The sequence below is a fragment of the Planotetraspora sp. A-T 1434 genome, from assembly GCF_025420585.1.
GTDB lineage: Bacteria > Actinomycetota > Actinomycetes > Streptosporangiales > Streptosporangiaceae > JAOEGB01.
Window position 1 is genome coordinate 1 of record NZ_JAOEGB010000024.1, and the last position, 57,671, is coordinate 57,671.

Genomic DNA, 57,671 nt, shown 5'->3' on the forward strand with positions numbered 1-57,671 from the left:
TTTACCCGATATCTGATATCCCGTCGAATCGCACTGGGACATCCCGAAATCGGGTCGAATTAGAGGGAGTGACGAGAAGCCTAGCAGCCGATTTCCCTGAGAGGGGTTGAGGCGCGCCGCGCTCCCCGCGTGCAAGAAGACTAGCACCCCTCAGAGGGTGCCGCGCACAACTTGGGCAACTTCCCAAACCTTCCCTCGCGGCACGCCTCCCAAACCTCCCTCGTCCCTCAATGACAAGTCACGGGACGAGTCGCGGAAGGACGAGTCACAGCAGGACGCGCTGCTACGCCGGCAGCGCCGCCAGGTGGGCTTCGAGGCGGGCGATGTCCTCCTCCGCCTGCGCGGCACGGCCACGGACCTTGGCGACGACATCCTCGGGCGCCTTGGCCATGAACTGCTCGTTGCCCAGCTTGCCGGTGACCTGAGCGTGCTCCTTGCGGGCCGCGGCCAGGTCCTTCTCCAGCCTCTTGCGCTCGGCCGCGACGTCGATCGCACCCGCGGTGTCGATCTCGACTCCGACGGCGCCCACAGTAAGCCGCGCCGTGGCGTTGAACGCCTCGGACGGCCCGTCGAGCCGGAGCAGCGACCTGATCGCTCCCTCATGGGCCGTGAGAGCCGTACCGGACAGGGACAGGCGTGCGGCGACCCGCTGGCCGGGCTTCAGCCCCTGGTCTGACCGGAACCGGCGCACCTCCGTGACCAGCTCCTGGAGGTCGGCGATCTCCTGTTCCGCCGCCGGGTCGGCCAACTCGAGCGAGACGACCGGCCACGGCGCGACCACGAGAGAGTCGCCACCCGTCAGGGCGCGCCACAGCTCCTCGGTCACGAACGGCACCAGCGGGTGGAGCAGCCGCAGCAGCGCGTCGAAGACGTGGCCGAGGACGCGCTTGGTGTTTTCGGCGACCTCACCGCCCTGGGCGATCTGGACCTTGGCCAGCTCGACGTACCAGTCGCAGACCTCGTCCCACGCGAAGTGGTAGAGCGCGTCCGAGATCTTGGCGAACTCGAAGTCCTCGAAGGCCGCGTCCACCGACCCCACGACCGTCTGCAGCCGCGACAGGATCCACCGGTCGGCGGGCGTCAGCTCCGCCGGCAGGCCGTCCGAGACCGCGCCGTTCATCAGCGCGAACCGCGTCGCGTTCCAGATCTTGTTGCAGAAGTTGCGCGAGCCGGCCGCCCAGTCCTCGCTGATGGCCACGTCCGAGCCGGGGTTGGCCCCCCGGAGCAGCGTGAAGCGCGTGGCGTCGGCTCCATAGCGCGCGATCCAGTCGAGCGGGTCCACGACGTTGCCGAACGACTTGGACATCTTCTTGCCGAACTGGTCGCGGACCATGCCGTGCAGCGCGACCGTGCGGAAGGGCGGCTCCCCGTCCATGGCGTACAGGCCGAACATCATCATCCGGGCGACCCAGAAGAACAGGATGTCGTAGCCCGTGACCAGCACGGTCGTGGGATAGAACCGCGCCAGGTCGGGCGTGGCCTCCGGCCAGCCCAGCGTGGAGAACGGCCACAGGCCCGAGGAGAACCAGGTGTCGAGCACGTCCGGGTCCTGCTCGTAGCCGGCCGGCGGCTCCTCGTCCGGTCCGACGCACACGACCTCGCCGCCCGGGCCGTACCAGACGGGGATCCGGTGACCCCACCAGAGCTGGCGGGAGATGCACCAGTCGTGCATGTCGTCGACCCAGTCGAAGTAGCGCTTGGCCAGCTCCGGCGGGTGGATTCGGGTCCGGCCGTCGCGGACGGCGTCGCCCGCGGCCTTCGCGAGCGGCGAGACGTTGACGAACCACTGCAGCGACAGCCGCGGCTCGACCACGGTCTTGCACCGAGAGCAGTGGCCCACGGAGTGGGCGTAGGGCCGCTTCTCGGCGACGATACGGCCCTGCTGGCGCAGCGCGCCCACCACGGCGGGCCGCGCCTCGAACCGGTCGAGGCCCAGGAAGGGCCCGTGGGCCGTGATGACGCCCCGCTCATCCATGATCACGAGGGATTCCAGGGAGTGACGGCGCCCGATCTCAAAGTCGTTCGGGTCGTGGGCGGGGGTCACCTTGACCGCGCCGGTGCCGAAGGAGGGATCCACGTGCTCGTCGGCGACGACCGGGATCTTCCGCCCGGTGAGGGGCACCTCCACGAACTTGCCGACGAGGTGCGCGTAGCGCTCGTCGGAGGGGTGGACCGCCACAGCGGTGTCGCCGAGCATCGTCTCCGCGCGGGTCGTGGCGACCACGATCTCCGCGTCGCCCGAGCCGTACCGGATCGAGACGAGCTCGCCGTCGTCCTCGCTGTGCTCCACCTCGATGTCGGACAGCGCGGTGAGGCAGCGGGGACACCAGTTGATGATCCGCTCCGCGCGGTAGATGAGCCCGTCGTCGAAGAGCCGCTTGAAGATCGTCTGGACGGCCCGGGAGAGCCCCTGGTCCATCGTGAAGCGCTCGCGCGACCAGTCGACGCCGTCGCCGAGCTTCTTCATCTGGCCGAGGATCCGCCCGCCGGACTCCTCCTTCCACTGCCAGACCCGCTCGACGAACGCCTCGCGCCCGAAGTCGTGGCGGGACAGGCCCTCCTTGGCGATCTCACGCTCGACGACGTTCTGCGTCGCGATGCCGGCGTGGTCCATGCCCGGCAGCCACAGCGTCTCGAAGCCCCGCATGCGGGCCCGTCTGGTCAGCGCGTCCTGCACGGAGTGGTCGAGCGCGTGCCCGACGTGGAGAGAGCCCGTCACGTTCGGCGGGGGGAGCACGATGCTGTACGGCTCACGCCCGCTGCCCGGGTCCGCGGTGAAGTAGCCCTCCGATACCCAGCGCTCGTAGCTCCGGGTCTCGACATCTGCGGGCGCGTACTGGGTAGGCAGCTCAGGCGTTGTCATGATGCCCAATTCTAGGGACGTCGGCGTGCTGACCGTGCCGTCGTCAAATCGTGTTTCGTCTCCCCCGGGGCCGCTTCATGGCCGCACAGGGCCCTGCGACACGGGGGAGACGGCTCAGGCGGACTTCTCGCGCGGCGTGCGCTGCTGCTTGGCCTGAAGCTGGTCGCGTGGCACGAGCGTCGGGTTGACGTGCTCCAGCACGGCCTCTCTGGTGATCACGACACGGGCCACGTCCTGCCGGGAGGGCACCTCGTACATCACCGAGAGGAGGACCTCCTCCAGGATGGCCCGCAGACCCCGGGCGCCGGTGCCGCGGAGGATGGCCTGGTCCGCGATCGCCTCCAGGGCGTCGTCGGAGAACTCCAGCTCGACGTTGTCCAGCTCGAACAGGCGGCGGTACTGCTTCACGAGCGCGTTGCGCGGCTCGGTCAGGATCTGGATCAGCGCTTCCCTGTCGAGGTTGTGCACCGACGTGATCACTGGCAGCCGGCCGACGAACTCGGGGATCATGCCGAACTTCAGCAGATCCTCCGGCATGACGTCGGAGAAGATGTCCGAGGAGTCGGCCTCCTCCTTGGAGTGGATGATGGCGTTGAAGCCGATCCCCTTCTTGCCGACCCGTGACTCTATGATCTTCTCCAGCCCGGCGAAGGCCCCACCGCAGATGAACAGCACGTTCGTGGTGTCGATCTGGATGAACTCCTGGTGAGGATGCTTGCGGCCGCCCTGCGGGGGCACGCTCGCAGTCGTCCCTTCCAGGATCTTCAGGAGCGCCTGCTGGACCCCCTCGCCCGACACGTCGCGGGTAATCGACGGGTTCTCGCTCTTTCGGGCGATCTTGTCGACCTCGTCGATGTAGATGATGCCGGTCTCGGCCTTCTTGACGTCGTAGTCCGCGGCCTGAATCAGCTTGAGGAGGATGTTCTCGACGTCCTCGCCGACGTATCCGGCCTCGGTCAGCGCCGTCGCGTCGGCGATGGCGAACGGCACGTTGAGCATCTTCGCGAGGGTCTGCGCCAGGAGGGTCTTGCCGGAGCCCGTCGGGCCGAGCAGAAGGATGTTGGACTTCGCCAGCTCCAGGCCGTCGTCGCGGCCGCGCTCACCGGACTGCACGCGCTTGTAGTGGTTGTACACCGCCACCGACAGCGCCTTCTTCGCCTTGTCCTGACCGATGACGTAGGCGTCGAGGAACTCGTAGATCTCGCGCGGCTTGGGAAGGTTGTCCCATTTGAGCTCGGAGGATTCGGACAGCTCCTCCTCGATGATCTCGTTGCAGAGATCGATGCACTCATCGCAGATGTAGACGCCTGGTCCGGCGATGAGCTTCTTGACCTGCTTCTGGCTCTTGCCACAGAACGAGCACTTCAGCAGGTCTCCCCCGTCGCCGATGCGTGCCACCCCAGATACTCCTTTGCGTGGGACCGCCCTGCCGCCGCGGTCACTTCCGTCCGCGACCCGATCTTGCTCCGGCGCGAAACCGTCATCCCGCTCAAGTTTCGACGTTACCGTCTTCTGGGCCCTCAGTGAGCCCCCTAGCGGTGAGTCGCACCGGAACGTGCCCAATTGGGCACCGTTCCGGTGCGGCAACTCCCTCAGGAAGCGGCGATCGCGGCCGCGCGCTTCTTGCGTGACGGGATGATGTCGTCCACCAGCCCGTACGCCTTCGCCTCCTCAGCGCTGAGGATCTTGTCTCGCTCGATGTCCCTGCGCACCTCGTCGGGCGTCTTGCCCGAGTGCTTCGCCACGATCTCCTCGAGAAGGGACCGCATTCGCAGGATCTCACGAGCTTGGATCTCGATGTCGCTTCCCTGGCCGCCGCCCTCGGTGGAGGGCTGGTGGATCAGGACGCGAGCGTTGGGCAGCGCGAACCGCTTGCCCGGGGTCCCTCCGGCCAGCAGGACCGCCGCGGCCGAGGCCGCCTGGCCCAGACAGACCGTCTGGATCTCGGGACGGACGAACTGCATCGTGTCGTAGATCGCCGTCATGGCCGTGAACGACCCGCCCGGCGAGTTGATGTACATGCTGATGTCGCGGTCCGGGTCGAGCGACTCCAGCGTCAGCAGCTGAGCCATCACGTCGTTCGCCGAAGCGTCGTCGATCTGGACGCCGAGGAAGATGATGCGGTCCTCGAACAGCTTGTTGTACGGGTTCATCTCCTTCACGCCGTAGGACGTGCGTTCGACGAACGAAGGAAGGACATAGCGGCCGTTGATGTCTCCCGGCCGGATCAGCTCACTCACTTCGAAAGCTCCAGTCATGAGACGGCGCCCTCGGAGGGCACCTGCCGCGCGCTGCGCACGACGTGGTCGATGAAGCCGTAGTCCTTGGCCTCCTCGGCCGTGAACCAGCGGTCGCGGTCGGAGTCGCGCTCGATCTGGTCGAGCGGCTGGCCCGTGTGGAACGCGATGCGCTCCGCGAGGGTCTTCTTGACGTAAAGCATCTGCTCGGCCTGGATCGCGATGTCGGCCGCGGTTCCGCCGATGCCGCCGGACGGCTGGTGCATCATGATGCGCGCGTTGGGCAGGGCGTAGCGCTTGCCCGAGGCGCCGGCGCAGAGCAGGAACTGGCCCATGGAGGCGGCCAGGCCCATCGCCACCGTGCACACGTTGTTCGGCACATACTCCATCATGTCGTAAATCGCCATGCCGGCCGTCACCGAGCCGCCCGGGGAGTTGATGTAGAGCCAGATGTCGCGATCCGGGTCGTCCGCGGCGAGGAGGAGCAGCTCGGCGCAGAGCCGGTTGGCCACCTCGTCGTTGACCTGGGTGCCGAGCACCACGATGCGCTCGCGCAGCAGCCGCTGGTAGAGCTGGTCTTCGAGGCGGAACGAGCCGTCCTCACGGCCACGTGCCTCGAAACCGGAGCCGGTGGGCGGGAAGAAGGTCGGCGGGCTGGTCACAGCGTCACCTTCCGATGCGTCGTAATCGATTGGCTTTGCTTGTGACCTTAACGCGCGGCACAGACAGGTCATGCCTCCTCGACCGGCTGTTCGCTGACGGCGCATGTTCCACGGCGGATCGTCGCGCGACCGGCTCGTTCCCCGGCCCGGGCCCGGAATCCCCGCGCCCGCCGCGCGGTGAAAGCCCAGGCCCCCGCCGTACGGCCGGCACAGGCGGGAGCCGTACGACGAGGAATTTGCGGAGATTTGCCCGCTATGAAACGAAAATCCCCGGCACGCCGAAGCGCACCGGGGATTCTCTACACGTAAATTTCGGGACGAGACCCGGTAATCAGCTTTCCGCGGGCTCCGCCGGCGCGTCCTCGTCCTGCTCCTCCGGCTGCTGCTCGGTGTTGAGCTCGGCGTAGATGGCCTTGAGGTCGATATCGTTGCCCGACTCGTCGGTCACCTTGGCGGCGTCCCCGACCACGGTCTTGGCCTTCTCGCGGACGATCTCCATCATGGCCAGCGTGAGCTGGTCGTTGTCGGCCAGGTGCTGGGCCAGCGTGTTCGGCGCGACGCCGAGCTGCATGGCGCGGCGCACCACGAAGTCGGTGAGCTCCTGCTCGCTGACGCCGATCTCCTCGGACTTCACGATCTTGTCGAGGACGAAACCGGTCTTCAGCGCCTTGGCGGAGTTGGCCTCGAACTCGGCGAAGCGCTCGTCCTCGGTCGTCTGGTAGAGGCGGAAGTACGCCTCACGGCTCAGGCCGCTCTCGGCGATCTGGTGCTCGAGGTTGTGCTTGCGGGCGTCGATCTCGGCCTTGAGCGCGCTCTCGGGCAGCGGGATGTCGATCCTGTCCAGCAGCGCCTCAAGGGCCTTCTCGCGGCTCTGCATGACCTGGTCGATGAGCTTGTTGCGGCGGGCCTGCTCGCGGATGCTGTCCTTCAGCTCGTCGAGCGTGTCGAACTCGCTGGCCAGCTGGGCGAACTCGTCGTCCAGCTCGGGCAGGACCTTCTCCTTGACCGACTTGACGGTGATGATCACGTCGGCCTCCTCGCCGGCGTTCTCGCCGCCGACCAGGGTGGTCCGGAAGGTCTTCTCGTCGCCTGCGGCCATGCCGTCGAGCGCGTCGTCGAGCCCCTGGAGGACGGAGCCCGCGCCCACCTCGTAGGAAACGTCGGCGGCCTGCTGCTCGTCGATGTTGTTCCCGTCGATCTCGGCGCGCAGGTCCATGACGACGTAGTCGCCCTTGTGGGCCGGGCGCTCCACGCCGGTCAGCGTGGCGAACCGCTGGCGCAGGGCGTCGAGCTGGGCGTCGATGTCCGCGTCGGTCACCTCGGCGGCGTCGACGACGATCTCGGTGCCCTCGTAGTCCGGCACGTCGAAGGCGGGGCGCACGTCGACCTCGGCGGTGAACTCGACCTGCTCACCGTCCTCGATCTTCGTGACCTCGATCTCCGGCTGGCTCACCGGAAACACGTCGGTCTCGTCCACGGCCTGGCCGTACAGCTTGGGCAGGGCGTCGTTCAGGGTCTCCTCGAGAACCACCGCGCGGCCGAAGCGCTGCTCGATGATCCGGGCCGGCACCTTGCCAGGACGGAAGCCGGGCACGCGCACCTGCTGCGCGACCTTCTTGTAGGCGGCCTGCAGGCTCGGCTCGAGCTCTTTGAACGGCACCTCGACGGTGAGCTTGACCCGAGTAGGGCTGAGCTCCTCGACAGCGGTCTTCACGGGGTGGTCTCCTTGATCAAGCATCTGGTGATCGCGGGCGCGTCGTGCACGGCAACCGCGGCACATTAACGCGCGCCGCGCCCACGTGATCGGCACACGGTTCTCCGCCGCCATCGCACATACCCCTTGGGCATGCTCCACTGTGGCGGGTGTCCAGCGCCAAGGGCAGTCTAGAACAGACAGGCGCCTAGGAGCGACTGATCAGAGCTCTGCCATGATCTGCCGCAGCAGGTCGACCGTCTCCGCGGGGGTCGTGCTGACCGCGCAGAGCCGTTCCATGACCTCGCTGTATCGGTCCACCTCTTCGCGTTTGTCGAGGTAGAGGGCGCTCGCGAGCTGCTCGACGTAGACGATGTCGGGAAGCTCCACGTCGTTGAACCGCAGGATGCTGAAGGCACCGCCCTCTGCGGCGTGTCCTCCATAGTCGAACGGCATGACCTGGATGGTGATGTTCGGCTGGTTCATCAGGTCGATCAGATGCTGGAGCTGGCCCCGCATGACCTCGACGCCGCCGATCGGACGGCGCAGAGCCGCCTCGTCGATCACCGCCCAGAACAGCGGGCTCCTGTCGCCGTCCAGTACGCGCTGACGCTCCAGACGCAGGTCCACCCGTCTGGCGATCTCCTCCGGCGCCGCGCCCACCGCGCCCGCCATGATGACCGCCCGCGCGTACTCCTTGGTCTGCAGCAGGCCGGGGACGAACTGCACCTCGTAGGTGCGTATTCGCTCGGCCGCCTCCTCCAGCCCGACGTAGGCCTGAAACCAGGACGGCAGCAGGTCGTTGAAGCGGTGCCACCAGCCGGGCTCGTTGGCCTTCTCGACGAGGTCCATCACGACCGCCCGCGTCCGCTCGTCCTCCACGCCGTAGAGGCTGAGAAGGTCGGCCACGTCGCGTTCCTTGAAGCCGACCCTGCCGAGCTCCATCCGGCTGATCTTGGATTCGGAGCCGCGGATCGTGGTTCCGGCCTGATCCCGAGTGATGCCCTTGGTCTCACGGAGCCGGCGAAGCTGGGAGCCCAGAAGGATGCGGAGCGCCGTCGGGCCCGATCCAGGCTGGATCTGCATCACGGCGCCTCCCTCTCAGCTCGGCCCTTGTGTGCCGCCAAGCGGAGACCCGCACGACACCTCCAGCCCACACAGTGTCACCACTTCTGGCCACGATGACAAGGTCTGATCTCCGTGTCCCTCCCCCATCTCATCGTCCAGTTCTCGATCGGCTCGTGCTTCTGCACGCGTCAGCTGCACGTGCATTTGGGTCTTGCAGCGCAGTCAAGGGTGATCCATGATGGCTTGGTGCATAGTGGGCCAAAGGTGCACCAATTCTTTTAGACAGGCCAGCGGGAGGTACGGGCAGCATGTCGGAGAAGCCCATATCCGCCGGCCAGTTGACCCGTGAGGTGCGAGTCAGGTGGTTTCTCCGGTCCGCCGGGGCGTCCGACACCACGACATGCCCGCTTCGTCCCCAGGCCGACTCCGTCAAGATGGCGCGGGACATCACAAGATCAACCCTTCGGCGATGGGGTCTGACCGCCCTCACTGAGGACGCGGCGCTCGTCGTTTCTGAACTCGTGACAAATGCCGTCCGTTACTCGCTGTATTCGACGCGGAGGCCGGACGATCACCCGATCACGCTGATGCTCGCCCGCGTCGTGCCCCACGTCCTCCTGGCAGTATCCGATCCCAGCGACGAGGTTCCTTCTCCGAAGGAGCCGGATTTCATCTCTGAGAACGGCCGCGGTCTCTACATCGTGGAGACCTACAGCCAGGCCTGGGGCTGGGATCCCCTCGACTGCGGCGGCAAGGCCGTCTGGGCCCTCTTCCGCGCCACCGACTGAGCCCATCAACTGGGCCCCGGCTGGTCGCTGCCGCCTGGCGGCTCACCCTGGATGGAGCTCGCCCAAGGATTTCGGGTGAGTTTCCACGGGAAGGTGCCGACCTGAGCGGGGCCTGAGAGAACCTGGACGCCTTCGGCTGGCAGTGTCTCGACGTCGCGAAGGCCCACGGCGAGGTGGTCGCAGGAAGGGGACGAAGTTGTCGGAGCGATCAGGAACGCTCGCTGACGATCCGTTCAGTGGCCGGCACCCAACCAGTCACGAGCGGATGACGGGACTGCCCTGGGATGCGTCGTACCACGACGGTCCCGCGCCTTGGGACATTGACCGGCCGCAGCCAGCGATAGTGCGTTTGGCATTGGAAGGCGGATTCGCCGGAGCGGTGCTCGATGCGGGCTGCGGGACCGGCGAGAACGCTCTTCACGTCGCCTCGCTCGGATTGCCGGTTCTGGGCGTTGACGTGGCTGAGACGGCACTGGCGATCGCCCGGGAGAAGGCCGACATCCGTGGGATCGAGGTGGAGTTCGCTGCGGCTGACGCGTTCCGGCTGGAGCGTTTGGGGCGCAGGTTCGAGACGGTGCTGGACTGCGGACTGTTCCACACCCTCGACGGCGAGGAGCGACCACGGTACGTGGCGAGTCTGGCGTCGGCGACCGAGCACGATGGAACCCTGTATGTGCTGTGCTTCAGTGACGACGGTCCCGATACTGGCCCGCATCCCGTCAGTCAGGAAGAGCTGAGAGCGGCGTTCAACGCCAGCAATGGATGGAATGTCGCCGCCATCGAACCGGACCGGGTTCAGACGAGATACCACGACGACGGCGCACCGGCCTGGTTCGCGACGATCAAACGAAGCTGGACCGCTTGACCGGCACCGCACCCGCCGCGGTGGTGACCTTCCGAGGCGTCGTAGCCATTGCGCACCACCAGCCTCCCAGAGCTGATGGCACGGATGGGCCACGCGTCGGCTCGGGCGGCGTTGATCCATCCGCACGCGACGCGAGATCCCGACGAAGCGATCGCGAGAGCGCTCGGGCAGGCTTTTACGCGAACGATCGAACCGGAGATCAATGAAAGTTGATGTGGCGCCGTGTGGCACGGAAGATCCACAATGCCACGGCCAGATCACGAAGGCCAGGCTCCCCGCATGGGATGACCTGGCCTTTTGACATGAGAGCGGACGACGGGAATCGAACCCGCGTAGCCAGTTTGGAAGACTGGGGCTCTACCATTGAGCTACGTCCGCGCGCGGCCGGTGTCCATCTGGTCTAGACTTCATCCGGTCGTCAGGGCGTAAGCGTACCGGAGTCTCCGAGCGCTCGCGTACCGGACGGGACGGGGCGTGGCGCAGCTTGGTAGCGCGCTTGCTTTGGGAGCAAGAAGCCGCAGGTTCAAATCCTGTCGCCCCGACCAGCTTCACCCGAGGTCAGAGGCCACTTCCGAAGGACGGGAGTGGCCTTCTCCATGTCGTGCGCGACCAGCCGCGTGGGGGCGGTTGCCGAACACCTCATCGGGACCGCTCCGCCTTGGCCCTGGCGCGTGCCGGCCGTCATTCCTCTGTGACGTACGGGTGCGTGAGGAACTCGAGGGCATGGCCGTCGGGGTCGTCCACGTAGACGCCGCGGCCGTGGTGGCGACGGTTGATCTGCTGTGGCAGCCGATGGGCCGGGTCGGCCCAGTGAGGCAGGCCGCGCCCGGTGATCCGGGCGTAGATCTCGTCGAACTCCTCCTCGGCGACCAGGAACGCCAGGTGCTGCATGACGATCCGGTTCCGGGCGACGATGGAGTCGGCGTAGTCGACGGTCACGCCGTTGGCGAGCGGGACGGCGGCGAACGGGCCGAACGCCTTGGGCTCCGGCGCCCCGAGCAGATCGGTCAGGAACCGCGCCGAGGCGAAGCGGTCGGTGCTGTGGACGATCGTGTGGTCGAGTTTCGCGGGCACGGGACCTCCCCAGTGGCCGGATTCGAAGTGGCCTTCATTACCGACACTACAAATGAGACGAGCTCTCGGACATCGGGCATTCGGCCTACGTCCAGCGCCCCACGTGGTCTCTGATCGCCGGGACAGCCTCTTCCGTGGCGGCGCGTCAGCGCGGAGACTGGAGGCGGCGAGGCCAGAAGTGGAGGGCGTGTGAGCGAGCCGACGAGGGTCCTTCTCGACGAGTCCCGGATCCCCCGGAACTGGTACAACATCATCCCCGACCTGCCGTCGCCTCCCCCGCCGCCGCTGCACCCGGCGACGCTTCAGCCTGTCGGGCCGGACGACCTGGCGCCGCTGTTCCCCATGGAGCTGATCGGGCAGGAGGTCAGCGAGGAGCGCTTCGTGCCGATCCCGGAGAGCGTCCTCGACGTGTACCGTCTGTGGCGGCCGACGCCGCTCATCCGCGCCCGGCGCCTGGAGAAGAGCCTGGGCACGCCCGCCAGGATCTACTACAAGTACGAGGGCGGCAGCCCGTCCGGGTCGCACAAGCCGAACACCGCGGTCCCCCAGGCGTACTACAACGCCGCCCAGGGCGTCCGCAGGCTGACGACCGAGACCGGCGCCGGGCAGTGGGGCTCCGCGCTCGCCTTCGCGTGCGCGCAGTACGGCCTGGCCTGCGAGGTCTGGATGGTCCGGGCGTCCTATGACCAGAAGCCCTACCGCAGGTCGCTGATGAAGGTCTACGGCGCCACCGTCCACGCCAGCCCGTCGGCGGTCACCCGGTCGGGGAGCAGGATCCTGGCGGACGACCCGGCCTGCACGGGCTCCCTCGGCATCGCGATCAGCGAGGCCGTCGAGGTCGCGGGCCAGCATGGCGACACGCGATACGCCCTGGGTTCGGTGCTCAACCACGTCCTGATGCACCAGACCGTCATCGGGGAGGAGGCGCTGGAACAGCTCGCCGCGTTCGGCGAGACCCCAGACCTGATCATCGGCTGCACCGGCGGCGGCTCCAACTTCGCGGGGCTGGTCTTCCCGTTCCTCCGGGAGAAGCTGGCCGGGCGGATGGAGCCGGTGCTGCGTGCCGTCGAGCCCACCGCCTGCCCGTCGTTCACCAGGGGCACGTACGCGTACGACTTCGGGGACACGGCGGGGTTCACGCCACTGCTGAAGATGCACACCCTGGGACACGAGTTCGTGCCCGACCCGATCCACGCCGGCGGACTCCGCTACCACGGCATGTCGCCGCTGCTGTCCCACATCTACGAGCTGGGCATGATCGAGGCGGTGGCGAGGAACCAGACGGAGTGCTTCGAGGCCGGGCTCCGTTTCGCCAGGACCGAGGGTGTCCTGCCGGCTCCCGAGCCCACCCACGCGCTGGCCGAGACGATCGCCGAGGCGCTCCGGTGTGCGGACACGGGCGAGGAGAAGGTCATCCTGACCGCCGTCTGCGGGCACGGCCACTTCGACCTGCCGGCCTACGAGCGGCACCTGTCGGGACAGCTCGACGACTTCGCGCTCCCCCAGCAGCGGATCGACGAGGCCCTGGCCCGGCTGCCCGCCGTCTAACCCGCCGTGTGACCTGTCCGTACGGCAGGCGGTGCCGTACGACTCGCGTGCCGACCATGGCTCATCGCCAAATTACAGAAATGCGAGGTATCCCCTCCCATACGATGCTGGAACAGCACCGTTATCCGCCGGAGTAGTCGATTGAACCGGAATTGCGTCATCAAGGATCCCGCCCCCGGGAACCGCGTCGAATGGCGTCGAAGCAGCGCCCAGTCCGCGCATGAGCGGCTGGCGTTCCTCAACGAGGCCAGCCGCCGGATCGGGAGCACGCTCGACCTGGCGGAGACCAGCCGCGAGCTCGTGGACGTGACCGTTCCTCGCTTCGCCGACGTGGCGGCGGTCATGGTGCAGGACCGGCTGATGATCGACGGCGAGCTGCCCTCCCGGCCGGTCGACGGCACCACGCTCGTGCGCCGGGTGGCACTGGCGGTGTCGAGCGACGACCCGGACGCCTGGGTGAGCGTCTTCCCGGTCGGCGAGGTGACGGTCTACCCGGCGATGCTGCCGCACGCGCAGTGCATGGCCACCGGCAAGCCGCTGATGTACCCCGTGCTCGACAAGGAGAGCGCCCGGCTGATCGGCTCCGGCATCGACCGCGAGGACGCGGTCGCCGATCTCCTCACCGACTCGTCCTTCCTCGCCGTGCCGCTCCAGGCGCGGGGCCGGGTCCTCGGCTGCGTGGTGTTCAGCCGGCGGCCGGGCAGCCAGCCGTTCGAGGTGCAGGACGTCGCGGTCGCCGAGGAGATGGCCGCGCGGACGGCCGTGTGCGTGGACAACGCCCGTCTCTACACCCGTGAGCGGCGCACGGCGCTGACCCTGCAGAGCAGCCTGCTCCCCGTCGACCTGCCGCAGCCGCTGGGCATGGAGATCGCCTCCCGCTACCTGCCGGCCAGCGACCTGATGGGCGTGGGCGGCGACTGGTACGACGTGATCCCCCTGCCCGGCTGCCGCTCGGCGCTCGTCGTGGGCGACGTCATGGGCCACGGCACGCGGGCCGCCGCCACCATGGGCCAGCTCCGTACGGCGGCGCGCACGCTGGCGAGCCTCGACCTGCCGCCCGACGAGGTGCTCTTCCGGCTCAACCTGATGAGCCAGGACCTCGACCCGACCCAGATCGCGACCTGCGTCTACGCCGTCTACGATCCGGTGACCCGCAACTGCGCCTTCGCCCGCGCCGGCCACGTTCCCCCCGTGCTGATCCACCCCGACCGCTCCACCGAGATCATCGAGCTGCCGTCGGGGCTGCCGCTGGGCATCGGCAGCGACCCGCTGGAGATGCGCGAGCTGATCCTTCCGGCGGGCAGCGTCCTCGCCCTCTACACCGACGGCCTGGTGGAGAGCCGGGAGCGGGACATCGACGCCGGGATCATGGCGCTGCGCCGCCTGCTCGCCGGGCCGGTCGAGGACCTGGAGGACATGTGCGACGTCACGATCAGCAGCCAGCGGCCCGGCCACGAGCGTGACGACATCGCGCTGCTGCTCGCCCGCGTCCGGGACCTGGACCCCGACGAGGTGGCCTCCTGCCCGTTGCCGGCCGACCCACGGTTCGTCGCGCACGCCCGCCGCTTCGTCCGGGCCACGCTGGCCTCCTGGAGGCTCGGCGCCCTGTCCGACAGCACCGAGCTGATCGTGAGCGAGCTCGTCACCAACGCCCTTAAGCACGGCTGGCCGCCGATCGAGCTGCGGCTGCTGCGCGGCCGGACGCTGGTGTGTGAGGTCGCCGACGGCTCACCGGTGAATCCCGCCCCGCGCTCGGCCGCCTCCGACGAGGACACCGGCCGCGGGCTCCAGCTCGTCAAGCGGTTCGCGTACCGGTGGGGGACCCGTCCCACCACGTTCGGAAAGATCGTCTGGGTGGAGCAGCACCTCCATTGACCCCGTCGTTCCGAAGCCGGCGACCGACTATGACCTGATCATTGGGAAGAGTTACGGTCGAAGGGAGGCTCCTGGGCGAGGAGGGGACATGATGATCGATATCCGTGAGGCGTACCGCCGGGCGTTGGACGGCTTCGGGAACCGGCTCCACCTCGTGGCGGACGACCAGTGGGAGCTGCCGACCCCTTGCGTGGACTGGGACGTGCGGGCGCTGGTCAACCACATGGTGAACGAGAATTTGTGGGCGCCGGAGCTGCTGTCCGGGCGGACGGTCGGCGAGGTGGGCGACGCCTACGACGGCGACGTGCTGGGCGACGACCCCCTCAAGGCGTTCGAGGCGTCGGCGCAGGGCGCGGTCCAGGCGGTGTACGCCGAGGGCGCGCTGACGAGTGTGACGCATCTCTCGTTCGGCGACGTGCCGGGAGATGACTACATCACTGAGCTGTTCGCGGACGCCTTGATCCACACGTGGGACCTGGCCCGGGCGATCGGCGGGCCGGAGCGGCTCGACCCCGAGCTGGTCGAGGCGTGCGCCGAGTGGTTCGCCGAGGCGCAGGAGGGCTACCGCCAGGCGGGAGTGATCGGGGATCACCGGGACGTGCCGGCCGACGCCGACGCGCAGACCCGGCTGCTCGCCGCCTGGGGCAGAAGAAGCTGGTAGGCAGGCCTGCGGGGCCATGACGCAGGCCCGCCGTAGGGCTATCGCCCGGCCTCGCGTATGGGCTGACTAGCGCCCAGTGGGCCGCTTGCCGTGGTTGGCCTTCTTCTTCTTGCGTGCCTTGGACTTGCGCGCCCGCTTCCCCATCGCCGACCGCCTTTCCTCCGCCGTACGGCTCCGCTTACCACTGTCCTCCAGGGCTAACGGGATGCCTAGGCCTATCGTGCATCTCCTGTCACCAAGATTCAACATTGCTCCTTTGGCAACGTGGCATAATTTGTTTGAACTTGTTGATAGGAGCGGTGATGCTGGCCCAGCAAAGGCAGCAGGCGATCTTGGAGAGGATCCGCAGGACGGGCGGCGTGCGCGTCGCCGAGCTCGTGCGCGACCTCGGGGTCTCCGACATGACGATACGCCGGGACCTCGAGGTCCTGGCCGATCGAGGGCTGGTGGAGAAGGTCCACGGCGGGGCGACCGCCGCCGGCACGGGGTCCACGGAGGAGCCCGGCTTCGCCGCCAAGTCGATGCGGCAGCAGCCCGAGAAGGAGGCCATCGCCCGGAGGGCCGCCGAGCTCGTACGGCCCGGCACCGCGGTGGCGCTGTCCGCCGGGACCACGACCTGGACTCTCGCCCACCACCTCGTGGACGTGCCCGAGCTGACCGTCATCACCAACTCGGTGCAGGTGGCCGACGTCTTCCACCGGGCGGCCAGGTCCGACCAGACCGTGGTGCTGATCGGAGGCGTCCGCACGCCGTCGGACGCGCTGGTCGGCCCGGTCGCCGTCGCCGCCGTCCGCTCTCTGAACGTCGACACGCTGATGCTGGGCGTCCACGGGATGAGCTCCAGGGCGGGCTTCACCACGCCGAACCTGCTCGAAGCGGAGACCAACCGCGAGCTGGTCGCCGCCGCGCAGCAACTCGTCGTGCTGGCCGACCACACCAAGTGGGGCACGGTCGGCATCAGCACCATCGCCGGCCTGGAGCAGGCCCACGTGGTGGTCAGCGACACCGGCCTCTCCGAGGAGGCCCGGGCGGAGCTTTCCGAGCACGTGGGGACGCTCCTCCTCGCGGAACCGTCCACGCACGCCGAGCTGGAGGCAGCGGCACTGTGAAGCGCACGATCACTCATCTCGCCGATGGCCGTGAGCTGCTCTACTTCGATCGGAGGGACGACGCCGACCACAGCGCGATCGACACGCGTGACCTGCCTCCCCGGCCGCTGGCGTCCGAGCTGCGCTACGACCCGCTGATGGACGAGTGGGTGGCCGTCGCGAGGCACCGGCAGACCCGGACCCACCTCCCGTCGGCCGACGAGTGCCCGCTGTGCCCGGCCCACCCCGGCTCGGAGATCCCCTCGTTCTACGACGTCGCGGTGTTCGAGAACCGCTTCCCGTCGTTCAGCTTCAACATCGGGGAGTACGAGCAGGTCGGCGGCCTCAGCCAGGTGCGGCCGGGGATCGGGCGCTGCGAGGTCGTCTGCTTCACCCCGGTCCACGACGCCTCCTTCAGCTCGCTGAGCGACGACCAGGTCGAGCTCGTCATGGAGGCCTGGGCCGACCGCACATCGGAGCTGTCGGCCCTGCCGGGTGTGGAGCAGGTCTTCTGCTTCGAGAACCGCGGAGCCGAGATCGGCATCACGCTCCCCCACCCCCACGGCCAGATCTACGCCTACCCCTACGTCACGCCCCGGACGCGCCAGATGCTCGACGCCGCCGCCCGGCACCAGGGGGGCAACCTGTTCGCCGACGTCCTGGCCGCCGAGCGGAAGGGGCCGCGCGTGGTGGCCTCCAACGAGCACTGGACCGCGTTCGTCCCGGCCGCCGCCCGCTACCCGTTCGAGGTCCACCTCTACCCGCACCGGCGGGTGCCGGACATCCCCGCGCTGTCGGCCGAGGAGCGCTCCGCCTTCGGGCCGCTCTACACGGACGTGCTGCGCCGCCTGGACGGGCTGTTCGGGGTCGCCATGCCGTACGTCGCGGCCTGGCACCAGGCGCCGGTCACCTACGGACGCGACCTCGCCTATCTCCACCTTCAGCTCTTCAGCATCCGGCGGGCCGCGAACAAGCTGAAGTATCTGGCGGGTTCGGAGTCGGCGATGGGCGCCTTCGTCAACGACGTGCTCCCGGAGGAGGCCGCCCGGATGCTGCGGGAATCGGTAACGAGTTGATCTCTGATTGATTGCGACTTGGGCTGGCTAGAGCCCATTCTTTACCACTACTATCCCTTGCACCGGCTGACACAGCCGGTGCGCCTAATCCCGGGCGCCTCGCCCGGGAGCCGGGGACCCATTAGATCCTGGGGTGAAGGCACACGTGTGCCCGGGCTCCTCCAGCCCGAACCCGTCAGCTAACCCGGCCGGCAGATGGAGAGGAGTGGGCTCTGCCCCGCGCATTCCCCCTGGTCGTGGCTGTCGTGGCGGCCGTCATGCTCGTTCTCGGTACGGCTTCCGCCGGCAACGCCGCCCCCAAGCCGAGTGAGGGCCGGCTCAAAAAGCAGCTCTCAGCACTGGAAAAGCAGGTCAACGGTCTGATCGCCGACTACAACGCCACCCGGGTCGAGCTGGCGAAGGCCCGGCAGACCGAGAAGGCCGCCCGTGAGCGGCTCGCCACGGCCCAGGCCGACTACGCCACCGCCCAGCGGCAGGTGGCGCAGATCGCCGGGCTCCGCTACCAGACGAGCACCGCACTCATGGCGCCGCCCGACCCGGCGGCGTCGGCGGTGGTGGACCAGTTGCAGGCGGAGCAGGCCGCGGTGGTGAGCCGGTTCGCCCAGGTCCGCACCGAGCGCCAGCAGGCGGCCGACGCCGCCGCGGCGCTGACCACGCAGCTCACGTCGCAGTCGGACAAGGTCGCCGGGCAGCGCGAGGACGCCGAGAAGCTGGTCGGGCAGATCAAGGACAAGCTCGCACAGCTCATCCCGATCGCGCCGGGCCGGCTGGCCAACGGCTCCTGGGCTCCCGAGTTGCCCAGCGGCGCCGACAACATCACGCCCCGCATGCGGCTCATGCGGGCGGAGGTCGACAAGCACTTCGCGCTGAAGTACACCGTCGGCTGCTACCGCGGCGAGAGCAGCGGCGAGCATCCGCTGGGCCGCGCCTGCGACTTCATGATGAGCTCGGGCGGCACGATGCCGTCCGAGGACATGAAGGCACTGGGCGACACCATCGCCGCCTGGGCCATCAAGAACGGCCCCAAGCTCGGCGTGATGTACGTGATCTGGCAGCAGCGGATCTACAACCTCGGCAGCCCTGGCTGGCGGCCCATGTCCGACCGGGGCGGGATCACCGCCAACCACTACGACCACGTGCACATCTCCATGTACTGATCCGATCCCCCAGAGCCGACAGTCTCCGAAGCCATCTGCCCCACCCCACGATCACGCGGGTGTGCGCGCTCCGCCCCCGCGGCCCGCACACCCGCGTGATCACATGAGAAACGATGTGACATCGATCAGGTGTTCGGGCAGGATGCCGTGAATGACTGACACACGGATCGACCCGCCCCCGGTCGCGGACGAGCGGGAGATGCTCACCTCGTGGCTCGACTGGCACCGCGAGACGCTCGCCGTCAAGTGCGCCGGCCTGACCGAGGAGCAGCTCCGCCTGCGCTCCGCGCCGCCGTCCACCATTTCGCTGCTCGGCCTCGTCCGCCACATGGCCGACGTGGAGCGAAGCTGGTTCCGCAGGCGGCTGAACGGCGAGGACCTCAGCGGCATCTACTTCAGCGACGACGACCCGGACGGCGAGTTCGACAACGTCGACACGGCCTCCGCCGAGGAGGCGTTCGCGACGTGGCGGGCCGAGGTGGCGCTCGCCCGTGAGGCGGCGGCCGCGGCCCCCGGCCTCGACACGCTCGCCAAGCGGGAGCGCGAGGGCGTGCGCCACTCCCTCCGCTGGATCCTCGTCCACATGATCGAGGAGTACGCCCGCCACAACGGCCACGCCGACATCCTGCGCGAGCGCATCGACGGCGTCACCGGCGAATAGCCGTACGGCTCCCGCCGTCAACCCGTGTCAGCCGGAGATGCGGACCGGGTTGACGAGGTCGGCGTAGATGAGCAGACCGCCCATGACCAGCAGGAGCGCGGCCATCGCGTACGTCAGCGGCAGCGCCTTGGCGACGTCCACGTAGCCCGGCATGGGCCGCCGCCGCAGGCGGGCGAAGACGCGCTTGAGGCCCTCCCAGAGGCCGCCCGCGATGTGGCCGCCGTCGAGCGGCAGCAGCGGGATGAGGTTGAACATGCCGACCGCGAGGTTCAGCCCCGCCAGCAGGTTGATGAAGAAGACGATCTTGTTTTCCGGGGAGAGCTCCGACGCGGCGATCTCACCACCGATCCGGCCCGCGCCGACGATGCCGATCGGGCCGTTGGGGTCACGCTTCTCCCCCGAGAACGCGGCCTGCCAGACGCCCACCATCTTCTTCGGAATGTTCACCATCGACGCCGCGGTGCGCTTGGTGAGGTCCCACATCTGGCCCACGACGTAGCCCGGGCCCTGCTTCTCGATGACCGCGGTGGGCGCCACGCCCAGGAAGCCGACGTTCTTGTCGATCTTCGCGGGGTCGTCGAGCGCGGGCCGGTCCTGCGCGATCAGGTCGACGTTGACGGTCAGGTGCTCGCCCGCGCGGTCGACGCCCAGGGCGGTCGTCCCCGCGCCGTGCGCCCGGATGCGCCGGGTCGCCTCGTCCCACGAGCTCACCGGAGTGCCCGCGACCGACGTGATGCGGTCGCCGGGACGCAGGCCGGCCTTGGCGGCGGGGGTGAGCGGGTCGCTGGGCCGGCACTCGCGCTTGTCCGCCTCGGCGGCGGGGATCACGCACTTCGACACCGAGGACACGGTCGGCTTGAGCACCTGGATGCCGAAGCCCATGATCACGATGGCGAACAGCACGAAGGCGAGGACGAAGTTCATCGCCGGGCCGCCGAACATGATGATGACCTTCTGCCACCACGGCTTGCGGTAGAAGACCCGGCCCCGGTCACCGGGCTTGATCTCCTCGGAGGCGACGGCCCTGGCGTTCTCGATGAGCCCCTGCCACGGGCCGGTGGAGACGCTGCGCAGCCTGGTGGGATCGTCGTTCGGGCGGGGCGGCAGCATGCCGATCATCCGGATGTAGCCGCCGAGGGGGATCCACTTCAGGCCGTACTCGGTCTCCCCGCGCCTGCGGGACCACATCGTGGGACCGAAGCCGACCATGTACTGCGTGACCCGGACCCCGAAGAGCTTGGCCGGGACCAGGTGGCCGATCTCGTGCAGCGCGATGGAGACCAGCAACCCGACGAACAGAACCACGAACCCGGCCGCGAAGAGCCAGCTCATCAGCGCGTACCCCCGAGTCGGAGAAAGTGCCCTGCCAGACGTCGCACCCTTCGAGGGTAGCCCACCGCGCCTCCGGGCGGCCCGGTTCCGCGGGCGGTTCGCCTTGCGGGGGGTTGACCGAATAGGGACACTTCGTTGACACTGTGCATCCGGTCGATCACCCTGAGAGAGACCGTCCTGAGGGGAGCGCCTTGATCCGGATCCTGGTTGCCGAGCACCTTCCGTTGGTGCGGAGAGGCCTTGTGGCCTCGCTCGACAGCGAGAGCGATCTCGAGGTGGTGGCAGACGTCGGCTCGGGGGAGGACATCGTCCCGACCGCGCTCGACGTCTGTCCCGACGCCGCGGTGATCGACGTCGATCTGCCCGGGGTGGACGGGCTGAACGCCGCCGCGCGGCTGGGCGAGAAGGTGCCCCGCTGCCGGGTGATGATCCTCGCGGGCCAGCCCAACCCGGGGCACGTGAGGCGGGCCTTCGCGGCCGGCGTGCTCGGCTACATGAGCATCCAGGTGGCGCCGGAGCAGCTCGCCGACGGCATCCGCCGGATCAACGCGGGCCGCCGGGTGGTCGACTCGGACCTGGCGGTCGCTGCGCTGGAGGCCGCGGACAATCCGCTGACCCCCCGCGAGCTCGACGTCCTGCGGATCGCGGCGGGCGGAGCGCGGTCCAAGGAGATCGCCGACCAGCTCTTCCTCTCGGTCGGCACGGTCCGCAACCACCTGTCCCGGATCCTGTGCAAGACGGGCGCCCGCAGCCGCGTCGACGCCGTCCGGATCGCCACCGACGCGGGCTGGCTCTAGGGTCCCTACACCTCCACGCGAGACCGGCCCGGCTCGCCGAGATTGAGCGCGGGCATGGCCCCGCCGAGGAACGGCAGCCGCACCGGCTCCCCGTGCAGGGCCGCGCCCACCGCCAGCAGCACCCCGGCGGTGCCGGTGGCCAGGTCCATGGACAGGCGCAGAAGCCGCTCGCCGGGGAAGGCCAGATGGCCCTGGTAACCGACCGCGTGCCACGACAGGGCCGAGAGCTGTCGAACCGCCTCCGGGTCCTCCCGTCCCCAGCCGCCGGCCCGGTCCCTGCACAGGTACGCGAGGATCCCGGCCCTGCCGGAGAACAGGCCGGACTGGAGGTAGAAGTGCGACCGGGCGGCCCTGTCCAGCCGCTCCCGGGCGGCGGCCAGCTCGGGATCGGCCCGGTAGTGCAGGAGCTCGCCGAGCACCCAGCAGATCCCCACGCTGCCCCGGTCGAGGTAGGGCGTGGTCCGCCAGCCCTCGTTGACCTGGAGTGAGCCGTCGGTCTGCACGACGCAGCGGTGCAGGTCCTGCCGGAGCGCCGTCTCCGCGTGGTCGAGCCACTGGACGTCGCCCGTCTTCTCGTAGAGCCGGAGGAACAGCAGGGCCGGCCCCGACGAGCCGTACATCAGCCCGGCGTACGGCACGGCGCCGCCGCTGATGCCGGCCACGAGGCGGGGCAGCCGGTCGACCACCAGGGCGGCCGTGTTGAGGGCCTCGCCCAGATCGCCGAAGTAGACCTGGTTGAGCCCGATCCCGGAGAGCCCGCCGTACAGGTCGGTGCCGAGACTGAGGTGGCGCTGCCTCCCGGCGATGTCGAGGACCTCCAGGGCGGCCTGGTGGTGGCCGAGGTGCGCCAGGGTGTGGGCGACGCCGTGCAGGCCGTCGTAGAAGCCGATCCGGGGGCCCTCGGACGCGGGGCCGCCGAGCGCCCGCGCCCGGTCCACCAGCCACTGCTCGTGGTCGGGGAAGCGGCCCGCGCCGGTGACGTGCAACGCGTAGAGCACGCCCGCCGCTCCGTGGGCCAGCCCGAGGCCGCCGCTGTCGAACTGGGCGATGTCGCCGGGAAACAGGCGGTCGTCGCGCTCGGGGGTGGCGGAGGCCAGGATCGCCTCCGTCATGGAGGCCCTCATCTGCCGCCAGGTGACCATCGCGGGACTCCTGCGGCTCTCGCCCCCGCCGGCGATCCGCACCGCCGGCCGGAGGAAGCCCTCGCCGACCGGAAAACACTGGCGGATCACCTCGGCGAGCTCGGCGGCCTTGCCCCGGTCGAGTGCGAACAGCTCGGTGATCGGCAGGAAGAGCGCGAACCGCAGGCATGCCAGCGCGTACCGGTCGATGTCGAAGCCGGTGACGCCCGGCGGCGGCGCGAACCCCGGGCCGGCTAGGCCCGCGCCGCCCGCCTCCATGACCGGCCGGGCGGTCTCGAAGTCGATCAGCGTGACGCCGCCGTCCGGGCGGAGCATGATCGTCGACATGTCCAGGCCGCCGAAGACGAGGCCGTTCATGTGAATCTTGGTGACGGCGTCCTCCGTCTTGGCGCAGATCTCGGCCACCCAGTCGGCATGGCGTCCGAGGCGGGCCTCCCAGTCGGCCTCCAGAGCGCCGCCCAGGGGATAGCGCGCGCCGAAGGCGCTGCTGAGCGGCTCTCCGGGGACGAGCTCCATCGCGAGGTAGTGGTGCTCGCCCACGGTGAAGTGCGCCTTGATCTCCGGGGCCACGCCGAGGCCGGCCAGCCGTTCGAGCGCGTCCCGCTCCCGCGCCAGACGGGTGACCGCGTCCGCTCCGCACGCGTCCAGACCGGCATGGGGCCGCGCCTCCTTGAGCACGACCCGCTCCCCCGTGCGGGGATCGGTCGCCAGGTAGACCGCGCCGCCGTTCGTCCGGTGCAGGACGCTCTCGACGCGATAGGGCAGGTCGAGCGGCCTCTCCTGCGCGGCCAGATGCGGGCGGAGGAAGGCGGGGATCGTCACCCACGGCGGCGGCGTGAAGGAGGAGTCGCGGCGGTCGGGGACGAGGGTGCCGTCCGGAGCGGCGATGGCGGGCTCGATCCGCCCGTCCTCGGTGGCACGGTGGCGCTCGGCGATGCCCCCGTAGCGGACGTGCAGCGGGCCCCTGCCGTACCTCAGGTCGCTGAGGACGGCGGGGCCGGGCTCCCCCTCGAGCATCTCGCCCAGCTCGCGCAGCGTCGTCTCCAGCTCCGCCTCGTCCGCCGGGTAGACGGCGATGAACTTCCCGCTCGATCCGCGGTCGGCGTACTTGGCGTTGTGCAGGTGGAGGACCGGCAGGGCCCGGAGGAACTTGAAGGCCAGCCCGCGCTCCAGGCAGTAGGCCCCGGTCTTCTCGAGGACGGCCGCCGCGTTGTCCATGGTGGCGGACACGTGGATCTTCCACCCCTGGTCGGGCGGCGACCCGGTGACCGGGCGGTAGACCACCCAGTCGGCCCGACGCATCCGCGCCCATCCGGCCGGTACGGCCCGGCGGCCGAGCTCGAAGCCCGGCCCGTCGGGGCCCTCCAGGGGTGAGTCGTAGAAGGCCGGGTCGGTGCGACAGTAAAGCTCGTACCGCTTCTCCACGTGTTCCGCCTCTCTCCGGCCGCCCGGCGACGGCCGTACCGACGATGTCAGGCTCGCGTGGGCGCGGCCAGTGACCTCGACCACGATACGCGCATGAGACATCACATGGAGTAACCACAGCGGTAGTCACGAGTGCCCGGAACCGGCGGTCCACGGCCGCCAGATGCCTACGGCCGCCAGATGAGGACGAGGGCGCAGTCGTCGTTGTGGCCCGACGACATGGCGTGCACGAGCTGGCGGGCGCGGTCGCGGTAGTGCTCGGGGAAGAGCCGCTCCGCCTCACCCAGCAGCCGGTCGAGGCCGGCGTCGATGTCGCGGCCCGGCTGCTCGATGAGCCCGTCGGTGAACAGCATGAGCGCGTCGCCCTTGCGGAGCACGCCGCTGTCGGCCTCGCAGTGGAGGTCCGGGACCACCCCGAGCACGACGCCCTTCGCCGTGGAGACCCGCCAGGTGCCCGACCCCGCGTCGAACTTGACGACCGGCGGATGGCCGGCGGATGTGATCTTGTACTCGCCGGTGGACAGGTCGAGGACCAGGTGGACGGCGGTGACGAACCCCTCGTCCCCGAGCTGCCGGTGGAGGTAGGAGTTGCAGGCGGCGAGGAAGTCCCCGACCGATCCGAGCAGGCCGCCGAAGGTGCCCGACAGCATGAGCGCCCGGGTCCCGGCGTCCACGCCCTTGCCCGAGACGTCGACCAGCGCCACCTCGACCTGGTCGCCCTCGCGCATGGACACCACGAAGTCGCCGCCGAAGGATGAGCCGCCCGCCTGCTTGAGCACCACTTTCGCGCCCCAGTCCTTCGGCAGGGGCGGCAGCTCGCTCTGCCGCTTGAGCCGGTCGCGCAACTCCAGCAGCATCGCGTCGCCCCGCAGGCCCTGCACGCCCAGCTTGCCGCGGGTGCGGGCCATGAGCCATGCCAGCACGGCGGTGAAGCCCATCGTGATCAGCAGCCCCGGGCCGACGCTGTGGACCTCCCTGATCGGTCCCATGTACGCCAGGGAGACCGCGACCGCGCAGAGGAGGACGGCCAGGCTGCGCAGCCGGAGCTGGAGCCCTCCGATGAGCGTCACGAGGATGAGAAGCGACGGCGAGAACCAGTAGGCCGACACCTCGGCGTCGAGCACACCGATGATCAAGGTGGCGACGACCAGTCCCGTCAGCAGGTTGCGGTCGTTCGACGAGCCCTTCCTGACGAGGCGGACGAACGGCACCAGCAGTGGTACGCGCACCAGCAGAGCGCGCAGCCGTGGAGGGATCAGCGGCGCCGGACGGGAACTCATGATGAGCTCGACTGTATCCGCCCATCCCAGGTGAAGGCACCCTCTTGACCAATAGCTTGATCATCGAGCACGGATATTGGGTGGCCGCCCGTTGTGACCGGCTCCTACTGTAAGCGGGTGACTGTGCAGGTTCGTCCCATCACCGAATCAGAGTGGCCGGCCTTCGTGGCGGTCGACTACGAGGCCTTCAGCTCCTCCTACCCCCCGGCCGCGGCGGACCGCTGGAGGGAGCTCGCGGAGATCGACCGCTCACTCGCCGCCTTCGACGGCGACCTCATGGTCGGCTGCGCCGCGGCCCTCACTTTCACGATGACCGTGCCGGGAGGGCCGATCCCGGTCGCGGGCGTCACCGCCGTCGGAGTGCTGCCCTCGCACCGCCGCCGTGGCGTGCTCTCGTCGCTCATGACCCGGCAGCTCCACGACCTCCACGAGGGCGGAGAGGCCGTCGCCGCGCTCTACGCCACCCAGGCCGGGATCTACGGCCGGTTCGGGTACGGCAGGGCCGCCGACGCGTTGTTCTTCCGGATCCCGACGCACGGCTCGGCGTTCGTCCGCGACGCCCCCGTGGATCCCGCGCTGCGCCTGCGGGTGGCCAGGCCCGCCGACTCCCTGCCCGAGCTGCGCCAGGTCTTCGAGTCCGTACGGCGGAGCCGTCCCGGCGTCTATGACCGTTCGGACCTCCGCTGGCGCATAGAGGTCCTCGGCGACGAGGAGCACGACCGCGGCGGAGCCGGCCCGCTGCGCTGCATGATCGCCGAGGACGACGAGGGCCCGCGCGGCTACGCCCTCTTCCGGGTCAAGCGCGGCGCGACCGACCACGACGTGCCGGACGGCGAGGTGCGGCTCATCGAGCTGTTCGCCTCCGACCCCGCGGCGTACGCGCTCGTCTGGCGCAGTGTCCTCGACCGGGACCTGTGCTCGCGGGTCCACGCCTGGAGCCGTCCGGCGGACGACCCGATCATCCACCTGCTCGCCGAGCCCCGCCACCTCAACGCGGGCTGGCTCGACGAGCTGTGGGTCCGCGTGGTCGACGTCGACCGGGCCATGACCTCCCGCGCGTACGCCGCGCCGGCTGACCTGGTGATCGAGGTCGAGGACGAGGTGTGCCCGTGGAACGCGGGCCGCTGGCGGCTGTCCACGGCCAAGGGCTCGTGTGAGCTGACCGGCGACGACGCCGACCTCACGCTGCCGGTCGGCGTGCTGGGCGCGGCCTATCTCGGGGGCCGGCCGCTCACCGCGTTCGCCGGGGCCGGGCTCGTCAGGGAGCACCGGGAGGGCGCGCTTCGCGAGCTGTCCGCCGCCATGTCCTGGGACCCCAAGCCATGGGGCGGGCTCGTGTTCTAGGGTCGGGGCATGGCGCTGCAGAGTTTGCAGATCACGGCGATCACGGCGATGCGGGCGAGGGACGTGTCCCGGCCGACCCGTGAGGAGCAGGAGGCCGCCGACGAGCGGCCACTCCGCGACGAGACACCCCGGCGGGAGACCCGCCGGGGCAGGGATTCGAACAGGGACCGGACCTGACCCGTTAGGGCAGCGGCGGCAGCTCGCCGGTCGCCTCGAACCGCGAGAGCTGCTCGATCCGGCGGGAGTGCCGCTCCGCGCCCGAGAACGGCGTCGTCAGGAACAGCTCCACGAAGCGGACGGCGTCCTCCTCCGGGTGCATGCGCGCGCCCACGCTGATCACGTTGGCGTCGTTGTGCTCGCGGCCGAGCTTCGCGGTGTCGTCGCTCCAGGCGAGGATCGCCCGGATGCCGGGCACCTTGTTGGCGGCGATCTGCTCGCCGTTCCCGGAGCCGCCGATCACGATGCCGAGGCTCCCCGGGTCGTCCGCGACTCCGCGCGCGGCGCGCAGCACGAAAGGCGGGTAGTCGTCCTCCGCGTCGTAGACGGACGGTCCGCAGTCCACCACCTCGTGGCCGTGCTCCTTCAGCCAGGAGACCAGGTGGTTCTTCAGCTCGTAGCCGGCATGATCGGCACCGATGTAGACACGCACAGCCCCAGTTTCGCAGGTCTGCCCGCGCGACACGACCGTGGGCCTGCATTAGAGTAAGAGCCTGTTCCCTCTGCGGGTCCTTACATGCGAGGAGCGTCATGCGCGAGATCCGTTACGTCGGCGACCCGGTCCTGCGGACGCCGGCGGAGCCGGTGACGGACTTCGACAGGGAGCTGCGGCGTCTCGTCGACGAGATGTTCTCCGTCATGTACATGGCCGACGGCGTCGGTCTGGCCGGGCCGCAGATCGGCGTCGGCAAGCGATTGTTCGTCTACGACATCAGCAACCGCAAGGGCCACGTGATCAACCCCGAGCTCACGATCGACGACCCCGAGGTGGTCGTCGAGGAGGAGGGGTGCCTGTCGGTGCCCGGCAAGGAGACCGGCAAGCCTCTCTACGCCCCGACGGCCCGGGCGGCCGGTGTGACGATCCGGGGCCTCGACCGGCTCGGGCGTCCCGTCGCGGTCAAGGCCAGGGGCATGCTCGCCCGCTGCTTCCAGCACGAGTACGACCACCTGGGCGGCACGCTCTACGTCGACAGGCTGGCCAAGGACGAGCGCCGCAAGATCCTCCTGCAGGCTCCTTAGCCGTCACAGCCGTCACAGCTGGATGGCCTTGACCTCCAGGAACTCCTCCAGACCCGCCTCGCCCAGCTCGCGGCCGATCCCCGAGCGCTTGTAGCCGCCGAAGGGCGCGAGCGGGTTGAACCGGCCGCCGTTGACGGCCACCTGCCCGGTGCGCAGCCTCCGTGCCACCGAGAGCGCCCTTTCCTCGGTCCCCGCCCACACCGCGCCCGCCAGGCCGTACGGCGTGCCGTTCGCGATCTCGACGGCCTCGTCCACCGTGCCGAACGGCACGATCGACAGGACCGGGCCGAAGATTTCCTCCTGCTCGATGGACATGCCGGGCGCGACGCCCGCGAAGACGGTCGGCTCGACGTAGTAGCCGCGGTCGAACGGGCGGTCGGTCCCCCCGGCCACGAGGCGGGCGCCCTCCTCCTGACCCAGGTTGATGTAGCGGATCACCCGGTCGCGCTGGGCGGCCGACACCAGCGGCCCGAGGCGGGCGCCTTCGGCGAAGGGATCGGAGGGGACGTAATCGCGGGCGAAGCCGACGGCGAGCCGTACGGCCTCGTCGTACTGGTCCCAGTGGACGAGCATGCGGCTCCAGGCGGAGCAGGTCTGGCCCGAGTTGACGAAGGCGTTGGCGACGCCCGCCCTGACCGCGGTCTCCAGGTCGGCGTCGGGCAGGATCACGTTGGCGGACTTCCCGCCGAGCTCCAGCGCGACCCGTTTGACCGTCTCGGCGGCCAGGGCGGCCACCCGCCTCCCCGCCCTGGTGGAGCCGGTGAAGGACACCATGTCGACGCGCGGGTGGGCCGCGATCGCCTCGCCGATGACGGGCCCATGGCCGCTCACCATGTTGAACACCCCGGGCGGCAGGCCCACCTCGTGCAGGATGTCCGCGAGCGCGTACGCCGCGAGAGGGGCGACCTCGCTGGGCTTGAGCACCACCGTGCAGCCCGCCGCGAGCGCCGGGGCCACCTTGCAGACGACCTGGTGGAGCGGGTAGTTCCAGGGGGTGACCGCGCCGACCACACCGACCGGCTCGCGGACGATCAGGGAGTTGCCCACTCGGCCGCGGTCGAAGTCGTACCGCTCGGCGAGCTCCGCGTAGGAGGCCAGCACCCCGGCGGGCATCAGCGTCTGCACCTTCAGCGCGAAGCCGAGGGGGGCGCCCATGTCCGTGGCGATCGTCTCCGCCATCCGCTCCGCGCGCTCCTTCAGCAGGCCGGCCGCGGCGGCGAGCAGCTTGGCCCGCTCGGCGGGAGCCGTACCGGACCAGGAGGGAAAGGCGGCGCGCGCGGCGGAGACCGCGGTCTCGACGTCGCCGGGCCACCCGGCGGGAACCCGGTCGACGACCTCCTCGGTGGCCGGGTTGACCACGTCGACGCCCTCCCCGGACGCGGAGGGGACCCAGGCTCCATTGAGGTATAGGGGGCGCATGGCCCTCATCCTCGCGCGGGCGGCCGTCCGATGGCGAGGAAATCCCCGCGCTTTCCCCTCGGGACTGTGCCACTCTCTGATCGGTTACGTCGGCCGTCATTTGGGGGCGGGGTTCTTCCTTTTCCAGGTAGGAGACATCTTGAATGCCGTCTTGTCGGCGCGACATGGCAGGATTCAGGAAATCCCCTTCGCGACGGGGCGTTAGGGATCGGGGCCGATGTGTGTATGAGGAGCAGGTGTGGCAGGGAATCTGACGCGTGACGAAGCCCGGGAGCGGGCCCGGCTTCTGGACGTCCAGTCCTACGAGGTCGAGCTCGACCTCACCGAGGGCGACGAGCGGTTCGAGAGCATCACGACGGTCCACTTCACGTCCAGCCAGCCGGGGGCGGACACCTTCATCGACCTGCACGGCGCCCACGTGCGCAAGGTCGTCCTGAACGGCGTGGACCTCGACGTCCACGCCTACGACGCCGACAAGGGCCGCTTCCCTCTCTCCGGCCTCGCCGAGCACAACGAGCTCCGCATCGACGCCGACGCGTCCTACATGCGCACGGGCGAGGGCCTGCACCGCTTCGTCGACCCGGTGGACCGGCAGGTCTATCTGCACAGCCAGTTCGAGACGGCCGACGCGCACCGGATGTACGCGTGCTTCGACCAGCCCGACCTCAAGGCGACGTTCGAGCTGACCGTCCTCGCGCCCGCGTCGTGGGAGGTGGTCTCCAACGCCGCCCCCGACTCGGTGGAGGAGCTGGAGGAGCACCACGGCCGGCACGGCACCCTCCAGGCCGCCCGGCGCTGGCACTTCCCGCCCACGCCGGTCATGTCGACGTACATCACCGCCCTGATCGCCGGGCCGTACGCCGTGGTCCGGGACGAGCACGACGGCATCCCGCTCGGCATCTACGTGCGGCGGTCCCTGGCCGAGCACCTCGACGCTGACAACATCTTCGAGGTCACCAAGCAGGGCTTCGACTTCTTCCACCGGGTCTTCGGCCTGCGCTACCCGTTCGGGAAGTACGACCAGCTCTTCGTGCCCGAGTTCAACGCGGGCGCGATGGAGAACGCGGGCGCCGTGACCTTCCTGGAGGACTACGTCTTCCGCTCCCGCGTCACCGACGCCATGGTCGAGCGGCGCGCCGAGACGATCCTGCACGAGATGGCCCACATGTGGTTCGGCGACCTCGTCACCATGCGCTGGTGGGACGACCTGTGGCTGAACGAGTCGTTCGCCACGTACATGTCCGTGCTGTGCCAGGCCGAGGCGACCCGCTGGGGCCAGGGCGCGTGGACGACGTTCGCCAACGTCGAGAAGGCCTGGGCCTACCGGCAGGACCAGCTCCCCTCGACTCACCCGATCGCCGCGGACATCCCGGACATGCAGGCCGTGGAGGTCAACTTCGACGGCATCACGTACGCCAAGGGCGCCTCGGTCCTCAAGCAGCTCGTCGCCTATGTCGGCCTGGAGAACTTCCTCGCCGGCGTCCGCGACTACTTCAACGAGCACGCCTGGGGCAACACGACCCTGCAGGACCTGCTGTCGGCCCTGGAGCGCACCTCCGGCCGCGACCTGTCGTCCTGGTCGAAGGAGTGGCTGGAGACCTCCTGGGTCAACACCCTGCGCCCGTCGTTCACCACCGACGCGGAGGGCCGCTTCCTCACGTTCGACGTGCTTCAGGAGGCCCCGCAGGAGCACCCGACCCTCCGCTCCCACCGTGTCGCGATCGGCCTCTACTCGCTCGTGGACGGCGTCCTGACCAGGACCAGGCGGGTCGAGCTCGACATCGTCGGCGCCCGCACGCCCGTCGCCGAGCTGATCGGCGAGACCCAGCCCGACCTGGTGCTGGTCAACGACGACGACCTCACCTACGCCAAGGTCCGGCTCGACGCCCGGTCGCTGGAGACGCTGGTGGGCGGCGGCATCGCCGCGTTCCGGGAGTCCCTCCCCCGCGCACTGTGCTGGTCTGCCGCCTGGGACATGACCCGCGACGCCGAGATGGCCACCCGCGACTACGTCAGGCTCGTGACCTCCGGCATCGGCTCGGTGCGGGACATCACGGTCGTGCAGACCGTGCTGCGGCAGGCCCGCCTCGCGATCCAGCAGTACGCCGGCCCGGCCTGGCGGGCCACCGGGCTGGCCGAGCTCGCCGCCGCGCTGCGCGGCCTGATCGAGACGGCTGAGCCGGGCTCCGACCACCAGCTGGCCTACGTCAACGCCTTCACCGCCGTGGCCACCGCGCCGGAGGACCTCGCGTTCGTGCGGGGCATCCTCGACGGCAGCGGCGTTCCCGAGGGCCTGGCCGTCGACACCGACCTGCGCTGGACCCTCACCCACGCCCTGGTCTCGGGCGGCGTCCTCGGCGCCGGGGACATCGACGCCGAGCTGACACGGGACGCCACGGCCACGGGCGAGCGCTCGGCCGCGCTGAGCCGGGCCGCCATCCCGACCCCGGAGGCCAAGGCCGAGACCTGGGCCGCCATCGTGGGCGGCCAGCTCAGCGGGGCCCTGCTCCGCTCGACGATCCTCGGCTTCATGGACCCCCACCACGTCGAGCTGCTCGAGCCGTACGGCGACAGGTACTTCGACGAGGCCGGCCGGATCTGGAGCGAGTGGACGTCGGACATGGCGCAGAACTTCGTCATCGGCTGCTTCCCGGCCCTGCTGATCCGCCCGGAGACCGTGGCGAAGACGCAGGACCACATCAGCGCCTCGCAGCCGCCGCACGCGCTGCGCCGGCTGCTGCTGGAGGGCGCCGACGGCATCAGCCGGGCGCTTCGCGCGCAGGCCAAGGACGCCTCCGCCGGCTGAGCCGGTCATGTGATCGACGAGGGCCCCGGTTCCGTGCCGGGGCCCTCGGCATGTCGAGGCGCTGACAGGGTGAAAGCGGCGCGCAAGCCCGGTGCAAGCGCCAGGGGGTGCCATTGCCGCACCGAGCCGTTCACAGCGTCGCCGTTTACAGCGTCGGCGGCGCCGGTCTACGGTCCACGCAGGAGGCCCCCCGTGATCCCATCGATACTCGCCGTCGTCATCCCCGTCGTCCTCGCCATCGTGGTCGTCTCGCTCTACAACCGGCTCGTCCGCGGCCGCAACACCGTGGACAACGCCTGGGCGCAGATCGACGTGCAGCTCAAGCGCCGCTACGACCTGATCCCCAACCTGGTCGAGACCGTGAAGGGATACGCCTCGCACGAGCGGCAGACCCTGGAGGCCGTGGTCGCGGCCCGCTCCCAGGCCATCAACGCGCAGGGACCGGCCGACCGGGCGGCGGCCGAGAACATGCTGTCGGGGGCGCTCAAGAGCCTGTTCGCGGTGGCCGAGTCCTACCCGGATCTCAAGGCAAGCCAGAACTTCGCGGAGCTCCAGGAGGAGCTGGCCGCCACGGAGAACCGGATCGCCTACTCGCGGCAGTACTACAACGACGCCGTCCTGACCTACAACAACGCGATCCAGACGGTCCCGGCGAACATCGTCGCGGGCATGACGGGCTTCTCGCCGCGTGAGTACTTCCAGGCGCCGGGCGAGGAACGTGGCCCGGTCCAGGTCCGGTTCTAGCGGGACGGGGCTCTCACCATGATCGCCTGGTTCGCCGCGGCGGGGGCCGTCGGCCTCTGGCTCCTGCTCCTGCTCGCGCTGGCCGTCGCGACCGGGAACCCCCCGGTGCCTAAAAACGAGGTATGGCCCGGCCCGGCGACGGGCGCGCTGGCCGAGCAGTCACCCGCCGTCGTCGACCTGATCACGGGCGACTGGCGGCTGTGCGACGAGGCCCCATCGGCCACCTTGCTCGACCTGGCGGCCAAGGGCGCCGTCGGGATCGAGGAGATCGGCCCGGAGCTCTCGCTCGTACGGCTCCGCCGTGACCCGGGCGACCTCACCGCCTACGAGAAGCTCGTCTACGACCACGTCCGCTCGCTCGCCGTCGACGGCGTGGTGGCCACGGGCGCCCTCGCGGAGGGCTCGCGCAACCTGAGCCGCTGGTGGAAGAGCTTCCGCAAGAAGGTGATCAGCGAGGCGAGGGCCCAGGGCCTGTCCCGGCCGCGGTGGAGCAGGGCGCACACCGTGCTCCTCACGGCGGCGGCGGCCGTACCGGCCGTGGCGGTCGGCATCGCCGTGACGATCACGGACAGGAAGCACGACGGGGGCATCGGGGCGGCCATCGCGACCTTCGCCCTGCTCATCGCCCTGATGGGCAAGCTCAACGGTGAGCGGGGCACCGAGCTGGGCGCCCGGACGGCCGCCCACTGGCTCGGGGTCCGCGAGCACCTGGCGGCCACCGGGCGGTTCTCCGAGGCGCCCGCGGCGTCCGTCACGATCTGGGGCCGCCACCTCGCCTACGCCGCGGCCCTCGGCCTCGCTCCGCGCGCGGTGACGAGCCTTCCGGTCAGCACGCCCGCCGACGACCGGCGCGCCTGGTCCGACTACGGCGGCATGTGGCATGTCGTGAACGTGCGCTATCCCTCCCGGCTGCTCTGGGGCCGCGCGCCGCTGCCGACGATCGGGCGCGGCCTGGCCGCCGGCTTCTTCGCCGGCTTCTGGACGTGGATCGGCCTGCTCGTCGCGTCGGCGTTCGACGTCTGGCCGGATGCCCTCGTCCAGCCGGGGGCCTACGCCGTGGGCCTCGCCGTGGCCGGCCTCCCCCTCGGGTACGCGATCGCCGACCTCGGCGGCAGGGCCGCCGTCCGGGGCCAGATCGTCCGGCTCCGCCAGGTCCAGGTCGGCTCCAAGGGAAACAACCGGCCGAAGTACGTCTACTGGTGCGCCATCGACGAGGGCCGGTCGCGGGAGGCCAAGGCGTTCGGCATCAGCGAGGAGCTGTGGGGCCGGCTCTCCGAGGGCGACCGCGTCACCGCGCAGGCGGGCCGCAGGCTCGGCTGGATCAGCGAGATCGAGATCGCCGAACGCTCCCGGCTACGCGGCACGGACACCTACGACGACACCGGCGAGCACCGCCTGAACGCCCCCCAGAACCTCGGGGACCCCCCATCCGCGTGATCATGCGGGGTTTCCCGAAGGCCCGGTGACCTGCGGCCGCCCGTCCGATGGGCGCAGCCGCGTCGTGCATGACCACGCCGGGGGAGGGAGGCTGATTGGCCGGTGCCGTAGCGATGCGAAGATCGTCGCCCGGCCGTGAGAAGGTCGTCGGGTGGACTCAGCCAGAGACCTGTTGGTGGCCCTCGCCCGGCGGTACTCGTTCGGCGACGTGGGCGCCCTCGCCCCCGCCGTGCTGAAGGACGGCGGCCGGGCGGCGCACGTCACGTCGATCTGCGAATTCGGCCAGCGGCTGCTCACGCTCGACGCCGAGGACTTCGCGGCCGAGGTGGACCGGGAGGCCGTGCCGTCCGGCCTGCGCAGACGCGCCCGCGACTGCCACATGCCGCAGACGGCCAGGGAGCAGCCCCGTGGCGCGCTGGACTCGATGCGCCCCGCGTACGCGCTGTTCCTCGAAGTAATCCAGGTCCGCTGGCGGAGGCGGGAGCTCAGCTCGATGATCGCGGCGGTGCACATCGCCAGCGAGTATCTCCCGCTGCTCGCGTTCGAGCCGGTGCTGGGCCACGCGGGCGACCCGGCCCGGTGGTCCGAGCTTCCGGACGGGGGGCTCCGCACACCGGGAAGCCGGTTCGGCGTGATCGGCGACCGCGAGTGCGACCACACCAGGGCGGAGCAGTCGGCGGCCGAGCGGACCCTGCGGGTCGCGCTGGAGCCGAGCGCGGGCTGGCGCGCGTACCTCGACCGGCAGCACAGCCAGGTCGCCGGCGCCCTCGCGACCTGCGCCGCCCGGTGCCGGCACCGGTGCACGGCCATGGACTGGGTGCCGGACCTGGAGGACCTGGCCGTCCGCTGCCGGGTGGCGCTGGCCTTCGCCGACACCCCGCTCGTACGGCTCCGCCACGCCGCCCCGGTCGGCCACGGCTTCGGCGTCCCCTCCCCAGAGGAGGTGCTGGACGCCTGGGACCGCAGCCGGGCCGCCCTGGACAAGAACGGCGTGGGGCACCAGGTCACGATGGACGACGGCTTCCCGCTGCCGGGCCTGCCGAGCCTCTTCTCGGCGGTCGCCTCCGCCCACGTCGAGCCGGCGACACTGCTGGCCGATGTCTCGGCCCATCTGGTGGAGCTGCTGGGGTGACGCCCTGCTACCAGATCGGCGGACGGCGGTCGCCCCAGAAGCCGCCGACGGACTCCTCCACCTGCGCCGACAGCGAGATGAGCGTGCCCTCGTCTCCGAACCGGCCCGCCAGCATGACGCCGATCGGCAGGCCGCCGGGCGTCCAGTAGAGCGGCAGGTTGACCGCCGGCTGGCCGCTGACGTTGTACATCGCGGCGAACGGCGCGAAGTGCTTCATCCGCTCGAACGTCTCCTCCGGGGAGTCGACGTCCTCGAACCAGCCGACCGGCACCGGCGGCTGGGTGACGGTCGGCGTGAGCACCGCGTCGTACTCGTCCGTGACCAGCAGCGCGAACCGGGTGGCGAGTTGGAGCGCGGACTGCGCCTGGAGGAAGTCGGGTGCGGGAACGGCGAAGCCGCGCTCGCGCAGCCACGCCGTGAGCGGCCGCAGCTTGGGCTCCATCTCCTCGTCCACCGGGTGCATGCACGCGAAGCTGAACCACAGCTTCACGAACTGGGGCACCATGTCCTCGCCGAACGGCGGGGCGATGTCCACGACCTCGTGGCCCAGCGACTCCAGCACGGCCGACGCGCTCTCGTAGGCGGCCAGCACGTCGGGGTGGATCTCCGTGCCCGACACGACCGGGGTGGCGTAGCGGGCGATCCGCAGCCGGCCCGGCTCCCTGCCGACATAGGCGGAGAACGACCCCAGCGCGGGCGGCGGAGCCCAGTAGAGGTCACCGGGGTTGTTGTGCGCCATCACGTCCAGCAGCGCCGCGGCATCGGCGACATTTCGAGAAATTGGGCCATTCGTCGATAGTCCTGCGAGGTCGGGCACTATGGGCGCGGACGAGATCCGGCCCCTCGTCGGCTTGATGCCGTACAGCCCGCAGACGGAGGCCGGGATGCGGATCGAGCCCGCGCCGTCGCTGCCCTGGGCGGCGGGCGCGAGCCCGGCCGCCACCGCCGCCGCGGCTCCCCCGCTCGACCCGCCCGCGGACCGCGCCAAATCCCACGGCGTGCGGGCGGGCTCCCCGACGTAGGTCTCGGTGTAACACGGCAGGCCGAACTCGGGCGTGCTGGTCTTGCCCAGCATGATCGTGCCCGCGTCCCTCAGACGCTCGACCACGCTGTCGTCCACCGGCGCGACGAAGCCCTCGTACGTCGCCGACCCGAAGTAGATGGGCACGTCCTTGACCAGGTTGAGGTCCTTGATGGGGATCGGGACGCCCAGCAGCGGCGGCAGGTCGCCGGGGTTGCCGGCGGAGTCGCCGGCGGCCAGCCGCGCCTCCTGCTCGCGCGCCTGGTCGAGGGCCCGCTCCGCGGTCAGGGTGACGAAGGCGCCGACGAGGCCGTCCAGCCTCTCGGCACGATGGAGGTAGTGCTCGGTGACTTCGACCGGGGAGAGTTCACGTGAACGGACGGCCGCCGCCTGCTCAAGGGCGGTAAGATCATGAATGTGCGCCACGCTACTGAACGGTAGGCCCCTGGAGCCAAGATATCTAGAGAGGGTACCCCGCCAGGCGGCCGCCGAATCGGCTCAAGCAGGCCACAAAAGTATGAACTATCCAACACTAGGCACCCGCCGATAGCCCAACTACCGTGAGTGATGTGGATACCGGTCTAGCGCCAGAAGACGGTCACGATACGTCACCTATCTGGGTGAGTGACCACACGTCGGAGCGGCCCCCGACGCCCCCTGACGCACCAGCGTCTACTTACGCGCCCGTCGAGCGCGCCTCCGTCCAGAGCCTCCTTCAGGACCCCAAGTATCGCCACCTGCGGCTTCGTGCGCTGATCGCGGTGATCGCGGGCGTGGTGGCGGGCATCCTGCTGGCGAGCTGGCGGCTGGGCCTGACGTTCGCGATCATCGCGGTCATCGCCGACACCGTCTACCGCGCGAGGACCGTGTCCTCGATCCCGGCCTGGCGGCGCGCGTCCGCGGCGGAGCGCCGCACGGAGGCCCAGCTCAAGAAGCTGGAACGGGGCGGTTACAAGACGCTGCACGCCCGCGCGATCCCGGGCAGCGACGCCCAGATCGACCACCTCGTCGTCGGCCCCACCGGCGTGTACGCGGTGGACTCCGAGAAGTGGGACAAACGGCTCCCTGTGCGGGTGCAGTCGCACCGCAAGCTCTTCCACGGGCCGTTCAACCAGAAACCCCGGCTCGACGAGGCCCGCTGGGAGGCCGCGCAGGCCACTGATCTGATCAGCAAGGCGCTCGGCCGCGAGATCACGGTCGTCCCGTCGCTGGCGATCTACGGACCACCCATCCCGTGGCGGATCCTCAACATCCGCGAGGTGGACGTCTTCTCCGGCAGCCTGGTCCGCAGGTGGATCACGAAGCGGGAGAGGTCGCTCACGACCGCGGAGATCGAGGCGATCTACCGGGCCGCTGAGCGGGTCCTTCCCCCGCGCTATTCCGAGTGATGGACCTCCGGTCTCAGCAGCCGGGCGGGAGCCGTACCATTTGAAGACTTGCAGTCTTCTGATGGGAGCCTGGTTATGCCCGCCCTCAGGTCTCGTACGGTCACTCACGGCAGGAACATGGCCGGTGCCCGGGCGCTGCTCCGGGCAACGGGCGTAGCGGGCAGCGACTTCGGCAAGCCCATCGTCGCGGTGGCCAACAGCTTCACCCAGTTCGTCCCCGGCCACGTGCACCTGCGCGAGGTGGCCGGCGTGGTCGCGGACGCGGTCCGGGAGGCCGGGGCGATCCCGCGCGAGTTCAACACGATCGCGGTCGACGACGGCATCGCCATGGGCCACGGCGGGATGCTCTACTCGCTGCCGTCCCGCGAGCTGATCGCGGACGCGGTGGAATACATGGTGAACGCCCACTGCGCCGACGCGCTGGTCTGCATCTCCAACTGCGACAAGATCACGCCGGGCATGCTGCTCGCCGCCTTCCGGCTCAACATCCCCACGGTCTTCGTCTCCGGCGGCCCGATGGAGGCCGGCAAGACCCCCGGCCGCAAGCTCGACCTGATCGACCCCATGATCGCCGCCGCGGACGACAGCGTGTCCGACGCCGAGCTGCTGGAGATGGAGGAGAACGCCTGCCCGACCTGCGGGTCCTGCAGCGGGATGTTCACCGCCAACTCGATGAACTGCCTCACCGAGGCGATCGGGCTGGCCCTCCCCGGCAACGGCACCATCCTTGCCACTCACAAGGCCCGCAAGGCGCTGTTCGAGGACGCCGGCCGCACGGTCGTCGAGATCGCCAAGCGCTACTACGAGCAGGATGACGAGTCGGTCCTGCCGAAGAGCATCGCGACGCACGACGCCTTCGAGAACGCGATGGCGCTCGACGTCGCCATGGGCGGCTCGACCAACACGATCCTCCACCTGCTCGCGGCCGCCCGCGAGGCCGGCGTGGACTTTGGCCTCAAGGAGATCAACGAGGTCTCGCTGCGGGTGCCGTGCCTGTGCAAGGTCGCCCCGGCCACCGCGAAGTACCACGTCGAGGACGTGCACCGCGCCGGCGGCATCCCGGGCATCCTGGGCGAGCTCGACCGGGGCGGCCTGCTCCAGCGCGGCGTGCACAGCATCCACGCGCCCTCGCTGGGCGACTACCTGTCGAAGTGGGACCCGAAGTCGCCCGAGGTGACCGAGGAGGCGATCGAGCTCTGGCACGCCGCGCCCGGCAACGTCCGGACGGTCAAGGCGTATTCGCAGGACGCCCGGTGGGACTCGCTCGACCTCGACCGGTCCGAGGGCTGCATCCGCGACTTCGAGCACGCCTACACCCGTGACGGCGGCCTGGCCGTGCTGTACGGCAACATCGCCCCCGACGGCTGCATCGTCAAGACGGCCGGTGTGGACGAGTCGATCTGGCGGTTCTCCGGCCCCGCCGTCGTGTTCGAGTCCCAGGAGGACGCGGTCGACGGCATCCTCGCCAACAAGGTAAAGGCGGGCGACGTGGTCGTGATCCGCTACGAGGGCCCCAAGGGCGGCCCGGGCATGCAGGAGATGCTCTACCCGACGAGCTTCCTCAAGGGCAAGGGCCTCGGCAAGGCGTGCGCGCTGGTCACCGACGGCCGGTTCTCCGGCGGGACGTCGGGCCTGTCCATCGGCCACGCCTCTCCCGAGGCCGCCGAGGGCGGCGTCATCGCCCTGGTCGAGGATGGCGACCTGGTGGAGATCGACATCCCGGGCCGGTCGATCGAGCTGAAGGTGCCGGATGAAGAGCTGGCCGCGCGCCGCGCGAGGGTTCTGGCCGACCTCGGCGGCTACCGCCCGCGTGACCGGCACCGCCCGGTGTCCGCCGCTCTGCAGGCCTACGCCGCGATGACGACGTCCGCCTCCACCGGCGCCTCGCGCGACCTCACCCAGCTGTCCCGATAGCCACATCCGATAGCGCGTTCGGGAAAATGTCAGTGGTAGCGGTTAGTGTCAAGGTATGGCAAACGTCACAAGGCACCCGCTACCGCTGACGACCGCTGAGCTCGCCGCCCTGGCCCTGTCCCTCGCCCATCTCGGGGCCGGTCCCCAGTCCGTCACCGCCCGCCGCGGCCTGCGGCACGCGTTCGAGCACCTCGACCTCGACGACGACGTCATCGCCACGACCCTGTCCACGCTGACCACACCGCTCCCGGCCGAGGTGGCCCGGCGGGCCAGGGCGGTGGCGAACGCGATCACCGCCCGCCTGGTGGTCCGGATCCAGTACCACGACGCCGCCGGGCGGCTCACCGTCCGCGACGTCGAGCCGGTGACCTGCCTCGTCCATCGCGATTTCTGGTACCTGGTTGGCTGGTGCCGGATGCGGCGCGGGATCAGGGCCTTCCGGTTCGACCGGATCGTCTCGGTCGAGCCGACCGACCTCCCCGCCCGGCCGCACCTGCCCGAGCGCTACCTGCCCTTCCAGCGCCGCTCAGCGGCGGCGTAGGGAGTCTCAGCCGCAGCAGCCGCCGCCACAGCAACCGCCCCCGGACGACGGCCGAGGGGCGGGAGCCGTGCCGGCCTTGCCCGTGACCGCGACCGTGGACAGCAGCTTCACGGTGTCGTCGTGGCCCGTGGGGCACACGGCCGGCGCGTTGGCCTCCGCCATGGGCCGGTTCAGCTCGAAGGTCGATCCGCAGGCGCGGCAGCGATAGTCATAGCGAGGCATGCCCCTAGGGTACGGCCCGGCCGCCTCTATCCGAAGTGGATCGTGGCGTAGTCGTCGACGGGACGGTAGCCGAGGCTCTGGTAGATGGAGTTGGACGTCGGGTTGCCGAGGTCGGTGAACAGCAGCACCCCGGCGGCCCCCTCGTCCATGGCCTTGCGGCTGGCCGCGTGGGTCACGGCCGTGCCGTACCCGTGGCGGCGGAACTCCGGAGGCGTGAAAACCGGCCCGATGCGGGACATCCCCGCGATGGGGGCGGTGACCCCGGCGATGGACACGGACCGGCCGCCGTCCTCCCACCAGACCAGCTCGTCGCGGTTGATCCGGGCAGACACGACGGGGGTGGGATCGGCCGTCCTGTCGACGTGGGCCTCGGCCTGGAAGTCGCCGAACCACAGGGCGGCCTCCGCGATGTCGGCCGCGGTGGCCGTACGGGCCTTGCCGGGGGCGGCGGACGGGGCGAGGGCGCCGAGCCGGTACAGACGCTCGGCCCGGCGGCCCTTCTCTGGCCGCCACCACGCCGCCGCGAACGCCTCGGCGGCGGCGAGGGGACCGCTGACTCCCGGCAGGCTCCGGTCCAGCTCGATCAACCCGGTGGCCAGCGACGGCAGCACGGCGTGCGGGACATCGCCGAGGCCCAGCGGATAGGGCGGGGTGTGGCTGACCGCGCCCGTGACGGACCCGTCCTCGTCGAACCAGCCCATCAGCGGGTCCTCGGCGAACTGGCCGCTCCGCAACCCGCGCAGCACGGTGAGGAGCACCGTGTTGCGGACCGGGTCACGGAGCAGCCACGCCTCGGCGGCCGCCGCGTACTCTTCCACGTCGGCCGTGAAGGCCCAGGTCATGCGTCCATCATCAGGCAGCCGACTCCGTGAGGTAAGGCGCCCACTGGGGGTCGCCATCGAGCTGGGCGCCGATGAGCCGCCAGTGGGCGCCTCGTGGCACCACCGGAGCGACGCGTAACGTCCACCCCAGCTCCTCCAGCAGTCTGTCCGCCTTGCGGTGGTTGCACGGCATGCATGAGGCGACGCAGTTCTCCCAGGTGTGGGGACCTCCCTTTGAACGCGGGATGACATGGTCGATGGTCTCGGCCCGCTGCCCGCAGTAGGCGCAGCGGAAGTCGTCCCGGCGCATCAGCGCGGCCCGCGTGAGCGGGATCCGGGACCGGTAAGGGATGCGGACATACCGGCGCAGCCGAATAACCGAGGGGACGTCCAGCGTGCGGGTGGCCGAGCGCAGGACCGCGCCCCGCCCGTCGCGGTGCACGACGTCCGCCTTCTCTCTCAGGACGAGGATGACCGCCCGGTGCAGAGAAAGCGTGGTGAGTGGTTCGTAGGTGGCGTTGAGCAGTAGGACTTGGCGCATCAGCCGGCCTCCACGGCTATCTGTGAAGCCGTCGGCACAGCCGTGCGCCCTGGTTGTGGTCCCGTCTGTTGGGACCCGGGTGCTTCCGTCACAAGGACCTCCGCCGGACGGTCCAGCGGATGGTCACCACGGCACCGCCCTTCACCAAAGTGTGGCCTTTGCGGCGGCCACTCCGCCACCCCATAACGGACCTACGGAGTTGACGACTGGGACGCCTGGTGCTTTTTATGCCCAGCCCATCGTCCCTTTACTCCCCGCTTGGCCAGGTGAGGACGTCCGTACGCCACCGGCCGCCACCTGCTTTAAAGTGCGAACATGACGCGACAGCCGTACCCACCCGCCCGCCGTGACGACATCGTCGACACGCTGCACGGGACCCCGGTCCCCGACCCGTACCGGTGGCTGGAGGACCCCGACAACCCGGAGACCAAGGAATGGCTGGACGCGCAGGACGCGCTGTTCCGGAGCGCGGAGCTCTCCGGCCGTGAGCGCTTCCGCGAGCGCGTCGCCGAACTGCTGAAGTCGGGCTCGGTCGGGACGCCCGTGTGGCGGGGCGAGCGGCGGTTCTTCACCCGCCGGACTCCCGAGCAGGAGCACCCGGTCCTCTACGTCGGGGACGGGCAGGGCGAGCGGGCGCTGGTCGACCCGATGGCGCTCGACTCCTCCGGGCTGACCACGCTGGACTCCTACCAGCCGGACAAGGAGGGCAACCGGCTGGCCTACCAGATCTCGATCGGCGGAGACGAGGAGTCGAGGCTCTATGTGATCGACGTCGCGAGCGGCGAGATCGTCGACGGGCCGATCGACCGGTGCCGCTACTCCCCCGTCGCCTGGCTTCCGGGCGGGGAGGCGTTCTACTACGTCCGCAGGCTCGCGCCCTCCGCCGTCCCGGCCGGTGAGGAGCAGTTCCACCGGCGGGTCTACCTGCACCGCGTCGGGCAGAACCCTGACGACGACGCGCTGATCTTCGGCGAGGGCCTGGAGAAGACCAACTACTACAGCGTCTCGGTGTCCCGGGACGGCCGCTGGCTGTCGGTCTCCGCCTCGCGCGGCACGGCGCCGCGCAACGACCTGTGGGTGGCCGACCTCTCGGCGTCACCGGCCGAGAGCCCGGCGCTGGTCACTGTCCAGGAGAACGTGGACGCCCAGACCGGCCTCCACTTCGGCCGCGACGGGCGGCTCTACGTCTTCACCGACCTCGACGCCCCGCGCGGCCGGGTCTGCGTGACCTCACCGCAGACCCCGGCGCGGGAGAGCTGGCGCGACCTTGTCCCGGAGGACCCCGAGGCCGTTCTCTCGGATTTCGCGATCCTCGACGACATGGCCGACCCCGTCCTGCTCGTCGGCTGGACCCGGCACGCGATCTCGGAGATCTCGACCCACGCCCTGGAGAGCGGCGACCGGATCGGCGCGGTCCCGGTGCCCGGCCTCGGGTCCATCGGCGGGATCGTCGAGCGCCCGGAGGGCGGCCACGAGGCCTGGTTCGGCTACACCGACAACGTCACGCCCGCGGCCGTCTACCGGTACGACGCGCTGACCGGCGAGACCACCCTGTGGGAGGCTCCCCCTGGCGCGGTCGAGGTGCCCCGGGTGACCACGGAGCAGGCGGTCTATCGGTCGAAGGACGGCACCGAGGTCCACATGCTGGTGATCTCCCGCGAGGGCTCCGGCCCCCGGCCGGCCATCCTTTACGGCTACGGCGGCTTCGGCATCTCGATGACGCCGGGCTTCTCCGCCTCCATCCTCGCCTGGGTCGAGGCGGGCGGCGTCTACGCCATCGCGCAGCTCCGGGGCGGCGGCGAGGAGGGCGAGCAGTGGCACCGCGCCGGCATGCTCGGCCACAAGCAGAACGTGTTCGACGACCTCCACGCGGCGGCGGAGCACCTCATCGCGACCGGCGTGACGACCTCCGAGCAACTCGCCATCTCCGGCGGCTCCAACGGCGGCCTGCTCGTCGGGGCGGCGCTGACGCAGCGTCCCGACCTGTACGCGGCGGTGGTCTGCGCGGCACCGCTGCTCGACATGATCCGCTACGAGAAGTTCGGCCTCGGCGCCACGTGGAACGTCGAGTACGGCTCGGCCGACGTCCCCGAGGAGTTCGCCTGGCTGTGGGGTTACTCGCCCTACCACCGGGTCCGTGAGGGGGTCTCCTACCCGGCGACGCTGTTCGCGGTGTTCGCCTCCGACACCCGCGTGCATCCGCTGCACGCCTGGAAGATGGCGGCGGCCCTGCAGCACGCGCAGGCCGGCGACCGCCCGATCCTGCTGCGCAACGAGACCGAGGTCGGCCACGGCGCCCGCGCCGTCAGCAAGTCGGTCGAGCTCGCGGCCGACCAGCTCGCGTTCCTCGCCCGCCACACGGGCCTTGAGATCGGCTGAACGGGCTCAGCGGGGGAAGATGATGGTCTTGTGGCCGTCCAGCAGCACGCGGTGCTCCGCGTGCCAGCGGACGGCCCGGGCCAGCGCCTGACACTCCAGGTCACGGCCGATCGCGGCGAGGTCCTCGGGAGAGTGCGTGTGGTTCACCCGCGCCACCTCCTGCTCGATGATCGGCCCCTCGTCCAGGTCGGCGGTCACGTAGTGCGCGGTCGCGCCGATCAGCTTGACGCCCCGCGAATAGGCCTGGTGGTACGGCTTGGCGCCCTTGAACGACGGCAGGAACGAGTGGTGAATGTTGATCATCCGGCCGGTCAGCTTCGCGCACAGGTCCTCCGACAGCACCTGCATGTAACGCGCGAGCACCACGAGGTCGGCCTGGTAGTGGTCGACCAGGGTGAGGATCTCGGCCTCCTGCCGGGCCTTGGTCTCCGCCGTGACCGGCAGGTGGTGGTAGTCGATGCCGTACGACTGGGTCAGCGGCCGCAGGTCGGGATGGTTGGACGCCACGCCGGCGATCTCGATCCCCAGCAGCCCCGAGCGCACCCGGTAGAGCAGGTCGTTGAGGCAGTGGTCGAACTTGCTGACCAGCACCAGCGCCCGCGTCTTCACGGCCTGGTCGAAGAGCTGAAGCTCCATGCCGAAGTCGGGGGCCAGCGCCGCGAAAGCCGTACGGAGCTCGTCGAGACCGGCGCCGCCGGCGAACTGGACGCGCATGAAGAACCGCTCGGCGACCGGGTCCCCGAACTGCTGGCTCTCCGTGATGTTGCAGCCGTGCCGCGCCAGGAGCCCGGAGACGGCGGCCACCACTCCGGGCCGGTCCGGGCAGGACAAGGTCAGCACATAATCAGCGCTCATGTGCTGATCCTAGGGGCCCACCCGCTCGTGATCATGCACGAGTTCCGGCGAACCCGCTTTGAGCTGGTCGCGGCAAAATGGTGATCATGCACTCGCGCTGCTGCTGCATCATCATCAACACTGTTTCGCCAGTTCAGCACGGTGATCCGGGAAGCCGTGCATGATCACGGCCTGGGTTGGCCCTTCTCGTGACGTTCGAGGGCCCGGCGGACGTCCGGGTCCTCGGGGGCGAGCTCATGAGCCCGGCGCAGGTCCCGCCGGGCCTCGTCCGCGCGGCCCAGCGCGTCGAACGCGGTCGCCCGGTTGAAGTGGAAGGCCGCGTCGTCGTCCAGCGCGATGGCCCGGGTGAGGTCGTCCGCCGCGCCCTCCGCGTCCCCCGTCTCGTAGCGGAGGATCGCCCGGTTCGCCCATGCCGACGCCAGCCCGGGGGCGGCCGCCAGCGCCACGTCGAACGCCGACCGGGCCTCGGCGAACCGCCCCGCCGCCGTCTCCAGCTGCCCCAGCACGCCGTGCAGGTGCGCGTTGCCCCCGTCGAGGGCCAGCCCCGCCTCCACGTCACGCCGCGCCGCGTCATGCTCGCCGAGCATCTCCAGGATCCCGGCCCGGTTGACGTACGCGTTGAGGTAGTCGGGGTCGAGCTCCAGCACGTGATCGAGGTCGGCCCTGGCGCGTTCCAGATCCCCGGCGGCCAGGCGTAGCTCGGCCCGGTTGTAGTACGCCTCGGGCAGCGGCGGGCTCACCCTGATCGCGGTCTCGTAGTCGGCGAGCGCGTCGTCCGGCCGCCCCAGCTCCAGCAGCAGGTTGCCTCGATCGAGGTAGTAGTCGGGGAACACCGGGTCGACGGCGATGGCCCGGTCGAGGTCGCGCAGGGCCTCCGTGGCGCGCCCGGTTCGCGCGAGGAGCTGCGCCCGGTTGGCGAGCAGCACCATCCGGTGCACCGGGTGGGCGTCCGGCGGAAGACCACGCTGGGCGAGGTCGAGAGCCGACTGGACCAGTTGGAGGGCCGACGTTACCCTCCCCTGCCGCAGCTCGATCAGCGCCCGGCCGTTCTGGTCGAACCCGAGCTTGAAGGCCCGCTCGCAGGGGTCGGGCAGCAGCGTGGAGATGGCGATCGCCTCGTTGATCCATCCGGCGGCCCGGCCGAGGTCACGCCGGCGGGGATCCGGGTCGCGGGCGTCCAGCATGGCCGTGCCGTACGCGCAGGCCGCGTGGACGGCGGGGTCCACGCTCGTCCGCCGGGCCTGCTCGTAGAGGTCGAGGGCGCGGTCGCGGCGACCGAGCCCGCCCAGCGCGGTGGCCGTCCGCTGCGTGAAACGCCACCAGAGGTCCGATCCGGGCTCGGCGAGCCCGAGGCCGCGTGCGCCGAGTTCGGCCACGGCGTCCAGGAAGCCCTCGGTGACGCAGTGATCCACAGCCGCCCACAGTGCCCGCAGGGCCGCCTCGGAGTCGCTCCCGTGCTCCAGGTGATACGGCACGGCGCCCAGCGCGAAGGCGCCGGTCAGTTCGGCGGCGCGGAGCTCGTGCAGGCGGGCGCGCTCATCCGGCGGCAGGGCGAGATAGGCCCCGTAAGCCGCCGGATCGTCGGACGTGCCGTCGGACACGATGTAGTCACCGGCGCGGCGGCTGCCGGCGGGTCCGCCGGCCGGCGCGGCCTCCACGAGAGACCAGCGGCCAGGCGGAGGCGGCTCAGGCGACCCCGCGGCCAGCGTCAGATCCGGCACCCGGCGGGCCAGGACGCGCAGCAGTTCGCGGTCGGTCGGATCGGCCTCGTGCACGTTGTCCACGGCGATGGCACTCGGACCCGGCAGGCAGTCGCGGATGAACTCGGCGAGCCCGTTGGCGATGCGCAGGGTGCGCCGCGGCGCCGGCACGAGGATCCGCTCGTCCTCGGGGAGGCGCGCCTCGATGGTCTGCCGCCGGGCGGGCACCAGAGGGCGCAGGTCGGGGGCGGCGGCGCGGATCTCGATGTCATGCTCCGCCACCAGGGCGGGGGAACGCTCCATCGCTACCGGCAGAAGCGCGCGAATGATTGCGCCGCCGATCGTGTAGGGACCGCGTAGCCGGCGATGCCCGTTTATCGGGGGCGTCAGGAGGGAATGAGTCTCCAGAGCGCGGAGCGCCGCCATGCGATCGCGAGAGAGGTTCCCCCGAACCCAGATGCGGTGAGGGTTTCCCCTCACCCCTTGTGGATGACGCTGGAGGTGCCGGTGAGCTTCATCGTGCCGGGTTTGCGAACAATGATCTTCTTCATCACGCCTCTTTCCCCGTTCTGCGGATAAGGCACCAGTATTAGTACAGAAGAGTCATCCGCCAAGGCCTAGAAGCATTATTTATGGGGCTAAAACTGCGAAACTACGGCATTTAGCTGCTTTTCACCATAAAGCACCACAGTATCCCCGCGTACCTCTCGCTTCAGCTCGCGCCATCCCGACTTCCGGTAGAGCTGGAGGGCCGCGACCTGGCGCAGCGTGGTGTCCCCGCGGAGCACGCTGTAGCCGAGCCCGCGTGCCCGATCCTCCAGCGCCTGCATGATCTGGGCGCCGTAGCCCCGGCGCTGGTGCTCGGGATGGACCCGGAGCCGGCACATCTCGGCCGTGTGGTCGTCGATGCGGCGCAGGCCGCCCATGGCCACGATCCCGGAGCCGGCCACCTCCCCGACGATGAAGTCACCCCGATCGGCCAGGTAGACCTCGGTGATCTGGGGGATGTCGTCGTCGTAGTAGACGCCGTCGCCCGGCATCAGCCCCACCTGGGCGAGGCTGATCTGGTGGAGCACCCAGACCGAGTCGAGGTCGGACCAGCGGTACTGCCGGATCCCCATGCTGGGCGGCCAGGTCGCGCCCTCCCCGAGCCCGCTCACCGTGCCTCCTCGGCCGGGGACGTTATGTCGAGGACTCCGGGCACTAGAGAGTCTCGGAAGTCCTTGAGTTGCGGCATGTCGCCGTACTTGGTCTGGATGGCCTTGATCAGGTCGTGGGCCGGGCGCAGGATCAGCTCCGTGCGGTGCCCCTGGTCGACCAGGTCGATGGCCTGCTGGCCCATCTTCAGGGCCTCGTCGACGTCGCCCTCGATCACCCGGCACAGAGCCCGGTCGAACCGGATGAGCGTCTGGTCGAGCAGATCCTCCCCCGAATACTTGCCGAGGGCCTGCTCCAGGATGACGTCGGCCTCCAGGGTCTGGCCCAGCTTCACCAGCACGTCGCCCTGGTAGAAGAAGAGCTGGCGCTCGGTGTACCCGAAGGCCGGATCCTCCTGGTCGTTCGCGCTCATCTGGGCGAACGCCGCGCGGGCGCGGTGCAGCGCCCGCTTGGCCTGCTCGATCACGTCCTGCCGGGAACCGCTGGCGCCCGCCAGTATGGCCAGCGCCCTGGCCTCTACGACCGGGGCCATCGTCTTGGCCGCGCACGGGGTGTGGCCGGCCATGTCGCCGCTCTTCTTGGCCAGGATGACGGCTTCGCGCGGATCGCCGTAGTAGAGGGGCACGAGCGCCTCGCGGGCTATCACCCAGGCCCGGAGGGCGCGGTCGCCGGTCTCGTCGGCGGCGGTGCGCCCGGTGCGGAAGAACGACCGGGCGAGGCGGTGGTCTCCCAGGTCGATCATGATCATGCCGCAGAGCCCGGCGAGCTGCGCCGCCATCCGGCACAGCCGCTCCTGTACGTCGAGGGGCTGGCGACGCTCGAGCGCCTTGCGCACGGCGGAGAACTCGAGCAGCACGTCGCACAGTAACCGCAGGGGCGGGGTGTTCATATATTGCCGCCCGAAGCCGGTCGTGGCCTGCTCCCACTGATCGAGCATGGCCGGGGAGACCGTGGCCGTCACCATCGTGTCGTCCATCCGCCGGCGGACGTTTTCGATCGCTCCGAGCACCTGGCTGTCCATGCCCACGCCGGCGGAGCCGGCGAGTAGCTTCAACAGCGTCCTCCGTAGCACGTTCTCGTCCTCCTCGCCCCCGTCCGTCGAGGGGGTGCCGCTGTCCGGTCGGACCGCCGGTATGCGCGGCCCGGGGGAAGGGTCAGGTCTTTCCTCTTGCCGATCCCCGGCCCCCGAACCTCCCGGCGCCAGGTGCCCGTGGCCGCAGATGCAGGGACCTTCGAATCCCAGGGCCAGCGGTTCCACCCGGTAGACCGAACACAAGTAGTGGAGATATTCCGGGCCCGGCCGCTTCATGCCGGACTCGTATGCGGACAGTAGCGTCTCCCCGATGCCCGGCACCGGCTTTCCGTCTCTCTCGAAGAGGGCGCGCACTTGCTCGATCACGTCGGCCAGGGCGATGCCGTTGGAGAGACGATGGGATTTGATTTTGGTGGTGCCGAACTGCGGTCCGCAGACCTCATGGATCTCGTCGGCGATCAGGGCGAGACCGCGCCCGACCGCCAGACCACGCGCCCGGACTCGGCGAGCGATCTCCGTCTCCTTGTGTTGCCTGCCGGACATTCCGGCCCCTCTCTTGTGACCGGCCGCGCTCGCCGCTCACGTGTCCCGACCGGCCCTCATCGTTGACACAGTGTGACACATTCGTCGCACTGCGCCTACAGCATAATGATGGACCAAGCGTTGCCCGGCCAAGTCCCAACTCTGAACGTGCTGACTAAGGATCGTCCTCCGATAGGGGGTTTCTTTCAACCTACTTGGGGTTTCCTCCACCACGGCGACCTCTTGCACTCGTTGACCCATTCAGTTCAGTGAGTCATCTTGGGCGCACCAGGTCGAACATGCGGAGTTGAAAAGCACGCATATCGGCCCTAAGCCGAAATGAAGAGGGAGGACGCGAGGTGGGGGAGGACGATTTCCGGCGACTGGAATGTCTGGTCTCCGAGCTCGACGCCCGGGGCCTGATCGCGCGAGTCGTGCGCGCGCCGTCGGGTCGCGCCTTCGTGCGGGTCATCAACCCGAATGCGACGAGCCTCACTGAGAACGTGGTCTGCCAGGCGGCGGACTACTGGTGGTCGTGGGGAGAGCGAATGCACCGCGCCGACGACCCCGCCGGAGCGGCCACCAAGGTCGCCCGCGTGCTCGCCGCGGTGAGCGAGTAAGGGAAGGTGGCGGACCGGGTGATGCGCAGCGCCGGTCCGTCACGCCCACCGCGGCCCCACGGGGCCGGCGGGATGCCCGGTGCGGAGCGTTCCGGTGGCCGTGCCTCCACGGCACTCACGGAGCGCTGCGGCATCCCGCCGGTTCCGCGTCACCCGGGCAGCGGTCAACCATGGACTGCCGTCGGGTCCGGCCGGCGAGGCCGAACCGGATGGCTATCGGGGGGATCCCCCTCTCGGAGAACGGCGAGGGACATGCTTCCGGGTGTGTGTCCCAGCCCTGCCGCCCGTCACCGGAGCGCTCCCGGCCCGCCCTCCGCGGCCCCGGGCCATGGCGCGCTCCCGTCTTCCCCGGCGATGTGACGGAGGCCGGTTCGGTCGGCAGTATGGGTTAGGTTTGCCTTTCCCGCCTGCCGCCGAACCGATCCGAGGGGGATCCACCTCGTGTTCCCGCTGACGCCCGCGACGCCGAGTCCCACGCCGACGCCGGGGTTCGACATCAGCCAAACCGGCCAGGCCGTGGCCAAAGCCTGCCAGAAGAGCGAGGGCGTCCTGTGCACGATCCTCAACACGTCGTTCCCCGAGAAGGACCTCCCCGTATGGGTGCCGCTCGTGGCGGGCGTCGCGGACGTGCTGCTGGTGCTGGCCCTGATCCTCGGCGGGGCGCTGATCGTGCGCGGCGTGGCGCACCGGCTGATCACCCGGGTGACGCTTCGGGCGAGCGTGGGCGTGCTCCCGGAGCGGCTGCGCGCCAAGACCCTCCTGGTCACGGACGCGACCTCGGCCATCCTCACCGAGCGTCGCAGGCAGCGGGCCGAGACGATGGGGTCGGTGCTGCGGAGCCTGGCGTCCGTGGTGATCCTCGGCACGGCCGCCCTGATGATCCTGGCCCGGCTTGGGGTCGAGCTCGCTCCTCTGCTGACCAGCGTCGGCATCATCGGCGTCGCTGTCGGCTTCGGTGCCCAGGAGCTGGTCAAGGACTTCATCGCGGGCATGTTCATGCTGCTGGAGGACCAGTACGGCGTGGGCGACGTGATCGACACCGGGATGGCCTCCGGCACCGTCGAGGCGGTCACGCTGCGGATCACCCGGCTCAGGGACGCCGACGGCAAGGTCTGGTACGTCCGCAACGGCACCATCACCAGGGTCGGGAACGAGTCTCAGGGATGGTCGAGGGCGCTCGTGGACGTGCCCGTGCCGTACGCGGCGGACATCTCGACGATCCGCGACCTGCTCAAGGACATCGCCACCGAGCTGTGGGACGACCCGGACTACCGCGACACCGTGATCGTCGAGGAGCCCCAGGTCTACGGGCTGGAGCAGATCTCCGGCACGGCCGTCATCTTCCGGGTCAGCGTCAAGACGGCGCCGGCCAAGAACATGGAGGTCGCCCGCGAGCTCCGCCTGCGGATCAAGCGGGCGTTCGACGACAAGGGCCTGGCCTTCGCCGCCGTCGCCTGAACCTACTGGCCAGTAGCTGTCCTAGGCTGAAACCGTGACAAGCGAGCAGACCGAGTCCTTCTACGACGCAGTCGGGGGCGAGGACGTCTTCCGGCGACTCATCCACCGGTTCTATGAGGGCGTCGCCGAGGATCCGCTGCTGCGCCCGCTCTACCCCGAGGAGGACCTCAGCGGGGCGGAGGACCGGCTGCGCATGTTCCTCATCCAGTACTGGGGCGGCCCGAACACCTACAGCCAGGAGCGCGGCCATCCGCGGCTCCGCATGCGGCACGCGCCGTTCGTGATCGGCGAGCCGGAACGGGACGCCTGGCTCAAGCACATGGGCGAGGCCGTGCGCTCGCTGGAGCTGGCACCGGAGCGCGAGGAGCAGCTCTGGCAATACCTGGTCTACGCCGCACAAAGCCTCATCAACGCATAAGTCACGCGCACACCGGGCAGCCACTTCTTCATGGAACGAACTCCCTGGTGGCACGATGCCGTCGTCTACGAGATCTACGTCCGCAGCTTCGCCGACGCCTCCGGTGACGGGGTGGGCGACCTGCCCGGAGTCCGCAGCCGCCTGCCGTACCTCGCGGAGCTCGGCGTCGACGCGATCTGGCTGACGCCGTTCTACCCCTCCCCCATGGCCGACGGCGGATACGACGTGGCGGACTACCGCGACGTCGACCCGCTGTTCGGCTCGCTCGCCGACTTCGACGCCCTGGTCGCGGACGCGCACGCCCTCGGCCTGCGGCTGATGGTGGACATCGTTCCGAACCACAGCTCCTCGGCGCATCCGTGGTTCCGGAAGGCCCTGGAGGCCCCCAGAGGCTCCAGGGAGCGCGACCGCTACATGTTCCGGGACCCCGCGCCGTCGCCCGGCGACAGCGGCGGCAGGGAGCCGAACAACTGGGTCTCCGTGTTCGGCGGGCCGGCGTGGACGCGAGTGCCCGACGGCCAGTGGTACCTGCACCTCTTCGCGCCCCAGCAGCCCGACTTCAACTGGCGCGACCCCGAGGTCCGGCGCGAGTTCGCCGACATCCTGCGGTTCTGGCTCGACCGGGGAGTCGACGGCTTCCGGATCGACGTGGCGATGGGGCTCATCAAGGCGGAAGGCCTGCCCGACACCGAGCCCGGGTTCGGCGCGAAGTCGCCGATCTGGAGCCAGCCGGAGGTTCACGACATCTACCGCGAATGGCGGCGAGTGCTCGACGAGTATCCGGGCGTGCGGGCGGCGGTCGGCGAGGTCTGGACCGACTCCCCGGAGGACCTCGCCCTCTACGTCCGCCCCGACGAGTTGCACCAGAGCTTCAACTTCGCCTGGCTGGAGGCGCCCTGGTCGGCCACGGCCTTCCGCAAGGTCATCGACGAGACGCTGATCGCTGTCCCCGCCCCGACGTGGGTCCTGTCCAACCACGACGTCGTACGGCATCCCACCCGCTACGGGGAGGGGTCGCTCGATCCGTCCGCCGGGCTCGCCCGTGGGTGCGCCGCCTTCCTGGCCATGCTGGCCCTCCCGGGGTCGGCATATCTCTACCAGGGCGAGGAATTGGGACTGCCTGAGGTGAAAGACCTTCCTCCGGAGTCCCGTCAGGACCCGATCTTCGCGCGGTCCAAGGGTGAATTGCTCGGGCGCGACGGCTGCCGGGTCCCGCTCCCCTGGTCCGGTACGGCCCCGCCGTACGGGTTCGGGCCGGGGGGATCGTGGCTGCCGCAGCCGGCGGACTGGGCCGGCCTGACCGCCGAACGGCAGGCCGCGGACCCGTCCTCCACGCTGTCGTTCTACCGGCGTGCCCTCGCCACCCGCCGTGCGCTGCGCGGCACCCTGCCGGACACGATGGCCTGGCTGGAGGCCCCGGGGGACGCGCTGTTCTTCACGCGCGGAAAGCTCATCTGCGTGATCAACTGCGGTGAGGAGCCCGTACGGCTGCCGCCGCACGACCGGGTCGTGATCTCCAGCGGCCCGTGCGACGGGTTGGAGCTCCCGCCGGACACGACCGCCTGGCTCCTCACCGAGTAATCCAGAGGCGTGGCCCGCTATTCGCGGGTCAGCTTGCGGTAGGTGACGCGGTGCGGGCGCGCGGCGTCCGCACCCAGCCGCTCGATCTTGTTCTTCTCGTAGTCGGCGAAGTTGCCCTCGAACCAGAACCAGTTCGAGCCCTCTTCCCACGCCAGGATGTGGGTGGCAATGCGGTCGAGGAACCACCGGTCGTGCGAGGTGATCACCGCGCAGCCCGGGAAGTCGAGCAGCGCGTTCTCCAGGCTGGACAGGGTCTCGGTGTCGAGGTCGTTGGTGGGCTCGTCGAGCAGCAGCACGTTGCCGCCCTGCTTGAGGGTGAGCGCGAGGTTGAGCCGGTTGCGCTCGCCGCCCGACAGGATGCCCGAGGGCTTCTGCTGGTCCGGGCCCTTGAAGCCGAACGCCGCCACATACGCCCTGGACGGCATCTCGACGTTGCCGACCTTGATGTGGTCGAGCCCGTCCGAGACGACCTCCCAGACGTTCTTCTTGGGGTCGATGCCCCCACGGCTCTGGTCCGCGTAGGAGATCTTGACGGTGTCGCCGATCGTGATCGACCCGCTGTCCGGCGTCTCGTCACCAATGATCATGCGGAACAGCGTGGTCTTGCCCACGCCGTTGGGGCCGATGACGCCGACGATGCCGTTGCGCGGCAGGTCGAAGGAGAGCTCGTCCATGAGCAGCCGGTCATCGAAGCCCTTGGTCAGCTTCTCGGCTCGGATCACCGTCGTGCCCAGACGCGGGCCCGGCGGAATCTGGATCTCCTCGAAGTCGAGCTTGCGGTACTTGTCGGCCTCGGCGGCCATCTCCTCGTAGCGCTGGAGACGGGCGCGGCTCTTGGTCTGGCGGGCCCTGGCGTTGGAGCGCACCCACTGGAGCTCCTCTTCCAGGCGCTTCTTGCGCTTGGCGTCCTTCTGACCCTCGATCTTGAGGCGGGCGGCCTTGGCCTCCAGGTAGGTGGAGTAGTTGCCCTCGTAGGGGTAGCAGCGGCCCCGGTCGAGCTCCAGGATCCAGCCGGCCACGTTGTCCAGGAAGTACCGGTCGTGGGTGACGGCCAGGACGGTCCCGGGATACTTCTCCAGGTGCTGCTCCAGCCACTGGACGCTCTCGGCGTCGAGGTGGTTGGTGGGCTCGTCGAGCAGCAGGAGGTCGGGCTGCTCCAGCAGCAGCTTGCACAGCGCGACCCGGCGGCGCTCGCCACCGGACAGCTGGGTGACGTCGGCGTCCGGCGGCGGGCAGCGGAGGGCGTCCATCGCCTGCTCCAGCTGGCTCTCCAGATCCCACGCGTTGCGGTGGTCCAGCGCGTCCTGCAGCTTGCCCATCTCGTCCAGCAGCTCGTCGCTGTAGTCGGTGGCCATCTGCTCGGCGATCTCGTTGAACCGGTCCAGCATCGCCTTGGTCTCGGCCACGCCCTCCTCGACGTTGCCGAGGACGGTCTTGGACTCGTTGAGCGGGGGCTCCTGCTGCAGCATGCCGACCGTGAAGCCGGGCATCAGCCGGGCGTCGCCGTTGGACGGCTGCTCCAGCCCGGCCATCATCTTCAGCAGCGTCGACTTGCCCGTCCCGTTCGGACCCAGCACGCCGATCTTCGCCCCGGGGAGGAACGACAGCGTGACGTCGTCAAGAATGACCTTGTCGCCGTGCGCCTTGCGCACGCGCTGCATGGTGTAGATGTACTCGGGCATGCCTTAAGACTAGGGGATCGAGCCAGTAGCGCCGTCCGCTCCGCGCTGTCTCGGCGGAACCGGCGTCTGACCGGGTGAGAACGGGCGCCGCCCCGGCGAGATCGGGGGCTGCCCGGGCGTGATCGGCGCCGCCGGCAGGCAGATCCGGTCCCGGCCCAGTTCCTTGGCCCGGTAGAGGGCCAGGTCCGCGGCGGCGAGCAGCTCGATCAGGTCGGCGCCGTGGATGTTCATGATCGCTACCCCGGCGGAGACGGTCACCGTCACCATCGCGTTGTCGGCGGCGACGGCCATGCGGCCGACCCTCGTGCGAAGCCGTTCGGCCACCCGCCGCGCCTCGGTGACGTCGGCGCCCGGCAGCAGCACGACGAACTCCTCGCCCCCGAACCGGCCGACCACGTCGTACTCGCGGAGTTGGCTGCGCAGCGTGGCCGCGACCTGGATGAGGACCTGGTCGCCGGCGAGATGTCCGTAGGTGTCGTTGACCTTCTTGAAGTGGTCGATGTCGATGATGATCAGCGCGAGCGTCTCGCCCGTCCGCTGGGCGCGCGCGATCTCCGTGTCGGCCTCCCGGTGCCAGGCCGCCGCGTTGAGCAGGCCGGTCTTCGGATCCGTGCGGGCGGCGGCCTGGAGTTGCGCATGCAGAAGGCTGCGCTGGAGCAGCACGACGGGCGGCAGCACGAGGAGCAGCAGCGCCAGGTTGAGCCCGCAGACCACGGCGACGACCACGCCCAGGCAGAGCTCCACCGTGTCGAGCAGGACGCGCTCGCGATCCCACAGGACCTCGCCCCACCGGCCTTCCGGGTCGGCGGTGTGCGCCGCGACGGCGATCAGGGCCGTGTTGAGCACGGTGAACAGCACCGCGCATGCCGCCGCGACGACGATCGGCCCGCCGCCGCCACCGGCGAGCACCGCCGGATCCCCGACCGACTTGTGGAAGGCCACGGACGCCGCGCACGCCGCCAGCCCGATCGCGGCCGCGCTGAACACCCTCCGATGGACGACCGTCGCCCGGACCCGGACCTGGAGCAGGATCTGCAGCGGAATGGGGGCCAGCAGGGCATAGAGGGGCGGCAGCAGGAGCGCCGCCGGGAGCCACCAGGCCGACAGCAGGTCGCGGGACACACCCGCCGGCATGCCGAGACGGCGCGTCGCCTCGATGCAGACGGCGCCGCAGGCGGTCAGCGCGGCGAACGTCGCGACGTCGCCGGCGCGGATGTCGGTCCATGCGGCGACGACCCCGATCGCGACGAGATCAAGGGCTACGATCCCGCACAGGTAGACCACCAGGGCGCGCGGCTGCGCCAGCAGGGGCCATCGCCCGCGCGAGCGGACCGTCCCTCGCGGCGTGGCCGTGATCTGACTGGGCGCCGTCATCCCGTCCCCCAACCGAATCAAAACAGCGTCTCACGATGTGTAACACAATAGTTGCGGAGTGTGCGATACGCGATGGCAACCGCTAGCTTGGCACGGTGGCTATCTGTATCTGATGGCCTGAGGATGCGTCTGCGGCGATTTGGCCGGAGACACATCGAGGCGGGGTTCCGCTCGTCACGAGCGGGCCGTTGGGAAAGGAGCAGCCATGGTGCGGGGCGTCACCTGGACCTGACAGTGGTGCTCTTGCTGTGACACGGAAGTCGCCATCGGCCGATCCCCCGGAAGCCCCCTGAGGTGGGACACCGGCCACGCACGGCCGATGCCCCTCCACCGCATCACCGCCCCCAGCATCACCGCCCCCAGCATCACCGCCCCCAGCATCACCGCCCCCGGCATCCCCGGCCCCGCATCCCGTCCCTGGCTCGGCCCCCCTACCCCGGCCCTCAGGTCCTCGCCTCAGGCGGCCATGGCTCCCGTGGGCCAGGGAGCGTCGTCCGTCTCCTCGTCCTCATAGGCATCGCTTCCCGCCCCGGTTTCCGCCCCGGTTTCCGCCCCGGTTTCCGCCCCGGTTTCCGCGCCGGTTTCCGCGCCGGTTTCCGCGTTCACGGTCGTGCGGGTTTCCCCGAAGGGATCCGCGAGGCCGTCCCCACCGCCGTCCCCACCGCCTTCGATGGCCCGCAGGCCGCTTCCCACGGCTCTCGGCATCCCGGTGGTCGCCAGCTCCCACTCCCGCGTGGTGTTCTCCATGCCCTGCCGCTCGTCGTCGCTCGGCCCGGCGCCCGAGTAGGACCGGAGCGGCTTCTCGAACGTGGCGATGCCCCACTTCAGGTCGTGACCCACGGAGTTTGCCTCGATCTCGGCCCAGAACCGCTGCTCGCCGTCGCGCTCGAACTGTTTGATCCGCAGCCTGCCGTACACGACGACCGGCTGGCCCTTGCTCACCGACTGGTGCACGTTGTCGGCCAGGCCCCGGTAGCAGCGGACCGTGTAGTAGGTCGTGTCCCTCGTCTGCCATGTGTTGGTCTGCTGGTCG

General features: G+C 69.9%; 49 protein-coding genes, 2 tRNA genes and 1 riboswitch (1 of these 52 running past the window's edge). Of the genes, 26 read left to right on the forward strand and 25 right to left on the reverse strand.

The window, feature by feature from the left end:
* Positions 1-283: 283 nt before the first annotated feature.
* The 6 genes from N5079_RS26680 to N5079_RS26705 form a co-directional block, all read right to left on the reverse strand.
* Entirely contained in the window at positions 284-2,863 is a 2,580-nt protein-coding gene (locus N5079_RS26680) for a valine--tRNA ligase (protein ID WP_261586865.1), read from the reverse strand.
* Between the two features lie 114 nt (positions 2,864-2,977).
* Positions 2,978-4,261, reverse strand: coding sequence for an ATP-dependent Clp protease ATP-binding subunit ClpX (gene clpX, locus N5079_RS26685; RefSeq protein ID WP_261586866.1), 1,284 nt, complete (start codon positions 4,259-4,261; stop codon positions 2,978-2,980).
* 194 nt (positions 4,262-4,455) lie between these two features.
* Entirely contained in the window at positions 4,456-5,103 is a 648-nt protein-coding gene (locus N5079_RS26690; protein ID WP_261586867.1) for an ATP-dependent Clp protease proteolytic subunit, read from the reverse strand.
* Positions 5,104-5,117: 14 nt separating this feature from the next.
* Positions 5,118-5,762, reverse strand: a complete 645-nt coding sequence (locus N5079_RS26695; RefSeq protein ID WP_261586869.1) for a ClpP family protease — start codon at positions 5,760-5,762, stop codon at positions 5,118-5,120.
* A 331-nt stretch (positions 5,763-6,093) separates the two neighbouring features.
* Positions 6,094-7,476: a trigger factor gene (tig, locus tag N5079_RS26700; protein WP_261586870.1), complete on the reverse strand. Its 1,383-nt coding sequence runs from the start codon at positions 7,474-7,476 to the stop codon at positions 6,094-6,096.
* Between the two features lie 201 nt (positions 7,477-7,677).
* The gene (locus N5079_RS26705; protein ID WP_261586871.1) at positions 7,678-8,544 is read right to left on the reverse strand and encodes a helix-turn-helix domain-containing protein; all 867 of its coding nucleotides are present in this window, start codon (positions 8,542-8,544) and stop codon (positions 7,678-7,680) included.
* 287 nt (positions 8,545-8,831) lie between these two features.
* Here N5079_RS26705 and N5079_RS26710 point away from each other — a divergent pair, with 287 nt between their 5' ends.
* Together N5079_RS26710 and N5079_RS26715 are read left to right on the forward strand one after the other, a co-directional pair.
* Entirely contained in the window at positions 8,832-9,311 is a 480-nt protein-coding gene (locus tag N5079_RS26710; RefSeq protein WP_261586873.1) for an ATP-binding protein, read from the forward strand.
* Positions 9,312-9,576: 265 nt separating this feature from the next.
* Positions 9,577-10,176 (forward strand): class I SAM-dependent methyltransferase, encoded by a 600-nt coding sequence (locus N5079_RS26715; RefSeq protein ID WP_261586875.1) that lies wholly within the window; start codon positions 9,577-9,579, stop codon positions 10,174-10,176.
* A 307-nt stretch (positions 10,177-10,483) separates the two neighbouring features.
* On the opposite strand, the gene N5079_RS26720 is transcribed toward N5079_RS26715, so the two are convergent.
* A tRNA-Gly gene (locus N5079_RS26720) sits at positions 10,484-10,554 on the reverse strand.
* A 90-nt stretch (positions 10,555-10,644) separates the two neighbouring features.
* Here N5079_RS26720 and N5079_RS26725 point away from each other — a divergent pair.
* Positions 10,645-10,721: transfer RNA gene (locus N5079_RS26725), tRNA-Pro, on the forward strand.
* Between the two features lie 136 nt (positions 10,722-10,857).
* Here the strand turns inward: N5079_RS26725 and N5079_RS26730 are convergent.
* Entirely contained in the window at positions 10,858-11,250 is a 393-nt protein-coding gene (locus N5079_RS26730; protein ID WP_261586877.1) for a VOC family protein, read from the reverse strand.
* Positions 11,251-11,439: 189 nt separating this feature from the next.
* Between N5079_RS26730 and N5079_RS26735 the strand changes: the two genes are divergently transcribed.
* From N5079_RS26735 to N5079_RS26745, 3 genes are all read left to right on the forward strand, one after another.
* Positions 11,440-12,798: a TrpB-like pyridoxal phosphate-dependent enzyme gene (locus N5079_RS26735; protein WP_261586878.1), complete on the forward strand. Its 1,359-nt coding sequence runs from the start codon at positions 11,440-11,442 to the stop codon at positions 12,796-12,798.
* A 141-nt stretch (positions 12,799-12,939) separates the two neighbouring features.
* Positions 12,940-14,673, forward strand: coding sequence for a SpoIIE family protein phosphatase (locus N5079_RS26740; RefSeq protein WP_261586879.1), 1,734 nt, complete (start codon positions 12,940-12,942; stop codon positions 14,671-14,673).
* A gap of 88 nt (positions 14,674-14,761) precedes the next feature.
* Complete coding sequence (locus N5079_RS26745; RefSeq protein WP_261586880.1) at positions 14,762-15,334, forward strand: TIGR03086 family metal-binding protein; 573 nt, start codon at positions 14,762-14,764, stop codon at positions 15,332-15,334.
* A gap of 66 nt (positions 15,335-15,400) precedes the next feature.
* Here the strand turns inward: N5079_RS26745 and N5079_RS35635 are convergent, their stop codons facing one another.
* Positions 15,401-15,478 carry a 50S ribosomal protein bL37 gene (locus N5079_RS35635; RefSeq protein ID WP_370027834.1) on the reverse strand — a complete coding sequence of 26 codons (78 nt, stop codon included), beginning with the start codon at positions 15,476-15,478 and terminating at the stop codon, positions 15,401-15,403.
* Between the two features lie 158 nt (positions 15,479-15,636).
* On the opposite strand from N5079_RS35635, the gene N5079_RS26750 reads away from it, so the two are divergent.
* The 4 genes from N5079_RS26750 (at position 15,637) to N5079_RS26765 (ending at position 19,316) form a co-directional block, all read left to right on the forward strand.
* Complete coding sequence (locus N5079_RS26750; protein ID WP_261586881.1) at positions 15,637-16,443, forward strand: DeoR/GlpR family DNA-binding transcription regulator; 807 nt, start codon at positions 15,637-15,639, stop codon at positions 16,441-16,443.
* Positions 16,440-17,498 (forward strand): galactose-1-phosphate uridylyltransferase, encoded by a 1,059-nt coding sequence (gene galT, locus N5079_RS26755; protein ID WP_261586882.1) that lies wholly within the window; start codon positions 16,440-16,442, stop codon positions 17,496-17,498. Before N5079_RS26750 ends, galT begins: the two co-directional genes overlap by 4 nt.
* Before the next feature lie 71 nt (positions 17,499-17,569).
* A riboswitch (cyclic di-AMP (ydaO/yuaA leader) is annotated at positions 17,570-17,706 on the forward strand.
* 28 nt (positions 17,707-17,734) lie between these two features.
* Positions 17,735-18,655 (forward strand): coiled-coil domain-containing protein, encoded by a 921-nt coding sequence (locus N5079_RS26760; protein ID WP_261586883.1) that lies wholly within the window; start codon positions 17,735-17,737, stop codon positions 18,653-18,655.
* A gap of 151 nt (positions 18,656-18,806) precedes the next feature.
* Entirely contained in the window at positions 18,807-19,316 is a 510-nt protein-coding gene (locus N5079_RS26765) for a DinB family protein (protein ID WP_261586884.1), read from the forward strand.
* 27 nt (positions 19,317-19,343) lie between these two features.
* On the opposite strand, the gene N5079_RS26770 is transcribed toward N5079_RS26765, so the two are convergent.
* Positions 19,344-20,648 (reverse strand): M50 family metallopeptidase, encoded by a 1,305-nt coding sequence (locus tag N5079_RS26770; protein ID WP_261586885.1) that lies wholly within the window; start codon positions 20,646-20,648, stop codon positions 19,344-19,346.
* A gap of 143 nt (positions 20,649-20,791) precedes the next feature.
* Between N5079_RS26770 and N5079_RS26775 the strand changes: the two genes are divergently transcribed.
* On the forward strand, positions 20,792-21,445 hold the full coding sequence (locus tag N5079_RS26775) for a response regulator transcription factor (RefSeq protein ID WP_315967889.1): 654 nt from the start codon (positions 20,792-20,794) through the stop codon (positions 21,443-21,445).
* A 5-nt stretch (positions 21,446-21,450) separates the two neighbouring features.
* Here N5079_RS26775 and lanKC read toward each other — a convergent pair whose 3' ends face one another.
* Both lanKC and N5079_RS26785 read right to left on the reverse strand, forming a co-directional pair.
* On the reverse strand, positions 21,451-24,096 hold the full coding sequence (gene lanKC / locus N5079_RS26780) for a class III lanthionine synthetase LanKC (protein WP_261586888.1): 2,646 nt from the start codon (positions 24,094-24,096) through the stop codon (positions 21,451-21,453).
* A gap of 83 nt (positions 24,097-24,179) precedes the next feature.
* On the reverse strand, positions 24,180-25,292 hold the full coding sequence (locus N5079_RS26785) for a PP2C family protein-serine/threonine phosphatase (RefSeq protein ID WP_261586889.1): 1,113 nt from the start codon (positions 25,290-25,292) through the stop codon (positions 24,180-24,182).
* A gap of 117 nt (positions 25,293-25,409) precedes the next feature.
* Between N5079_RS26785 and N5079_RS26790 the strand changes: the two genes are divergently transcribed.
* Together N5079_RS26790 and N5079_RS26795 are read left to right on the forward strand one after the other, a co-directional pair.
* A complete protein-coding gene (locus tag N5079_RS26790) occupies positions 25,410-26,636 on the forward strand; it encodes a GNAT family N-acetyltransferase (RefSeq protein WP_261586890.1) in 1,227 nt (408 codons plus the stop codon).
* Positions 26,637-26,645: 9 nt separating this feature from the next.
* A complete protein-coding gene (locus N5079_RS26795) occupies positions 26,646-26,813 on the forward strand; it encodes a hypothetical protein (protein WP_261586891.1) in 168 nt (55 codons plus the stop codon).
* Between the two features lie 4 nt (positions 26,814-26,817).
* Here N5079_RS26795 and N5079_RS26800 read toward each other — a convergent pair whose 3' ends face one another.
* Positions 26,818-27,285, reverse strand: coding sequence for a ribose-5-phosphate isomerase (locus N5079_RS26800; RefSeq protein ID WP_261586894.1), 468 nt, complete (start codon positions 27,283-27,285; stop codon positions 26,818-26,820).
* A 98-nt stretch (positions 27,286-27,383) separates the two neighbouring features.
* On the opposite strand from N5079_RS26800, the gene def reads away from it, so the two are divergent.
* The gene (gene def / locus N5079_RS26805) at positions 27,384-27,872 is read left to right on the forward strand and encodes a peptide deformylase (RefSeq protein WP_261586895.1); all 489 of its coding nucleotides are present in this window, start codon (positions 27,384-27,386) and stop codon (positions 27,870-27,872) included.
* A gap of 12 nt (positions 27,873-27,884) precedes the next feature.
* Here the strand turns inward: def and N5079_RS26810 are convergent, their stop codons facing one another.
* Positions 27,885-29,291, reverse strand: coding sequence for an aldehyde dehydrogenase family protein (locus N5079_RS26810; protein WP_261586896.1), 1,407 nt, complete (start codon positions 29,289-29,291; stop codon positions 27,885-27,887).
* Between the two features lie 238 nt (positions 29,292-29,529).
* Between N5079_RS26810 and pepN the strand changes: the two genes are divergently transcribed.
* The 4 genes from pepN to N5079_RS26830 all read left to right on the forward strand — a co-directional run bounded on the left by pepN (position 29,530) and on the right by N5079_RS26830 (position 35,410).
* Positions 29,530-32,097 carry an aminopeptidase N gene (gene pepN, locus N5079_RS26815; protein ID WP_261586897.1) on the forward strand — a complete coding sequence of 856 codons (2,568 nt, stop codon included), beginning with the start codon at positions 29,530-29,532 and terminating at the stop codon, positions 32,095-32,097.
* Positions 32,098-32,289: 192 nt separating this feature from the next.
* Positions 32,290-32,841: a LemA family protein gene (locus tag N5079_RS26820; protein WP_261586898.1), complete on the forward strand. Its 552-nt coding sequence runs from the start codon at positions 32,290-32,292 to the stop codon at positions 32,839-32,841.
* 18 nt (positions 32,842-32,859) lie between these two features.
* Complete coding sequence (locus tag N5079_RS26825; RefSeq protein WP_261586899.1) at positions 32,860-34,278, forward strand: DUF2207 domain-containing protein; 1,419 nt, start codon at positions 32,860-32,862, stop codon at positions 34,276-34,278.
* Positions 34,279-34,429: 151 nt separating this feature from the next.
* Positions 34,430-35,410, forward strand: a complete 981-nt coding sequence (locus tag N5079_RS26830; RefSeq protein ID WP_261586901.1) for a hypothetical protein — start codon at positions 34,430-34,432, stop codon at positions 35,408-35,410.
* Positions 35,411-35,417: 7 nt separating this feature from the next.
* On the opposite strand, the gene N5079_RS26835 is transcribed toward N5079_RS26830, so the two are convergent.
* Complete coding sequence (locus tag N5079_RS26835) at positions 35,418-36,857, reverse strand: amidase (RefSeq protein WP_261586902.1); 1,440 nt, start codon at positions 36,855-36,857, stop codon at positions 35,418-35,420.
* Between the two features lie 194 nt (positions 36,858-37,051).
* On the opposite strand from N5079_RS26835, the gene N5079_RS26840 reads away from it, so the two are divergent.
* From N5079_RS26840 to N5079_RS26850, 3 genes are all read left to right on the forward strand, one after another.
* Complete coding sequence (locus N5079_RS26840; RefSeq protein ID WP_261586903.1) at positions 37,052-37,819, forward strand: nuclease-related domain-containing protein; 768 nt, start codon at positions 37,052-37,054, stop codon at positions 37,817-37,819.
* 75 nt (positions 37,820-37,894) lie between these two features.
* Entirely contained in the window at positions 37,895-39,733 is a 1,839-nt protein-coding gene (gene ilvD, locus N5079_RS26845) for a dihydroxy-acid dehydratase (protein ID WP_261586904.1), read from the forward strand.
* Positions 39,734-39,788: 55 nt separating this feature from the next.
* On the forward strand, positions 39,789-40,274 hold the full coding sequence (locus N5079_RS26850) for a helix-turn-helix transcriptional regulator (RefSeq protein WP_261586905.1): 486 nt from the start codon (positions 39,789-39,791) through the stop codon (positions 40,272-40,274).
* A gap of 6 nt (positions 40,275-40,280) precedes the next feature.
* On the opposite strand, the gene N5079_RS26855 is transcribed toward N5079_RS26850, so the two are convergent.
* From N5079_RS26855 to N5079_RS26865, 3 genes are read right to left on the reverse strand one after another with little or no spacing between them, the layout of a single operon-like run.
* Positions 40,281-40,496 carry an FmdB family zinc ribbon protein gene (locus tag N5079_RS26855; RefSeq protein WP_261586906.1) on the reverse strand — a complete coding sequence of 72 codons (216 nt, stop codon included), beginning with the start codon at positions 40,494-40,496 and terminating at the stop codon, positions 40,281-40,283.
* 26 nt (positions 40,497-40,522) lie between these two features.
* Positions 40,523-41,338: a GNAT family N-acetyltransferase gene (locus N5079_RS26860; protein WP_261586907.1), complete on the reverse strand. Its 816-nt coding sequence runs from the start codon at positions 41,336-41,338 to the stop codon at positions 40,523-40,525.
* 10 nt (positions 41,339-41,348) lie between these two features.
* The gene (locus tag N5079_RS26865) at positions 41,349-41,858 is read right to left on the reverse strand and encodes an HNH endonuclease (RefSeq protein WP_261586908.1); all 510 of its coding nucleotides are present in this window, start codon (positions 41,856-41,858) and stop codon (positions 41,349-41,351) included.
* A 315-nt stretch (positions 41,859-42,173) separates the two neighbouring features.
* Between N5079_RS26865 and N5079_RS26870 the strand changes: the two genes are divergently transcribed.
* Positions 42,174-44,237: a prolyl oligopeptidase family serine peptidase gene (locus N5079_RS26870; RefSeq protein ID WP_261586909.1), complete on the forward strand. Its 2,064-nt coding sequence runs from the start codon at positions 42,174-42,176 to the stop codon at positions 44,235-44,237.
* 6 nt (positions 44,238-44,243) lie between these two features.
* Here N5079_RS26870 and purU read toward each other — a convergent pair whose 3' ends face one another.
* The 4 genes from purU to N5079_RS26890 form a co-directional block, all read right to left on the reverse strand.
* Positions 44,244-45,092, reverse strand: coding sequence for a formyltetrahydrofolate deformylase (gene purU / locus N5079_RS26875; protein WP_261586910.1), 849 nt, complete (start codon positions 45,090-45,092; stop codon positions 44,244-44,246).
* A 164-nt stretch (positions 45,093-45,256) separates the two neighbouring features.
* Positions 45,257-47,095, reverse strand: a complete 1,839-nt coding sequence (locus N5079_RS26880) for a tetratricopeptide repeat protein (protein WP_261586911.1) — start codon at positions 47,093-47,095, stop codon at positions 45,257-45,259.
* Between the two features lie 335 nt (positions 47,096-47,430).
* The gene (locus tag N5079_RS26885) at positions 47,431-47,952 is read right to left on the reverse strand and encodes a GNAT family N-acetyltransferase (protein WP_261586913.1); all 522 of its coding nucleotides are present in this window, start codon (positions 47,950-47,952) and stop codon (positions 47,431-47,433) included.
* Positions 47,949-49,526 (reverse strand): XRE family transcriptional regulator, encoded by a 1,578-nt coding sequence (locus N5079_RS26890; RefSeq protein WP_261586914.1) that lies wholly within the window; start codon positions 49,524-49,526, stop codon positions 47,949-47,951. Before N5079_RS26890 ends, N5079_RS26885 begins: the two co-directional genes overlap by 4 nt.
* Positions 49,527-49,864: 338 nt before the next feature.
* Between N5079_RS26890 and N5079_RS26895 the strand changes: the two genes are divergently transcribed.
* The 4 genes from N5079_RS26895 to N5079_RS26910 all read left to right on the forward strand — a co-directional run bounded on the left by N5079_RS26895 (position 49,865) and on the right by N5079_RS26910 (position 53,582).
* A complete protein-coding gene (locus N5079_RS26895; RefSeq protein WP_261586915.1) occupies positions 49,865-50,125 on the forward strand; it encodes a hypothetical protein in 261 nt (86 codons plus the stop codon).
* A gap of 441 nt (positions 50,126-50,566) precedes the next feature.
* Positions 50,567-51,583: a mechanosensitive ion channel family protein gene (locus tag N5079_RS26900; RefSeq protein ID WP_261586916.1), complete on the forward strand. Its 1,017-nt coding sequence runs from the start codon at positions 50,567-50,569 to the stop codon at positions 51,581-51,583.
* 34 nt (positions 51,584-51,617) lie between these two features.
* Complete coding sequence (locus N5079_RS26905; protein ID WP_261586917.1) at positions 51,618-52,001, forward strand: globin; 384 nt, start codon at positions 51,618-51,620, stop codon at positions 51,999-52,001.
* A 30-nt stretch (positions 52,002-52,031) separates the two neighbouring features.
* Positions 52,032-53,582 carry a glycoside hydrolase family 13 protein gene (locus N5079_RS26910; protein WP_261586918.1) on the forward strand — a complete coding sequence of 517 codons (1,551 nt, stop codon included), beginning with the start codon at positions 52,032-52,034 and terminating at the stop codon, positions 53,580-53,582.
* 17 nt (positions 53,583-53,599) lie between these two features.
* Here N5079_RS26910 and ettA read toward each other — a convergent pair whose 3' ends face one another.
* The 3 genes from ettA to N5079_RS26925 all read right to left on the reverse strand — a co-directional run.
* On the reverse strand, positions 53,600-55,264 hold the full coding sequence (gene ettA / locus N5079_RS26915) for an energy-dependent translational throttle protein EttA (protein WP_261586919.1): 1,665 nt from the start codon (positions 55,262-55,264) through the stop codon (positions 53,600-53,602).
* A gap of 9 nt (positions 55,265-55,273) precedes the next feature.
* Positions 55,274-56,638: a GGDEF domain-containing protein gene (locus tag N5079_RS26920; RefSeq protein WP_261586920.1), complete on the reverse strand. Its 1,365-nt coding sequence runs from the start codon at positions 56,636-56,638 to the stop codon at positions 55,274-55,276.
* Positions 56,639-57,094: 456 nt separating this feature from the next.
* Positions 57,095-57,671 carry the 3' portion of a single-stranded DNA-binding protein gene (locus N5079_RS26925; protein WP_261586921.1) on the reverse strand. Its footprint extends 116 nt past the window's final position, so 577 of the gene's 693 nt are visible here — the last part of the coding sequence; the start codon falls outside the window, past its right edge — the gene reads right to left on this strand; the stop codon is at positions 57,095-57,097.

What these genes read in the sequence shown, in the direction of transcription:
- N5079_RS26880 (WP_261586911.1), bottom strand. Translation starts at nt 47,095, where the DNA reads ATGGAGCGTTCCCCCGCCCTGGTGGCGGAGCATGACATCGAGATCCGC.
- N5079_RS26890 (WP_261586914.1), bottom strand. Translation starts at nt 49,526, where the DNA reads ATGTCCGGCAGGCAACACAAGGAGACGGAGATCGCTCGCCGAGTCCGG.
- N5079_RS26715 (WP_261586875.1), top strand. Translation starts at nt 9,577, where the DNA reads ATGACGGGACTGCCCTGGGATGCGTCGTACCACGACGGTCCCGCGCCT.
- N5079_RS26745 (WP_261586880.1), top strand. Translation starts at nt 14,762, where the DNA reads ATGATGATCGATATCCGTGAGGCGTACCGCCGGGCGTTGGACGGCTTC.
- N5079_RS26680 (WP_261586865.1), bottom strand. Translation starts at nt 2,863, where the DNA reads ATGACAACGCCTGAGCTGCCTACCCAGTACGCGCCCGCAGATGTCGAG.
- N5079_RS26710 (WP_261586873.1), top strand. Translation starts at nt 8,832, where the DNA reads ATGTCGGAGAAGCCCATATCCGCCGGCCAGTTGACCCGTGAGGTGCGA.
- N5079_RS26855 (WP_261586906.1), bottom strand. Translation starts at nt 40,496, where the DNA reads ATGCCTCGCTATGACTATCGCTGCCGCGCCTGCGGATCGACCTTCGAG.
- N5079_RS26795 (WP_261586891.1), top strand. Translation starts at nt 26,646, where the DNA reads ATGGCGCTGCAGAGTTTGCAGATCACGGCGATCACGGCGATGCGGGCG.
- N5079_RS26770 (WP_261586885.1), bottom strand. Translation starts at nt 20,648, where the DNA reads ATGAGCTGGCTCTTCGCGGCCGGGTTCGTGGTTCTGTTCGTCGGGTTG.
- def (WP_261586895.1), top strand. Translation starts at nt 27,384, where the DNA reads ATGCGCGAGATCCGTTACGTCGGCGACCCGGTCCTGCGGACGCCGGCG.
- N5079_RS26860 (WP_261586907.1), bottom strand. Translation starts at nt 41,338, where the DNA reads ATGACCTGGGCCTTCACGGCCGACGTGGAAGAGTACGCGGCGGCCGCC.
- N5079_RS35635 (WP_370027834.1), bottom strand. Translation starts at nt 15,478, where the DNA reads ATGGGGAAGCGGGCGCGCAAGTCCAAGGCACGCAAGAAGAAGAAGGCC.
- ilvD (WP_261586904.1), top strand. Translation starts at nt 37,895, where the DNA reads ATGCCCGCCCTCAGGTCTCGTACGGTCACTCACGGCAGGAACATGGCC.
- N5079_RS26750 (WP_261586881.1), top strand. Translation starts at nt 15,637, where the DNA reads ATGCTGGCCCAGCAAAGGCAGCAGGCGATCTTGGAGAGGATCCGCAGG.
- N5079_RS26920 (WP_261586920.1), bottom strand. Translation starts at nt 56,638, where the DNA reads ATGACGGCGCCCAGTCAGATCACGGCCACGCCGCGAGGGACGGTCCGC.
- N5079_RS26825 (WP_261586899.1), top strand. Translation starts at nt 32,860, where the DNA reads ATGATCGCCTGGTTCGCCGCGGCGGGGGCCGTCGGCCTCTGGCTCCTG.
- N5079_RS26910 (WP_261586918.1), top strand. Translation starts at nt 52,032, where the DNA reads ATGGAACGAACTCCCTGGTGGCACGATGCCGTCGTCTACGAGATCTAC.
- ettA (WP_261586919.1), bottom strand. Translation starts at nt 55,264, where the DNA reads ATGCCCGAGTACATCTACACCATGCAGCGCGTGCGCAAGGCGCACGGC.
- N5079_RS26785 (WP_261586889.1), bottom strand. Translation starts at nt 25,292, where the DNA reads ATGAGTTCCCGTCCGGCGCCGCTGATCCCTCCACGGCTGCGCGCTCTG.
- N5079_RS26865 (WP_261586908.1), bottom strand. Translation starts at nt 41,858, where the DNA reads ATGCGCCAAGTCCTACTGCTCAACGCCACCTACGAACCACTCACCACG.
- purU (WP_261586910.1), bottom strand. Translation starts at nt 45,092, where the DNA reads ATGAGCGCTGATTATGTGCTGACCTTGTCCTGCCCGGACCGGCCCGGA.
- N5079_RS26870 (WP_261586909.1), top strand. Translation starts at nt 42,174, where the DNA reads ATGACGCGACAGCCGTACCCACCCGCCCGCCGTGACGACATCGTCGAC.
- N5079_RS26850 (WP_261586905.1), top strand. Translation starts at nt 39,789, where the DNA reads ATGGCAAACGTCACAAGGCACCCGCTACCGCTGACGACCGCTGAGCTC.
- N5079_RS26765 (WP_261586884.1), top strand. Translation starts at nt 18,807, where the DNA reads ATGACTGACACACGGATCGACCCGCCCCCGGTCGCGGACGAGCGGGAG.
- N5079_RS26810 (WP_261586896.1), bottom strand. Translation starts at nt 29,291, where the DNA reads ATGCGCCCCCTATACCTCAATGGAGCCTGGGTCCCCTCCGCGTCCGGG.